Source organism: Streptosporangium sp. NPDC000509 (genome assembly GCF_042898365.1).
Classification (GTDB): domain Bacteria; phylum Actinomycetota; class Actinomycetes; order Streptosporangiales; family Streptosporangiaceae; genus Streptosporangium.
This window is the reverse complement of record NZ_JBIAYX010000004.1, coordinates 1-56,150: the sequence shown is the minus strand read 5'-3', so window position 1 is coordinate 56,150 and position 56,150 is coordinate 1. Positions and strand designations below refer to the sequence as shown.

50 protein-coding genes and 1 pseudogene (1 of these 51 running past the window's edge) are annotated in these 56,150 nt (G+C 70.4%); 28 read left to right on the top strand and 23 right to left on the bottom strand.

The genetic code is table 11. The features are described 5' to 3' along the window. Positions 1-776 carry the 3' portion of a VWA domain-containing protein gene (locus ACFY3D_RS09005; protein WP_389976744.1) on the top strand. 376 nt of this gene lie to the left of the window's left edge, so the window shows 776 of its 1,152 coding nt (coding positions 377-1,152); its start codon lies off the left edge, out of view; its stop codon occupies positions 774-776. A 302-nt stretch (positions 777-1,078) separates the two neighbouring features. On the opposite strand, the gene ACFY3D_RS09000 is transcribed toward ACFY3D_RS09005, so the two are convergent. Next, the gene (locus ACFY3D_RS09000) at positions 1,079-1,519 is read right to left on the bottom strand and encodes a thioesterase family protein (RefSeq protein WP_362900535.1); all 441 of its coding nucleotides are present in this window, start codon (positions 1,517-1,519) and stop codon (positions 1,079-1,081) included. 1 nt (position 1,520) lies between these two features. After that, positions 1,521-2,150, bottom strand: coding sequence for a TetR/AcrR family transcriptional regulator (locus ACFY3D_RS08995; RefSeq protein WP_389976741.1), 630 nt, complete (start codon positions 2,148-2,150; stop codon positions 1,521-1,523). A 287-nt stretch (positions 2,151-2,437) separates the two neighbouring features. Here ACFY3D_RS08995 and ACFY3D_RS08990 point away from each other — a divergent pair, with 287 nt between their 5' ends. After that, positions 2,438-3,946 (top strand): MFS transporter, encoded by a 1,509-nt coding sequence (locus tag ACFY3D_RS08990; protein WP_389976738.1) that lies wholly within the window; start codon positions 2,438-2,440, stop codon positions 3,944-3,946. A gap of 257 nt (positions 3,947-4,203) precedes the next feature. Further along, positions 4,204-5,217, top strand: a complete 1,014-nt coding sequence (locus ACFY3D_RS08985) for an enolase C-terminal domain-like protein (protein ID WP_389976735.1) — start codon at positions 4,204-4,206, stop codon at positions 5,215-5,217. Between the two features lie 161 nt (positions 5,218-5,378). Here ACFY3D_RS08985 and ACFY3D_RS08980 read toward each other — a convergent pair whose 3' ends face one another. Further along, positions 5,379-6,887 carry an LCP family protein gene (locus tag ACFY3D_RS08980; RefSeq protein ID WP_389976732.1) on the bottom strand — a complete coding sequence of 503 codons (1,509 nt, stop codon included), beginning with the start codon at positions 6,885-6,887 and terminating at the stop codon, positions 5,379-5,381. Between the two features lie 350 nt (positions 6,888-7,237). Here ACFY3D_RS08980 and ACFY3D_RS08975 point away from each other — a divergent pair, with 350 nt between their 5' ends. Beyond that, on the top strand, positions 7,238-8,176 hold the full coding sequence (locus ACFY3D_RS08975) for an alpha/beta hydrolase (RefSeq protein ID WP_389976729.1): 939 nt from the start codon (positions 7,238-7,240) through the stop codon (positions 8,174-8,176). A gap of 42 nt (positions 8,177-8,218) precedes the next feature. On the opposite strand, the gene ACFY3D_RS08970 is transcribed toward ACFY3D_RS08975, so the two are convergent. Beyond that, positions 8,219-8,857, bottom strand: coding sequence for a response regulator (locus ACFY3D_RS08970; protein WP_389976726.1), 639 nt, complete (start codon positions 8,855-8,857; stop codon positions 8,219-8,221). Further along, a complete protein-coding gene (locus ACFY3D_RS08965; RefSeq protein WP_389976723.1) occupies positions 8,854-9,972 on the bottom strand; it encodes a sensor histidine kinase in 1,119 nt (372 codons plus the stop codon). The genes ACFY3D_RS08970 and ACFY3D_RS08965 overlap by 4 nt, the downstream gene beginning before the upstream one ends. 166 nt (positions 9,973-10,138) lie before the next feature. Between ACFY3D_RS08965 and ACFY3D_RS08960 the strand changes: the two genes are divergently transcribed. From ACFY3D_RS08960 to ACFY3D_RS08950, 3 genes are read left to right on the top strand one after another with little or no spacing between them, the layout of a single operon-like run. After that, on the top strand, positions 10,139-11,617 hold the full coding sequence (locus ACFY3D_RS08960) for an alpha/beta fold hydrolase (protein ID WP_389976720.1): 1,479 nt from the start codon (positions 10,139-10,141) through the stop codon (positions 11,615-11,617). Beyond that, the gene (locus ACFY3D_RS08955; RefSeq protein ID WP_389976717.1) at positions 11,614-12,537 is read left to right on the top strand and encodes an ABC transporter ATP-binding protein; all 924 of its coding nucleotides are present in this window, start codon (positions 11,614-11,616) and stop codon (positions 12,535-12,537) included. The genes ACFY3D_RS08960 and ACFY3D_RS08955 overlap by 4 nt, the downstream gene beginning before the upstream one ends. Then, a complete protein-coding gene (locus tag ACFY3D_RS08950) occupies positions 12,534-13,286 on the top strand; it encodes an ABC transporter permease (RefSeq protein ID WP_389976714.1) in 753 nt (250 codons plus the stop codon). Before ACFY3D_RS08955 ends, ACFY3D_RS08950 begins: the two co-directional genes overlap by 4 nt. 52 nt (positions 13,287-13,338) lie before the next feature. On the opposite strand, the gene ACFY3D_RS08945 is transcribed toward ACFY3D_RS08950, so the two are convergent. Next, the gene (locus ACFY3D_RS08945; RefSeq protein ID WP_389976711.1) at positions 13,339-14,826 is read right to left on the bottom strand and encodes an alpha/beta hydrolase family protein; all 1,488 of its coding nucleotides are present in this window, start codon (positions 14,824-14,826) and stop codon (positions 13,339-13,341) included. 173 nt (positions 14,827-14,999) lie between these two features. Here ACFY3D_RS08945 and ACFY3D_RS08940 point away from each other — a divergent pair, with 173 nt between their 5' ends. Continuing rightward, positions 15,000-16,127, top strand: coding sequence for an exonuclease SbcCD subunit D (locus ACFY3D_RS08940; RefSeq protein ID WP_389976708.1), 1,128 nt, complete (start codon positions 15,000-15,002; stop codon positions 16,125-16,127). Continuing rightward, complete coding sequence (locus ACFY3D_RS08935; protein WP_389976705.1) at positions 16,128-20,336, top strand: AAA family ATPase; 4,209 nt, start codon at positions 16,128-16,130, stop codon at positions 20,334-20,336. It abuts the gene before it with no gap. 72 nt (positions 20,337-20,408) lie between these two features. Here the strand turns inward: ACFY3D_RS08935 and ACFY3D_RS08930 are convergent, their stop codons facing one another. Beyond that, a complete protein-coding gene (locus ACFY3D_RS08930; protein WP_389976702.1) occupies positions 20,409-20,924 on the bottom strand; it encodes a MarR family winged helix-turn-helix transcriptional regulator in 516 nt (171 codons plus the stop codon). A 39-nt stretch (positions 20,925-20,963) separates the two neighbouring features. On the opposite strand from ACFY3D_RS08930, the pseudogene ACFY3D_RS08925 reads away from it, so the two are divergent. Further along, a pseudogene (locus ACFY3D_RS08925) lies at positions 20,964-21,779 on the top strand (EamA family transporter); the annotation flags it as partial. 87 nt (positions 21,780-21,866) lie between these two features. Here ACFY3D_RS08925 and ACFY3D_RS08920 read toward each other — a convergent pair. Continuing rightward, positions 21,867-22,874 (bottom strand): DUF418 domain-containing protein, encoded by a 1,008-nt coding sequence (locus tag ACFY3D_RS08920; RefSeq protein ID WP_389976699.1) that lies wholly within the window; start codon positions 22,872-22,874, stop codon positions 21,867-21,869. 165 nt (positions 22,875-23,039) lie between these two features. On the opposite strand from ACFY3D_RS08920, the gene ACFY3D_RS08915 reads away from it, so the two are divergent. From ACFY3D_RS08915 to ACFY3D_RS08905, 3 genes are all read left to right on the top strand, one after another. Continuing rightward, the gene (locus ACFY3D_RS08915) at positions 23,040-23,828 is read left to right on the top strand and encodes a histidine kinase (protein ID WP_389976696.1); all 789 of its coding nucleotides are present in this window, start codon (positions 23,040-23,042) and stop codon (positions 23,826-23,828) included. A gap of 94 nt (positions 23,829-23,922) precedes the next feature. Beyond that, positions 23,923-24,621 carry a response regulator gene (locus ACFY3D_RS08910; RefSeq protein ID WP_389976693.1) on the top strand — a complete coding sequence of 233 codons (699 nt, stop codon included), beginning with the start codon at positions 23,923-23,925 and terminating at the stop codon, positions 24,619-24,621. A 42-nt stretch (positions 24,622-24,663) separates the two neighbouring features. Continuing rightward, the gene (locus ACFY3D_RS08905; RefSeq protein ID WP_389976690.1) at positions 24,664-26,187 is read left to right on the top strand and encodes a serine/threonine-protein kinase; all 1,524 of its coding nucleotides are present in this window, start codon (positions 24,664-24,666) and stop codon (positions 26,185-26,187) included. Between the two features lie 251 nt (positions 26,188-26,438). Here ACFY3D_RS08905 and ACFY3D_RS08900 read toward each other — a convergent pair whose 3' ends face one another. From ACFY3D_RS08900 to ACFY3D_RS08890, 3 genes are all read right to left on the bottom strand, one after another. Next, a complete protein-coding gene (locus ACFY3D_RS08900) occupies positions 26,439-26,786 on the bottom strand; it encodes a VOC family protein (RefSeq protein ID WP_389976688.1) in 348 nt (115 codons plus the stop codon). A 224-nt stretch (positions 26,787-27,010) separates the two neighbouring features. Then, positions 27,011-28,174: a cytochrome P450 gene (locus ACFY3D_RS08895; protein ID WP_389976685.1), complete on the bottom strand. Its 1,164-nt coding sequence runs from the start codon at positions 28,172-28,174 to the stop codon at positions 27,011-27,013. A gap of 288 nt (positions 28,175-28,462) precedes the next feature. Then, positions 28,463-29,254: a carboxypeptidase-like regulatory domain-containing protein gene (locus tag ACFY3D_RS08890; RefSeq protein WP_389976682.1), complete on the bottom strand. Its 792-nt coding sequence runs from the start codon at positions 29,252-29,254 to the stop codon at positions 28,463-28,465. A gap of 210 nt (positions 29,255-29,464) precedes the next feature. On the opposite strand from ACFY3D_RS08890, the gene ACFY3D_RS08885 reads away from it, so the two are divergent. Beyond that, positions 29,465-30,292, top strand: coding sequence for a metal-dependent hydrolase (locus tag ACFY3D_RS08885; protein ID WP_389976679.1), 828 nt, complete (start codon positions 29,465-29,467; stop codon positions 30,290-30,292). A 226-nt stretch (positions 30,293-30,518) separates the two neighbouring features. Here ACFY3D_RS08885 and ACFY3D_RS08880 read toward each other — a convergent pair whose 3' ends face one another. Continuing rightward, a complete protein-coding gene (locus ACFY3D_RS08880; protein WP_350944141.1) occupies positions 30,519-31,088 on the bottom strand; it encodes a TetR/AcrR family transcriptional regulator in 570 nt (189 codons plus the stop codon). Positions 31,089-31,192: 104 nt separating this feature from the next. Here ACFY3D_RS08880 and ACFY3D_RS08875 point away from each other — a divergent pair, with 104 nt between their 5' ends. Next, on the top strand, positions 31,193-32,119 hold the full coding sequence (locus ACFY3D_RS08875; protein ID WP_389976675.1) for an NmrA/HSCARG family protein: 927 nt from the start codon (positions 31,193-31,195) through the stop codon (positions 32,117-32,119). Positions 32,120-32,239: 120 nt separating this feature from the next. On the opposite strand, the gene ACFY3D_RS08870 is transcribed toward ACFY3D_RS08875, so the two are convergent. From ACFY3D_RS08870 to ACFY3D_RS08855, 4 genes are all read right to left on the bottom strand, one after another. After that, positions 32,240-35,770 carry a chromosome partitioning protein ParA gene (locus ACFY3D_RS08870; RefSeq protein ID WP_389976672.1) on the bottom strand — a complete coding sequence of 1,177 codons (3,531 nt, stop codon included), beginning with the start codon at positions 35,768-35,770 and terminating at the stop codon, positions 32,240-32,242. 154 nt (positions 35,771-35,924) lie between these two features. Continuing rightward, positions 35,925-37,250, bottom strand: a complete 1,326-nt coding sequence (locus ACFY3D_RS08865) for a hypothetical protein (RefSeq protein WP_389976669.1) — start codon at positions 37,248-37,250, stop codon at positions 35,925-35,927. Beyond that, on the bottom strand, positions 37,240-38,457 hold the full coding sequence (locus ACFY3D_RS08860) for a hypothetical protein (protein ID WP_389976666.1): 1,218 nt from the start codon (positions 38,455-38,457) through the stop codon (positions 37,240-37,242). The genes ACFY3D_RS08865 and ACFY3D_RS08860 overlap by 11 nt, the downstream gene beginning before the upstream one ends. Positions 38,458-38,633: 176 nt before the next feature. After that, on the bottom strand, positions 38,634-38,996 hold the full coding sequence (locus ACFY3D_RS08855) for a nuclear transport factor 2 family protein (protein WP_389772811.1): 363 nt from the start codon (positions 38,994-38,996) through the stop codon (positions 38,634-38,636). Positions 38,997-39,216: 220 nt separating this feature from the next. Here ACFY3D_RS08855 and ACFY3D_RS08850 point away from each other — a divergent pair, with 220 nt between their 5' ends. From ACFY3D_RS08850 to ACFY3D_RS08840, 3 genes are all read left to right on the top strand, one after another. Further along, positions 39,217-40,071, top strand: a complete 855-nt coding sequence (locus ACFY3D_RS08850) for a helix-turn-helix transcriptional regulator (protein WP_362900597.1) — start codon at positions 39,217-39,219, stop codon at positions 40,069-40,071. A 156-nt stretch (positions 40,072-40,227) separates the two neighbouring features. After that, on the top strand, positions 40,228-40,611 hold the full coding sequence (locus ACFY3D_RS08845; protein ID WP_362900599.1) for a hypothetical protein: 384 nt from the start codon (positions 40,228-40,230) through the stop codon (positions 40,609-40,611). Positions 40,612-41,028: 417 nt separating this feature from the next. Then, positions 41,029-41,706, top strand: a complete 678-nt coding sequence (locus tag ACFY3D_RS08840; RefSeq protein WP_350944124.1) for a response regulator transcription factor — start codon at positions 41,029-41,031, stop codon at positions 41,704-41,706. A 142-nt stretch (positions 41,707-41,848) separates the two neighbouring features. Here the strand turns inward: ACFY3D_RS08840 and ACFY3D_RS08835 are convergent, their stop codons facing one another. Together ACFY3D_RS08835 and ACFY3D_RS08830 are read right to left on the bottom strand one after the other, a co-directional pair. Further along, complete coding sequence (locus ACFY3D_RS08835) at positions 41,849-42,397, bottom strand: LGFP repeat-containing protein (RefSeq protein ID WP_389976663.1); 549 nt, start codon at positions 42,395-42,397, stop codon at positions 41,849-41,851. A gap of 259 nt (positions 42,398-42,656) precedes the next feature. After that, positions 42,657-43,226: a GNAT family N-acetyltransferase gene (locus ACFY3D_RS08830; RefSeq protein ID WP_389976660.1), complete on the bottom strand. Its 570-nt coding sequence runs from the start codon at positions 43,224-43,226 to the stop codon at positions 42,657-42,659. A gap of 476 nt (positions 43,227-43,702) precedes the next feature. Between ACFY3D_RS08830 and ACFY3D_RS08825 the strand changes: the two genes are divergently transcribed. The 4 genes from ACFY3D_RS08825 to ACFY3D_RS08810 all read left to right on the top strand — a co-directional run bounded on the left by ACFY3D_RS08825 (position 43,703) and on the right by ACFY3D_RS08810 (position 46,379). Further along, complete coding sequence (locus tag ACFY3D_RS08825; RefSeq protein ID WP_389976656.1) at positions 43,703-44,476, top strand: hypothetical protein; 774 nt, start codon at positions 43,703-43,705, stop codon at positions 44,474-44,476. Positions 44,477-44,721: 245 nt separating this feature from the next. Then, entirely contained in the window at positions 44,722-45,006 is a 285-nt protein-coding gene (locus ACFY3D_RS08820; protein WP_362900613.1) for a hypothetical protein, read from the top strand. 106 nt (positions 45,007-45,112) lie between these two features. Next, positions 45,113-45,781 carry a hypothetical protein gene (locus ACFY3D_RS08815; protein ID WP_389976653.1) on the top strand — a complete coding sequence of 223 codons (669 nt, stop codon included), beginning with the start codon at positions 45,113-45,115 and terminating at the stop codon, positions 45,779-45,781. Positions 45,782-45,881: 100 nt separating this feature from the next. Then, positions 45,882-46,379 carry an HAD domain-containing protein gene (locus ACFY3D_RS08810; RefSeq protein WP_389976650.1) on the top strand — a complete coding sequence of 166 codons (498 nt, stop codon included), beginning with the start codon at positions 45,882-45,884 and terminating at the stop codon, positions 46,377-46,379. A gap of 149 nt (positions 46,380-46,528) precedes the next feature. On the opposite strand, the gene ACFY3D_RS08805 is transcribed toward ACFY3D_RS08810, so the two are convergent. Further along, positions 46,529-47,095 (bottom strand): hypothetical protein, encoded by a 567-nt coding sequence (locus ACFY3D_RS08805; protein ID WP_389976647.1) that lies wholly within the window; start codon positions 47,093-47,095, stop codon positions 46,529-46,531. Between the two features lie 405 nt (positions 47,096-47,500). On the opposite strand from ACFY3D_RS08805, the gene ACFY3D_RS08800 reads away from it, so the two are divergent. After that, entirely contained in the window at positions 47,501-47,956 is a 456-nt protein-coding gene (locus tag ACFY3D_RS08800) for a hypothetical protein (protein ID WP_389976645.1), read from the top strand. Positions 47,957-48,054: 98 nt separating this feature from the next. Here ACFY3D_RS08800 and ACFY3D_RS08795 read toward each other — a convergent pair whose 3' ends face one another. Further along, positions 48,055-49,008 (bottom strand): GlxA family transcriptional regulator, encoded by a 954-nt coding sequence (locus tag ACFY3D_RS08795; protein WP_389976642.1) that lies wholly within the window; start codon positions 49,006-49,008, stop codon positions 48,055-48,057. A 122-nt stretch (positions 49,009-49,130) separates the two neighbouring features. On the opposite strand from ACFY3D_RS08795, the gene ACFY3D_RS08790 reads away from it, so the two are divergent. From ACFY3D_RS08790 to ACFY3D_RS08770, 5 genes are all read left to right on the top strand, one after another. Beyond that, positions 49,131-49,790 (top strand): DJ-1/PfpI family protein, encoded by a 660-nt coding sequence (locus ACFY3D_RS08790; protein ID WP_389976639.1) that lies wholly within the window; start codon positions 49,131-49,133, stop codon positions 49,788-49,790. Positions 49,791-49,831: 41 nt separating this feature from the next. Then, the gene (locus ACFY3D_RS08785) at positions 49,832-50,149 is read left to right on the top strand and encodes a hypothetical protein (protein WP_389976636.1); all 318 of its coding nucleotides are present in this window, start codon (positions 49,832-49,834) and stop codon (positions 50,147-50,149) included. Between the two features lie 23 nt (positions 50,150-50,172). Next, positions 50,173-50,631 carry a hypothetical protein gene (locus tag ACFY3D_RS08780; protein WP_389976633.1) on the top strand — a complete coding sequence of 153 codons (459 nt, stop codon included), beginning with the start codon at positions 50,173-50,175 and terminating at the stop codon, positions 50,629-50,631. Positions 50,632-50,663: 32 nt separating this feature from the next. Next, positions 50,664-50,912: a hypothetical protein gene (locus ACFY3D_RS08775; RefSeq protein ID WP_389976631.1), complete on the top strand. Its 249-nt coding sequence runs from the start codon at positions 50,664-50,666 to the stop codon at positions 50,910-50,912. A 216-nt stretch (positions 50,913-51,128) separates the two neighbouring features. After that, a complete protein-coding gene (locus ACFY3D_RS08770) occupies positions 51,129-53,492 on the top strand; it encodes a HelD family protein (protein WP_389976628.1) in 2,364 nt (787 codons plus the stop codon). Between the two features lie 2 nt (positions 53,493-53,494). Here ACFY3D_RS08770 and ACFY3D_RS08765 read toward each other — a convergent pair whose 3' ends face one another. The 3 genes from ACFY3D_RS08765 to ACFY3D_RS08755 are packed head-to-tail and all read right to left on the bottom strand — an operon-like array spanning position 53,495 to position 56,030. Continuing rightward, a complete protein-coding gene (locus ACFY3D_RS08765; protein ID WP_389976625.1) occupies positions 53,495-54,370 on the bottom strand; it encodes a class I SAM-dependent methyltransferase in 876 nt (291 codons plus the stop codon). Continuing rightward, complete coding sequence (locus ACFY3D_RS08760; protein ID WP_389976622.1) at positions 54,340-54,963, bottom strand: cysteine hydrolase family protein; 624 nt, start codon at positions 54,961-54,963, stop codon at positions 54,340-54,342. Before ACFY3D_RS08760 ends, ACFY3D_RS08765 begins: the two co-directional genes overlap by 31 nt. Further along, entirely contained in the window at positions 54,960-56,030 is a 1,071-nt protein-coding gene (locus ACFY3D_RS08755) for an isocitrate/isopropylmalate family dehydrogenase (RefSeq protein WP_389976619.1), read from the bottom strand. Before ACFY3D_RS08755 ends, ACFY3D_RS08760 begins: the two co-directional genes overlap by 4 nt. Positions 56,031-56,150 lie beyond the last annotated feature (120 nt).

The window sequence follows — 56,150 nt, the reverse complement described above, 5'->3', positions numbered from 1 at the left end:
GGGCACTGGTCCGCAAGGTCGTCTCCGAGCTGGAGCGGAAACTGGTGCAGAAGACGAAGGCCGCGGTGACCGGCGCCCTGGACCGGTCGGCGAGGACCCACCGGCCCAAGCGGGTCGCCGACATCGACTGGGACCGCACGATCCGGGCCAACCTGAAGAACTACCTGCCCGAGCGCAACACGGTGATCCCGTCCAGGCTCGTCGGGTACGGCAGGCGGCAGCGGGCGGTCCAGCGCGAGGTCGTGCTCTGCATCGACCAGAGCGGGTCGATGGCCGCCTCCGTCGTCTATTCGAGCGTCTTCGGCGCGGTGCTCGCCTCGATGAGTTCGCTGAGGACCTCGCTGGTCGTCTTCGACACGGCGGTCGTCGATCTCACCGACCAGCTCCACGACCCGGTGGAGCTGCTGTTCGGCACCCAGCTCGGCGGCGGCACCGACATCAACCGGGCCATCGCCTACAGCCAGGGGCTCATCACCCGGCCCAATGACTCGATCTTCATCCTGATCAGCGACCTCTACGAGGGCGGCGTACGGGAGGAGATGCTCCGCAGGGTCGCCCAGATGACCGCGTCCGGTGTCCAGGTGATCGTGTTGCTCGCGCTCTCGGACGAGGGGGCGCCCTTCTACGACCACGACAACGCCGCGGCGCTCGCGGCGATGGGGGTGCCCGCCTTCGCCTGCACTCCCGACGCCTTCCCCGACCTGATGGCCGCGGCGATCGAGCGCCGCGACATCGGCCAGTGGGCCGAGCGCAGGCTGGAGCGCACCGCCACCTGATCCCGTCCCGGTGAGGGCGGTAGGGGCCACGGGGGCCCGCCCTCACCGGGACGTCAGGGGACGACGGCCCCGGCTCGCCGTGCGCGGTCCGTGGCCTGGACCTGAACCGGGCCGTGGCACGGTCAGTGGTCCGTGGGACCTGAACCGGGCCGTGGCATGGTCCGTGGGACCTGAACCGGGCCACAGTCCGGTCCGCGGCGTGAGGGACGCGGACCGGATTGTGGTGCGGCCGGAACGTGCGGCGCCCGGGCCGGCTCTTGGCGCGGTCGGGGTTGAGGGGGCCGGGCCGGCTCGTGGCGCGGTCAGGGCGTGAGGGCGAGCAGTTGCTTGAGGGAGTCGCGCAGGGGCTCGCTCATCGGGCTCGGTCGCAGCGTGGCCGGGTCGAGCCTGACCTGGACCCGGCGGCCCTCGGCGTGCACGACGGTGTGGTCGGCCGACAGCACACGGAAGCCGTACACCACGCTGGTGGTGCCCAGGCGTTCCAGCCAGAAGTGCACCGCGGCCTCGCCCACGGTGTTGATCGGCGTGTGGTAGGTGATGGAGAACTCACGTACCACGAAGAAGATCTCGGCGAAGTGTGACCGGGCGGGGTCGAACGGCCACCCTCGCTCGGCCCAGTAGTCGGACAGCGCCCGCTCGAGAAGCAGGACGTAGCGGGCGTTGTGGACGACGCCCATCGCGTCGAGGTCGTCGAAGTGGATCTGGACGGGCTGGATGTGCCCGCTCCGCAGGACGGTCGTCATGTCAGGTCTCCGGGAGGACGCCGGGGTCGGTCGAGAGGGAACGGAGCCGTTCGAGGACGGCCGTGCGCGCGAACCGGTAGCTGTGCTCGCGTTTGAGCAGGTGGGTGTGGACGACCACGACCGAGCCGAGTGCCTCGATCTCGAAGGCGAGCTGGGCGGGGTCGGTGCCGGGCCGCAGCTCGCCCAGCTCGATCGCGAGCTCGCTGAGCCGGGTCAGCAGGTTCATCCAACTGCCGACGGCGTCGGCGACGGCGTCGTGGACCGGGCCGGGGCGGTCGTCGAACTCGCCGTCGACGGTGCCGAAGAAGCAGCCGCCGGGCAGGTGTCCCGCGCGGTAGAAGTCGATGCGGCGCTCGTGCAGGGTCCACAGCCTGCGCACCCCCCGAGGGCCGCGCAGGGCGGGCTCGACGATCTGCTCGGTCCACTGTTTTCTGGCGTGTTCCACGATCGCGAGTTGAAGCGATTGTTTGTCGGACCAATGAGTGAAAAGTCCGGACTTGCTCACGCCGAGTGTCGCGGTCAGCCGGGCGAGTGACAGGCCGTCGAGCCCTTCGACCGAGGCGAGCCGGACGGCGGCGTCGAGGACCGTTCGGCGAGTGCGCTCTCCGCGCTGGATTCGTCCGTCGATCATGTCTGGAACCCTAGCAAACAATATGACCGAACGGTCGTTAATATTCTCCGCCGCTGCCGCTGCCGCTGCCGCTGCCGCTGCCGCTGCCGCTGCCGCTGCCGCTGCCGCTGCCGCTGCCGCTGCCGCTGGGCTTGGCCTCCCGCGTCGTGGGCGTCGGCCGGAATCGACGTGAAACGGTATGGGGCGCCCGAGCCCGGCCTCCCGCGTCGGTGGACACCGGTCCTACGACCAAGGGCTGATCCGGGGGCCGATGCGTGCCGCCGCGCGGTGGCCGTACCGTCGACCCCATGACCACCGTGATGACCGACAAGCCTCCCGCCGGGATATTCGCCCGGAGCCACCGCGCTCTCACGGTCGGGATGGTGGCCCTCATCTTCCTGGCCGCCTTCGAATATCTCGCGGTGGCCACCGCGATGCCGGTCGTGGCCGACGAGCTGGACGGTCACGCGCTGTACGGGCTGGCGTTCAGCGGGGCGCTGGCGGCCGGGGTGGTCGCGACGGTGCTGGGCGGGTGGTGGGGGGATCGCAAAGGGCCGGTCGCGCCGCTGTGGACCGGTGTGGCGATCTTCGCCGTCGGGCTGGTCGTCGCCGGGGCGGCGCCGACGATGGACGCGTTCATCGTGGGCCGGTTCGTGCAGGGATTCGGCGCGGGCATCCTGCAGGTCTCGATGTACGTGCTGGTCTCGCGCTCCTATCCGGCGGAACTTCACCCGAGGGTATTCGCGATCTTCGCGACGGCCTGGGTGGTGCCCTCCATGGTGGGGCCGGTGATCACCGGCATCGTGGTGGAGAACGTGGGCTGGCGCTGGGTCTTCATCGGCGTGACGGGGATCCTCCTCCCGGCGGCGCTGCTGCTCTGGCGCGGGCTGGCCTCCGCGCCGATGGCGAAGCCGGAGAAGGCCGAGACGGAACCGGTGCCGGTGTCAGCGGGACCAGGGGCGGGGGCGGTGATGGAGCCGGTTCCGGAGGCCGGCGCGGGTGCGGCGGTGTCAGGGACGGGTGAAGGAGAGGTGACGAAGCGGCCGTCCGGCGCCCGGTCCTCGATCGCGCGCCGGCTGGGCTGGGCGCTGCTCGTCGCGGCAGGGGCGGCGCTCATACAGTACGGCGCGTCGGCGCTCACGGAGGCCGGCGGCGCGGCGCGCGGCACCGGGTTCGTCCTGCTCGCCGCCGGCCTGGCCACGTTGGTCGCGGCGCTGCCCCGGCTGCTCCCCCCGGGAACCCTGCGCGCGGCCCGTGGGCTGCCCTCGGTGATCTCCCTGCGCGGGATCGCGGCGGGCGCGGCCATCGGGGGTGAGGCGTTCCTGCCGCTGATGCTGAACCAGGAGCGTGGCCTGTCGCTGACGATGGCCGGTCTCACCTTGACCGGCGGCGCGCTGAGCTGGTCGTTCGGGTCCTGGCTGGTGGGCCGCAAGCGGTTCGACCGGGTTGTGGTGCTGCGTTCCGGCTCGGTGCTGATCGCCGCGGGCCTCGCGCTGATGGGCCTGACCGTCTTCGCCGTCGTCCCGGTCGCCACCGCCTTCCTCGGCGAGATCATCCTGGGCTTCGGTATGGGCATCGTCTACCCGACGCTTTCCGTGCTCATCCTGGAGCTGTCGCCCCCGGGGCAGGAGGGGGAGAACAGTGCGTCGCTCGGTGTCGCCGAGTCGGTCTACACGGTTGTCGCGGTGGCGATCACCGGGGCTCTCCTCGCGGCCCTGGGCGCCTCGGTCGCCGTCTACGTGCTCTGTTTCGGGCTGACGGCGCTGATGGCGGCCACCGGGGCACTCGTCGCCGGCCGGGTCCTGCCCAGGACGTGAGATCTGCTCGTCTCTGCGCTCCGAACCCCCTGCGCGTCCGAGACCTCCGGCGCGAAGGGGGTCTCTCCACCGAATCCCCCTTCGCGCCGGAGGCGTTCACCAGACGCCGTGGCACCATGGGAAGAACGCCGTTCTTCGTGGTGTTGAGGGGGGAGTCCCGCCTTCGGGCGGGATTCGTTTTTCCTGGCCCGGCTTCTCCGGGCACGGAAAGTCGCCGGAGTCCGAGGTTCTTCGGGCTCGGAGAGATCGAGGGGTCCATGCCGCGTATCCGTGAGCTCGAGGTGTTCCGGCTGATACTGCCGTACGGCAGGCGGCCGGAGAGCATCCTCGTCCGGCTCACCGACTATGGCGGGATGACCGGGTGGGGCGAGGTCGTCGACGCCGACCCCAAGACCTGGGTCGCGCTGGAGGAAGGGCTCGCGCAGGCGCTGATCGGCGTCGACTGGGAGCATCCCGACGAGCTGGGCTCGATTCCCGGGGGGTCGGCCGCCGACATGGCCTGCTGGGATCTGTGGGCGAAGATGCGCGGGGTGCCGCTCGCCCACGCGCTGGGCGGCACCCGCACCTCGCTCATGGCCACCGTCAGGATCGGCGCGGAACGCAACCTGGAGAGCCTGGTCGCGCGGGTGAACCGGCACGTCTGCGCCGGGTACGCCCACGTCACCCTGGATGTTCACCCGGGCTGGGACATCGAGCCGCTGCGCGCCGTCCGTCAGGCGTACCCGGCGCTGGGCATCGGCGTGGACGCCCGCGGCGCCTACACCGACATCGACGCTCTCGAGGCGCTGGACGCCTACACGCTCTCCGTCATCGAGCGCCCCTTCGCCGGTCTCGCGAGTCTCGGCGACCACGCCGACCTACAGGAGCGCGTCGCCGCCCCGGTGCTGCTCGAGGTCTCCTCGGCCGAGCAACTGGACGAGGCGGTCACCGCGAGGGCGGGCCGGGCACTGCTGCTCCGTCCCGCGGCCCTGGGTTCCCTGCGCGAGGTGCGGCGGGTGCACGACCGCGCGGTGCGCGCCGGATGGGAGATCGCCTGCGCGGGAGGAAAGGGAACCGGGCTGGCCCGCGCGGCCACCGTCGCCGCGGCCAGCCTGCCCGGCTGTGACCTGCCCTGCGACGTGGCCGAGCCCCCGCGCAGCGCGCAGATCGTCGACCCGCCGGTCGGCGCCTCGGGCGGCGTGGTGGCCGTGCCGCTCACCCAGGTGGGGCTGGGGCACCGCATCGACGAGGACCGGGTCCGTCGCCTGTCCAAGGAGTCGTACCTGGCTTGACGCGCTCCCCGGCGTGAAAGCCGGAGCGCCGTCCCGCCATGTGGTGGCCGAGGGCCTGGTGACGGATCGTGCGGGAGGTCACCCCGGCCGCCGTCCGGAGAGCCGTGGTCCGGAGAGCCGTGGTCCGGAGAGCCGTTATCCGCAGGCGGGTGGGCCCTCGCTCAGCCGCAGCCTTCGGTGATGCCCTTGGGAGTGGTCGGGTCCGGTTTCGCCGTGGCGCTCGTTCCCGGGAGGGGCGTGCGGGTGGGCCCTTGCTCAGCCGCAGCCTGGGGGGTGCGGGTGGGCCCTTGCTCGGTGGTGGCCTTCGGGGTGGCGCCGGGGGCCGCGGTGGCGGTGAGAGGGCGCCGGGTGACGACCGAGGCGCGCAGAGCCTTGGCGGTGACCGTACGGATTTTGGTCCAGTCGGGGTAGCCGGTGTTGATCAGCGGCGGGACGAACTGGACGCTGGTCACCTTCGCGTTCTTGACCTTCAACGCCAGCGGCACGAGGTGCTCCAGCATCGGGCGCGGGATGTCGGTCCGCAGCAGTTCCTTGGTGGCGAGCGCGACCTGGTTGAACCTGGACAGTACGGTCGCCGGGTCCGACTGGGAGAGCAGTGCGCCCAGCACGCAGCGCTGGCGTCCCATCCGGGTGTAGTCGTCGCTGTTGGTGCGCGAGCGGGCGAACCACATCGCGTCGGCGCCGCGCAGTTTGCGGGTTCCGGCCTTGACCAGGCCCTCGTCGTACTTGCCGAAGACCACGTCCTGGGGAACGGTGAGCGTCACGCCTCCGATCGCGTCGATCAGCCGGGCGAACCCCCACATGTTGACCAGGGCGTACCAGTCGATCTTCAGCCCGAGCGTGTAGCCGACCGTGTCGACGAGCGTCTTGGTGCCCTGTTTCTTACGGCCCCCGAAGATCTCCGGATGTGAGTCGGCGTACTCCCAGACCGCGAAGAGCAGGTCCTCGCGCGAGCCGTCGGGGTTGGCCGGGAGCCGGAACCCGTCGGGAAAGCGTTTCGCCATGGGGGAGCCGGGGACGAAGCGGACGTTCTCCAGGTTGCGCGGCAGGCTCAGCAGCACGGTGTTGCCGGACTTGACGTCGATGCTGGCCACGTTGATGCTGTCGGTCCGCACGCCCACCCGGTGGGTGTCGGCGTCACCGCCGAGCAGCAGGATGTTCACCCGGTCGCGGCCCGCCCAGGGGTCCTCCTCGCGGCCGTCCCCGTCGCTCGCGGGACGCGGTGTGGACGGGGCGCTGAAGACGTCGTCCAGTGCCGACTGCGAGACCGCCGCGTACTGTCCGACCAGGCCGAACGGCAGGAGTACGGCCACCGCGAGTGTCCCCGCCACGCCTCCGGCGATCGCCTGTCCCGTACTGGGCAGCGTGCCGGGGTTCATCACCACGAACGAGTGCACGATCAGCGTGAACCAGGCGACGCCGAGCGCGAGGGAGGCCACTGTGACGACGGTCAGCCAGGAGGAGGCGACCAGTTGTCCGGCGAGGTCGGCGAGGTCGGAGGTGAGCGCGACCCAGAGCAGGGCCAGCAACAGCGCCGCGTACGCGCACAGGATCGCCAGTCCCGTCCTGCGCCATCCGGCACGCAGATGCGCGGCGCCCGGGGCGACGGCGGCCAGTGCCGTCCAGCCGATGACCGCACCGACGCCGGGCGGCTTTGATCTGTCCCGCAATTGCTCCCCGTTTCCTCGCGCTTGACCGCCGCAGGGGAGATGGTAGGGGGGCGAAACCAGGCCGCGGGCGACAAACGGGTGAACAAACCGGGAAGCTAATACGCCTATATCTCATCATTTCTGCTGCAATCGGGTTCGATCAGGGTTTCGCGGAGATCGAAAAACAGCGCCGCCGCAGTGATCCCCGATGATCCCCGACGACCCTCGACCTCTCACGCGCGCTCGGCGCCGCCGAGAACACCGCCGCCTTCCCGGACGAATCACCCCGGTCCTCTTCCCGCGTGAGGCCCCGAATCCCTTCGGGAGGTCCCGATGCGGCCGGATGATTCGCACGAACTACCCTGACCGTCATGCCCGACGTTCTCGGTCCCGACTACGAGCTCACGGTCCTGCCGATGGCCGACGACGACGAGGGCACGGTGGTGGCCTCGCTGGTGCGGCGAGGGGCTCCCGAGCCCGCCCGCGGCGCCGTGCTCTACGTACACGGCTTCACCGACTACTTCTTCCAGACCCACCTGGCCGACCACTTCGTCGCGAGGGGCTTCGACTTCTACGGCCTCGACCTGCGCAAGTACGGCCGCTCGCTGCTGCCGCACCAGACCCGCGGGTTCGTGCGCAGCGTCACCGAGTACTTCCCGGAGATCGACGAGGCGGTACGCGTCATCCGCGAGCGCGACGGGCACGATCGCGTCGTCCTCAACGCCCACTCCACCGGCGGCCTGATCGCCTCGCTCTGGGCCGACCGGGTCCGCGGCCGGGGTCTCGTCCAGGCGCTGGTGCTCAACAGCCCCTTCCTCGACCTCAACGTCCCCCTTCCCGTGCGGATCGCCGCCGACCTGCTGCGAAGGCAGCTGTCCAGGCTGCCCGCCCGCGCCGTCCTGCCCCTGGTGGCCGCCACCGCGTACGGCACGAGCCTGCACCGCAGCCACCACGGCGAGTGGGACTTCGACCTGGAGTGGAAGCCCATCGGAGGGTTCCCGGTGCACGCGGCCTGGCTGGGGGCGATCCGCCGGGCGCAGCGCAGGCTGCACGACGGCCTCCGGGTGGACGTGCCGGTGCTGGTGCTCTGCGCGGAGAAGGGCCTGCGGCTGCGCGCCTTCATGCCCGAGGCCCAGGAGGCGGACGTCGTGCTCGACCCCGGCCAGATCGCCCGATGGTCGACCAGCATCGGCTCGCACGTGACGTGCGTCCGGGTGCGGGGCGGGATACACGACCTGGTGCTGTCACCCGAACCGGTCCGCAGGCGCGTCCTCGCCGAGATGGACCGCTGGCTCGACGGCTGCCTCTAGGTCGTGGCGTTCTCCCGGAAGATGCCGGGCCGTGCACTCGCGTCAACGCGGTCGGACGAGGCCGGTTTCGTAGGCGGCGATGACGAGCTGGGCACGGTCTCGTGCTTTCAGCTTGGCCAGAAGGCGACCGATGTGCGTCTTCACGGTCCCGGGGCTCAGCTGGAGTTGGGCGGCGAGTTCGGCGTTGGACAGTCCGTGGGCGATGAGCGTGAGCACCTCGCGCTCCCGATCCGTCAATGTGTCGAGCCCGTGGAAGACCCGCTGGTCCGGCCGCCGTACGAACTCCGCGATCAGTCGCGTGGTGACGCTCGGCGCGAGCAGCGTCTCGCCCGCCGCGACCACCCGGATCGCCCTCAGGAGGTCGTCGGGTGGCGCGTCCTTGAGCAGGAAGCCGCTGGCGCCCGCCCGTAACGCCGCGTAGACGTACTCGTCGAGGTCGAACGTGGTCAGGATGAGAACCCGGATGTCCCGGGCGATCTGCTTGGTCGCGGTGATGCCGTCCATCTCCGGCATTCTGATGTCCATGAGCACCACATCGGGTGATTCCATCCGCGCGAGCCTCACTGCCTGCTGTCCGTCGGCCGCTTCCCCGACCACGGTGAGATCGTCCTCCGAGTCGATCAGTAACCGAAAGGTGCCACGCAGCAGCGCCTGGTCGTCGGCGACGAGCACTCGAATCAACGGACCTCCCATGACGCGTGTACGCGGAACCCGTGTCCCGGCAGCGGCCCGGCCTCGAAGTCGCCACCGTGCATCAGAGCCCGTTCACGCATCCCGGTAAGACCGTGTCCGCCCGGCTCGCCCGGCAGCATACGCCGCCCCGGCCCGTCGTCGACCACGGAGATCGTCAACCTTCCGTCGACGACCGACACGCCGGCCCGGCAATGGGCGGGGGCGGCGTGTCTGACGACATTGGTGATCGCCTCCTGAACGATGCGATAGACGGCCGGCCCCATGCTGTCGGGCACGGTCCCGCTCACCGACAGGTCGACCTGCACGCCGGCCTCCGCGGCTCGGTGGGTGAGGGACGGCAGGTCGGCGAGGCCGGGGAGCGGCGTGCTCTCGGGTGCGCTGCCGGGTGATCGCAGCGCGCCGAGGAACTGACGCATCTCCACCAGGGAACCGCGCCCGATCTCCTCGATGGTTCGCAACGCCTTATGTCCTTCCTCCGGATGTTTGTCGAGGACTTTGGCCGTCACCCCCGCCTTGACGGTGATCACGCTCAGTGAATGGGCGACGACATCGTGCAACTCGCGTACGATCCGCAGCCGCTCGTCGACCACCGCCTTCTCTGCCTGCCTCCTGGCCTCGCGCGCGGCGAACTCACGGCGGGTGCGCGCCGTCGCGCCGAGACTCCAGCTCGCCCCGATGATCAGCCATGTCACTCCAATGATGAAGATCGGATCCGGCCAATTGTCCATCCGTCGTGGTACGCCCATCACCGAGACCAGTTGGGCGCCTCCGATGACGAGCAGGCCCGCCACGAGGGCCGTCCCCGATCGCCGCGACGGCTGGGTGGTCGCCACCGTGTAAACGGTCAGCGCCGCCACCGCGATCGTCGCCGGCCGGCTGACCGGCAGCAGGAGCACCAAGACGCCGCCCAGCAGCGCACCGCAGTAGGCGGGGAGCGGCCAGACCCGCCGCAGAGCCACGGGGAGCGCGCAGACCAGCGCAGATACGGCGCCCAGGTCAAACACGGTTCGCTCCATCGCGGACATCAGCGTGAGCAGCACCATGACCACGACGTCGGCGAGGACGAGCAGGCTGTACGGAAGCCGCCGGGTGAGCAGGTTCACCTTTGCGACGTTACCGAGGAACGAGCGGAATCGGATCGGAGCCCGGGCCGTCGGACCAGGGTCGTACTCCGCTCGTGTGCGTCCCTGCCGTATGACCCTGATCCGACTCACAAGACCGGATCCGGCTCCGATGTGCGAGCCATCGCCATGCAGCATCGTTGCCGGCATGAACCGACGCAGAGTCATCGCCTTGTGCCTGGCCGCGTGCCTCGCCGTGTCACTCGGCGGCATCGCGCTGGCCTCGGCTCAGGCATATTCCCTCGGCTGGCGCGAGTGCGGCGACGGCCTACGGTGCGCCGAACTGGTCGTTCCCGTGGACTGGGCCGATCCTGGGGGGCCGAAAACCTCGGTGCACGTGGCCAAGCTCTCCGCGACGGGCCGAAGCGCGGGGCCGCTGATCGTCAACTTCGGCGGCCCCGGTACGAGCACGGCGATGCTCAGACCGTCGAGCGATCCCGACTATCCGCCGGAGCTGCCGGTCGTGCTCAACGAGTTGCGGAGCCGGTTCGATGTCATCGCCATCGATCCGCGCGGGATGTCCGAGCCCAACAGCGGCAAGAAGATGAGCTGTGCGGAGCCCGGGGCCTCCATCCATGGACTGGTCCTGGCGCGGACGAGGCAGGACTGGGACGCCCACGCCGCCAAGAACGCGGCCCATCAGAAGAGCTGCCGCAAGACGGCCAAGTCGGCGTGGCGCGGACTGACGGCGTGGAACGTGGCACACGACATCGACGCGCTGCGCGCCGCACTCGGCCAGGAGAAGCTCCTCTACGCGGGCAACTCCTACGGGACCGTCTTCGCCCAGGCATATCTGGAGCTGTTCCCGCGGCGGGTGGGCCGGATGTATTTCGACGGGACCGCCGATCACACCCGGCAGAAGTTCGAGGACCGGTTGCGCGACTACGCGATGACGCAGGAGCGGCATCTCATCCGCTTCCGCGACTGGTGCGCCCGCCGTACCGACTGTGCCCTGTACGGCAGGGACGCGAGCAAGGCATGGGACGAACTGGTCGCAAGAGTGCGCCGCACGCTGTTGCCTGCCTCGACCGGCCGGACGGTGAGCGAGGGGCAGCTGTACGCGGGCGGGATCCAAGGGATGAACCCGGCGCGTTGGCCGCAGTTCGCGACCGCCATCCGCAAGGCCCTCGACGGCAACGCCGCGGGCTTCCTGACCGAGCTCGCGCCGGAGCAGGGCGGATCGTCCGTGAGTCAGGACTTCCTGTGCAACGACTTCATGCCGAAGCTGCCGACGTATGAGGAGTTCCAGGAGATCGAGGCCAGGCTTCGAGAGATCGCACCGAGGTTCGGCTGGCTCTCGGGACGTTACGAGCTCGGACGGTGCTGGGGGCGTAGTGGGGGCGCGTCCTGGGCGCCGCACCCGTTGTCGGGGAAGGAGTCGATGCAGGATCTGCCGCCGGTCCTCTTCGCGATCGGGGAGCTCGACAACAACACCAACTACCTCGGGCAGCGGCATGTGGCCGAGCAGATTCCGTCCGCGCACGTCCTGTGGCACGGCGACGGCCACGCGTCCTGGGGAGGAAACTCCTGCCTGCGGCGGAATGTCCTCGCCTACTTCACAACGGGCGCACTGCCCGCGCCGGGCACGCGCTGCCCGGCCGAGCGGATCCAGAAGGTGGGCAAATGATCGAGGTCATGAACCTCACGAAAGTGTACGGTTCCACGCGCGCCATCTCGGAGCTGACGTTCGACGTCAAGCCCGGACAGGTCACCGGCTTTCTCGGGCACAACGGGGCAGGCAAGTCCACCGCCATGCAGGTCATCCTCGGCCTGCACTCGCCCACCTCGGGCAAGGCGTTGATCAACGGCGTCCGCAAGCGTGAGCTTCGCGACCCCATGCGTGAGGTCGGTGCCATGCTCGACGCCGCCGAGGTGCAGGGCGGGCGCAGCGCGTTCGATCACCTCCAGGCGCTGGCGGATGCCGGCGGGATCGCGCGCCGCAGAGTCGTACGGGTCCTTGAGGAGGTCGGCCTGGCCGGCGTGGCGCGCAAGCGGATCGCCGGGTTCTCCTACGGGATGCGCCAGCGCCTCGGCATCGCGGCGGCACTGCTCGGTGACCCAGGGGTGCTCATTCTCGACGAGCCGATCAACGGCCTCGACCCCGACGGCATCCGCTGGCTCAGGGCACTGCTGAGATCCATGGCGGCGGAGGGGCGGACCATCCTCCTGTCGAGTCATCTGATGACCGAGATGTCTCTCACCGCCGACCGGCTCATCGTCATCGGCCAGGGGCGGCTGATCGAGGACACCTCGATGGAGGAGCTACTGGCCCGCTTTCAAGGCGACGTACAGGTCCGATCACCCCAGGCGGCCCGCTTGGCCGTGGTGCTCGAAATGGCGGGAGCGACCGTGCGCCTCGCGCAGGAAACGGGCACGCCCGCCGCGAGCGAGATGGCCTCTCCCTCCTGGGGCGAAGGGGATCTGCTGGTGACCGGCTTGTCCGCGGCCGCCATAGGTGATGCCGCCTTGGCGAACGACTGCGCCATCCATGAGCTGGTGGCGCGTCACGTGTCGCTGGAAGAGGCCTTCATGGAGATAACCCAGTGATCAACGCCATCGCCTCGGAATGGGTCAAGCTGCGCTCGCTCCGATCCGCCCACTTCGTCCTGGCCGCCACGCTCTCGGCTCCGGCGCTCACCGGCTTCGCCGCCCTCTCGATCTCCAAGCACTTCGACACCAACGGTTTTGGTGGCGAACCCGTCGGCACGGGGCTCGGCTTCAGCGCCGACATCACTCCCGTCCTCTTCGGCATGCTGGGGGTGCTCGCCATCTCCGGTGAGTACAGCACGGGCATGATCAGGCTGACGTTAACCACGATGCGGCGCCCCTGGCATCTCCTCCTGGCCAAGGCTGCCGTAGTGGCCGCCGTGGCCGCGATCGTGGGCCAGATACTGGCGTTCGCCACGTACTTCACCGCTCAGGCGGTGGTAGGCGATCGCCCTATCGGCGCCTCGTTCTCCGAGCCGGCCGCGCTGACCGAGGTGCTGGCGGCAGGCGCCGGCTCCGCCGTCGCCGCGGTGCTGGGGCTGGGCCTGGCCACGATCGTGCGTTCGCTCCCGGGAACGCTCATCACCCTGATCGCGCTCCTGCTCACCCCGACCATGATCGCGCGCTTCCTGCCCGCCCCCTGGAACGACTGGACCTCTTCCCTGACGATTCCCTCCCTGACCAGACAACTGGCCGACGTCCCCGACTCCGGCGCTTTCGGACCCCTCCCAGCCACCGCCATTCTCGCGAGTTACGTCGTGATCCCCCTCCTCGCGGCAACCCTGGCGATTACCCATCGCGACGCCTGACCGGGGCAAACCGGTGAAGGAAACGCGTGAGAACCGGATGAGGTGAGCGGTCCTACCAGGGAAAGGAGAACAGGCCGTAGTAGGCCGCGGCCACCAGCAGCAGGCCGGTGCCGCCCAGCACCCCGGCGACCGCGAAGCTCTGCGGGCGCGAGGGCTGCCAGCCCTCGCGCAGTCCCGACACGACGGCCGCCACGCCCGTGACCTCCTGCAGCAGCATCAGCAGCGCCAGGATCCTGATGACCAGCCACCCGGCGAGCACCGCGGGCCACGCCCCGGCCTGGTTGACCGAGAACAGCACGAGCAGCGTGATGAACGCCACCACCGAGACGAGCAGCCCGACCCCGGTCCAGGCCATCCGGCGGAACCGCCGCCGGATCGGCGGCCAGATCAGGACGTCGGCCTGCGCCGCGGTGGTGCGGCCCCGCAGTCGCGCCGCCATCTCCGCGACCGGCCCGACCACGTAGCCGACCACGGCGAGGCAGAGCGTCAGGCCGATCATCGTGCCCCCGGCGTACCAGGGGGCGGCGGGAACATCGCTCGCCTCCAGGCGCTGGACCGGTGTGGCACCGGCGATGTGCACGGAAGGCTTGGCCGTGTCCGGCAGGCCCGTCACCCAGTTGGACAACGTCCGCAGGTAGTCGGGGACGAGGGGGCCGCCGTGGAAGCGCATGCCGTGGTCGGCGCGGTCGAGGTAGCGGATCGTGTAGTCGTCGTTGCCGCCCTCGGTGAGGGCGTCGGTCAGCGCCTTGCTGCTCTCCACGAACGGGATCGAGGGGTCGCGCGTGCCGTACAGGGCCAGGACCGGCTGCCGCATCTCGCGCAGCGCGGGCAGGCCGTCGTAGCGCAGGAAGTCCGCGTCGACGGCGCCGATCGCGCGGATGAGCAGCTCGCGCACCCCGCTGGGCGCGTACAGCCGCTGGAGTTGCTCGCCCAGCGCCCACGTCACCTGCCGCATGGGGGAGACGTTGGGGGACGACACCAGCACGGTGAACCCGACGGCGGTGCTCTGGTTGGCCGCGATGGGCACCACCCAGCTGCCCTCGCTCACCCCCCAGAGCCCCACCCTGGCCGGGTCGACGTCCTCACGCGAGCGCAGCTCATTCAAAACGCGCAGGGCATCGCGGGCGAGGAGGCCGAAGTCGCGCTTGAGGAAGTCGTAGCCCACGGTCCGCTTGTCGTAGACGAGGGTGACGATCCCGGACCTGGCCAGCCACTCGGCCTGGGTCGTGAACTCGCCCCTGACCCCGGGGCCCGCACCCTGCACGAAGACCAGCGCCGGGTGCCGCCCGGGGGCGACCGGCGCGCGGATCGTCGCACCCAGCGGCGTACCGTCCTCGGCCGTGACGGTGATGTCCTGCGTGGTGATCTGCCTGTTCGCGGCGACCGGCCGGAGCTCGGACGGCGGCTGGGGGGGAAGGGCCTGGAAGACCGGATCGGCGTGCAGAGGGGTCGGGTCGAACGGCGGCGGCAGCGTGTAGCCCACCGTCGCGAGAATCACCAGGATCAGGCCGGACGCGACGCTCAGGACGCCACGGCCCACCTGGATGTCACCGCGATCCCCGATGGTGATCCGCCTCCGTGCTCGTCGCCGGCTCCGGTATCGTTCCTTCCGATCTTCAAGCGTACTCATCGCCGCCATTCCCGAACAGAGCGGGGGATCGGCGTGACGTGAGTGGCCACATTTGTCGCTGAGTCCTGTTAGCTTCGTGCGACATGCGGGTGTTGCACACATCGGACTGGCACCTGGGCCGATCGTTCCACCGGGAGAGCCTCCTGGCGGCCCAGGGCGTCTTCGTCGACCACCTGATCGAGACGGTCAGGTCGGAGCGGATCGACGTGGTCGCGGTCGCCGGTGACGTCTACGACCGGGCGCTTCCCTCGGTCGACGCGGTCGACCTGTGCAACCAGGCGCTGCGACGGCTGGTCGACGCCCGCGTGCGCACCGTGCTGATCAGCGGCAACCACGACTCGGCCCGCCGCCTCGGCTTCGGCGCCGACCTCATCGACGCGGCGGGCGTCCACCTGCGCACCGACCCGGGGCGGGTCGGCGAGCCGGTCGTCGTCGACGACGTCGCCTTCTACGGCATCCCCTACCTGGAGCCCGAGCTGGTACGCGCCCCCTGGGAGCTGTCCGAGCGCACCCACACCGCCGCGATCGAGCACGCGATGTCCCTGGTTCGCGCCGACCTCGCCCGGCGCGGTCCCCGGTCGGTGGTCCTCGCCCACGCGTTCGTGACCGGAGGGCGGGGCAGCGACAGCGAGCGCGACATCAGCGTGGGAGGCGTCGCGCACGTTCCGGTGCGCGCCTTCGACGGCGTCGACTACGTGGCGCTCGGCCACCTGCACGGCCGCCAGCGGATGACCGAGACCGCCCGCTACTCCGGCTCCCCGATCGCCTACTCCTTCTCCGAGGCCGGTCAGACGAAGGGCTCCTGGGTGGTCGACATCGGTCCCGGCGGGTACGAGGGCGCCGAGTTCGTCGAGGCCCCGGTGCCCAGGCCGGTCAGCCGCCTCACCGGCCGCATCGACGACCTGCTGACCGCTCCCGAGCACGCCCGTCACGAGGAGCACTGGCTCCAGGTGACGCTCGTCGACCGGATCAGGCCCAAGGGTGCGATGGAGCGGCTCAGGGCCCGCTTCCCGCACACGCTCGCCCTGTCCTTCGAGCCCGAGGGCGGGGGCGAGGAGACCGTGACCCGCGCCAGGGCGGCCGGGCGTCCCGAGATCGACGTCGCTCTCGACTTCGTCCGCGAGGTGCGCGGCGAGGCCGCCGACCCCGCTGAGACCCGGCTGCTGCGGGAGGCCGTGGAGTTCTCCCGTATGAAGGAGGCGAAGGCGTAGATGCGCCCGCACCGTCTGTGGATCACCGCTTTCGGCTCCTTTCCCGGTGAGGAGCAGGTCGACTTCGACGCCCTCGCCGAGGCGGGGCTGTTCTTGATCCACGGCCCCACCGGCGCGGGCAAGACCACCGTGCTGGACGCGCTCTGCTACGCCCTGTACGGCAGGGTGCCCGGCAGGCGCGACAGCGCCAAGAGCCTGCGCTGCGACCACGCGCCCCCTGGGCGTGGGCCCAGCGTGGCGCTGGAGGTCACGGTGCGGGGCCGCAGGCTGAAGATCACCCGGTCGCCGGCCTGGCAGCGCCCCAAGCTCAGGGGCACCGGCACGACCAGGGAGAACGAGAAGGCACTGCTCCAGGAGCTCGCGCCATCCGGGGAGTGGGTGGGGCTCACGACCAGGGTCGACGAGGCCGGGGAGTTCGTCGGCACCCTGCTCGGCATGAACGCCGAACAGTTCCTCCAGGTCGCGATGCTGCCCCAGGGAGACTTCGCCAAGTTCCTGCGCGCCGACGGCGAGGAACGCCGCAGGGTCCTGGAGCGCCTGTTCTCGGTGAAGGTCTACGCCACCGCCGAGTCCTGGCTCGCCGAGCAGCGCACCGAGGCGTACCGCGAGCAGCAGGCCCTCCGCAAGGAGGTCGACTTCGCCGTCAAGCGACTGGAGGAGGCCGCGGGTCCCGCCCTGCTGGCCGCGCTGGACGCCCTCCCCGACTCGGGGCTCCCCGTGGAGTCGATGGAGCCGGTGGGGTTCGCGGGCCCCGCGAACCCCACGAACCCTGTGGACTCCGCGAACTCCGCGAACTCCGCGAACTCCGTGGAGGACGACCCGCTGGGGTGGGCCCGCGCGCTTGAGGAGCTCGCACGCCTGGAGGCCGCACGGCTGGACGGGCAGGGAGCCGAGGGCGAGGCCGCCGTACGGCGGGCGCGCGAGAGCCTGGAGCGCGGTGCCGCGCTGGCCGACCGGCGACGGCGTCACGCCGAGGCGCTGACCCGGAGCCGGACGCTGGAGGAGACGGCCGAGGAACGCGCGGACCTGGAGATCATCCTGGAGGAGGCGGCGGCCGCCGACCGGGTGCTGCCGCTGATCCAGAGCGCCGAGCAGCGCGCCGAGGCCGCCTCGAAGGCCCACCGGCTGGCCGCCGACGCCGTCGCCCGCGCCCTTCCCCTCCTCGGTGCTCCCGTCGGCCGGTGGGGCGCCGTCCGCGACCGCACCGGCACCGCGCACGACGGTGACGATGCGGCGGGTGCGGGCCACGGCGACGGGACCCGCGCCCACGCGGGCGGTGGCGCTCCTGGCGGCGCCCGTGCCGGCACGGGCGCCGATGTTTACGGCGAGGCTCGTGACCACGCGGGTGTGGGCGCTCGCGGTGACGTCCGTGACCATACGGATGCCGGTGCGGACCGCCGCCACGCGGTGCTCGGCCACCTGGTCGCGCTGGAACGCGACCGCCAGGGCGAGATCACCCGCCTGGGCGAGCTGCGAGCGGAGGAGTCACGCCTGGCGGGAATCGTCCAGGAGCGGGAGACGGCCGCTCGCGAGATCGCCGAGCTGGCCGCCGCGCAGGCGGAGGCCGACGCCCGCCTGGAGGTCCTCCCCGGCCTCCGCAGGGAACTGGACGAACGCCTCACCGCCGCACGCCTGGACGCGGCCCGCGTCCCCGCGGCCGAGTCGGCGGTGGAGGCCGCCGTCACCCGTCTCCGGGCGGCCGAGCAGCGCGACCGCCTCGCCGCCGACCTGTCCGCGGCCCGTACCGACCTCGCCGCAGGCCTGGCCGTCCTCTCTCCCGAGGTTCGCGACCCCTTGGGCCTCGGCGAGGCCCTCGGTCTCGAGGACGTCCGTGAAGCCCTGGAGCCCGGTGGGCCTCTCGACCCCGACGAGGGCCGCAAGGCTCTCGGCCCCCAGGAAATACGTGAGCACCTCGACCCCGGGAAGGTTCGTGAGGTTCTCACCATCGGGGAGAGGGAGTGCGGGCGGGAACTGGCCGCGCTGGAGGGGCTGCGGGCCGAGGAGGACCGGCTGGCCGAGGTCGACGGGCTGATCACCGCGTTCGACGCGGAGCTCCCGGAGGTGCTCCGGCAGGAGACCGAGGTCCGCGAGATCCTGGAGAGGCTGCCCGCCGCGTCGGCGGAGGCGTCGGCTCGGCTCGGTGAGGCCAGGGCCGCAGCGGCGGGGGTCCCGGTGGCGCGGGCGAGCGTCGACACCGCCACCGCGGTGCTCGCCGCGGCACGACGCCGCGAGATTCTCCGCGCCGAACTGGAGTCCGCCCGCGCCGCGCGGACGGACGCCGCCGACTTCGCCCAGACGCTCCGTGACCGGCACCTGGACATCCGGCAGTCCAGGATCGACGGCATGGCCGCGGAACTCGCCGCGAAGCTCACCCCGGGCCACCCCTGCGCGGTCTGCGGCTCACCCGAACACCCCGCTCCCGCCGCCCCGGCCGACGAGGCACCCACCGCCGACGACGAGCGCGTGGCCCAGAGCGCCTACGAGGCGGCCATGGAACGCCGTCAGGCCGCGGAAAACACCGTCACGACGCTGACCCTGCGCCTCGACGAGGCTCTCGCCGTCGCGGGTGAGACGACCGGGGAGGAAGCGGGGGAGATCCTCGCCGAGGCCGGCAGGAAGCTTGAGGCGCTGACCTCTGCGGCGAGCGCCGAGGAGACCCTCGCCGCCGAGGTGGAGCGGATCACCGCCGAACTGGAGGACGCGAGGAGCCGGGCGGCGGAGATCGCCGGGCGGCTCGCCGAGGGACGCGCCCGCCGCGCGGGCCGGCAGACCGAGCGCGAGCGTCTCACCGCCCGCCTGGACGACGCCCGGGGCGCCGACCCCACGGTGCGGGCCCGCCGCGACCGCCTGGCACGGGAGAGCGCGCACCTGTCCGCCGCGCTCGCCGCCGCGACCCGCGTGATCGAGCTCGCCGCCGCCCACCGCGAGGCGAACGACAGGACCGGCCTGGCCGTACGGGACGCCGCGGACGAGCTCACCGGGGCGGAGCGGGCACTGGCCGCGCTGCGCGAGTCGGCGCGGGCCGAGACGGCGCTGGCGGCCGAGGTCGAGAAGGTCGCCGCCGAGTCCGACCGGCTCGGGGAGCGTTCACGCGAGCTCGCCGTCGGGCTGGCCTCCCGCCGGACGAACACGGAAAGGCTCGCCGTCGAGGCCGAGCGGCTGACCGCGCGCCTCGACGAGGCGCGCGGCGAGGACCCGACGCTGGTCGCCAGGCTGGACCGGCTCGCCGACGAGGCCGAGCTGCTGCGGGAGGCCGTCGAAGCGGTCAGGGACGAGCGGGTCGCCGCCGAGGAGCTCGTGGCGGCCCGTAACCAGGCGCTGGGCGCCGTCGTCGAGGTGGGTTTCCTCGGGCTCGACGACGCCCGCGCGGCCGTCCGCTCCTCCGCCGAGCGGGGGGAGAAGACCGCCCGGCTCCGCGAGCTCGCCCAGGAGGGCGCCGCGGTCGCCGCGATGCTCGCCGACCCCGAGCTGGTCGCCGCGGCGGCCGAGCCGGAACCCGATCTCGCGGCCTTGCGCGACGCGCGGGACGCGGCCGACGCCGCCCACGCCCGCCTGCTGTCCGAACGGGACCGGGGCGAGGCCCGCCTCGCGCGGCTGGCCGCGCTCCGCACCGAACTGGCCGAATGCCTGCGACGCTGGGAGCCGGCCGACGAGCGACACCGCCTGACGGAACGGCTCGCCACCCTGACCGGCGGCAACTCCGCCGACAACCGCTGGAAGATGCGGCTGTCGTCCTACGTGCTCGGCGAGCGCCTCGGCCAGGTGGTCGCGTCGGCGAACGAACGGCTCGACCACATGTCGGGCGGGCGTTATCTCCTGGAGCACAACCGTGACCGCTCCGCCGGAGACCGGAGCAGGTCCGGCGGCGGGCTCGGCCTGCACATCCTGGACAGCTGGACCGGTGTGGGCCGCGACCCGGCGACCCTCTCCGGCGGCGAGAGCTTCATCACCTCGCTCGCCCTCGCCCTCGGCCTGGCCGACGTGGTGAGCGCGGAGGCCGGGGGAGTGGAGATCGGCACGCTCTTCGTCGACGAGGGCTTCGGCACCCTGGACGAGGACACCCTCGACGGGGTGCTCGACATCCTCGACGGCCTGCGCGACGGCGGTCGTGCGGTCGGCATCGTCAGCCATGTCGCCGAGCTGCGCACCCGGGTGCCCGCGCAGCTGCACATCCGCAAGGAACGCCGGGGCTCGACGGTCCGTCAGTGACGCGCCCGACGACGGCACAGTACGGGGTTCGCTCTTCGGAGCGGGGTCCGCTCTCGTCCGCCCGCGATCGGTTCAGACGTCTGTCCGGAGCGGGGCCTCGAAGCGGGCCAGCCAGGTGGTGAGCAGTGACTCGAGGTGCGCGGCCTCCTCGGGGGCCAGCTCGTCGAGGAGGCGGCGTTCGTTGCGCATGTGCTCGGCGAACGCCCGGTCGATCAGTTCTCTGCCGGCGTCGGTGAGTGCGACCACCCGTCCGCGGCCGTCGCTCTCGCTCGGGCGGCGGGTGACCAGTCCGTCGCGTTCGAGCCGGTCGATGCGTTTGGTCATCGCGCCGGTGGTGACCATGGTGAAGGCGGCGAGCTCTCCGGGGGCGCGCTCGAAGGGCGGTCCGCCGCGTCGCAGGGTGGCGAGGACGTCGAACTCTCCCTCGCCGAGCCCGTAGCGCCGGTAGACGACACAGAGTTGTTCGGTGAGGTGTCCGGCGAGGCGGTGCAGGCGCCCGATCACCCCCTGCGGGCTCACATCCAGGTCCGGCCGCTCGCGGGCCCATTCCTGCTGGATGCGGGCCACGTGGTCCAGGGGTTCGCTCATGTCCGGAGTGTAGCTTCCAGGGAAGCTATATTGTCTTCCATGGAAGCTAATTTCCGCTGGACGTCGGTCACGGCGATGGCGCCGATCGCGTGGGGGACGACCTACTTCGTCACCCACCAGTTCCTCCCGCCCGGCTATCCGCTGTACGGGGCGGTCATCAGGGCGCTGCCCGCGGGACTGCTGCTCCTCCTCATCGGCAGGAGGCTTCCCCGGGGGGCGTGGTGGTGGAAGTCCCTGGTCCTCGGGACTCTCAACATGAGCGCGTTCTTCGCGCTCGTCTACCTGGCGGCCCAGTTGCTCCCGACGAGCATCGCCTCGACGATCATGGCGACGTCGCCCATCGTGATGATGCTCCTGGCCTGGTCACTGCTCTCGGAGCGCCCGCGGGTCCTGCACCTGGCCGGAGCCGGCGTCGGCATCGCGGGGGTCTGCCTCATGCTGCTCACCGGTGCGACCGCCGTCGACCCCCTCGGCGTTCTCGCGTCCGTCGCGGCCATGGTGATGTCGTCGTTCGGATACGTGCTGACCAAGAGGTGGAGCACCGAGGTCGACGTGCTTTCCTCGACCTCGTGGCAGCTCGTCGCCGGAGGTCTCGTCCTGCTGCCCTTCGCCGTCGCGGTGGAGGGCGCCCCGCCGAGCCTGGACGGACCCGAGACCCTCTGGTTCGTCTATCTCAGCGTCGTCGCGACGGCTCTCGCCTTCGTCGCCTGGTTCGCCGGACTGCGACACCTGACGGCGGGAACGGTGGGACTCGTCGGGCTGCTGAACCCGGTGACCGGGGTGCTGCTCGGCACGGTGATCGCCGCGGAGGTGCTCACCGCGCGACAGCTCTGCGGGCTGGCGCTGGCCCTCCTCGGGATCCTTCTCGGGCAACCCGTCGCGGCACGCCTCGCCGCGTTCGTCCCGGCCGGCAGGAAACACCGGACGCGCCCGGTGGACCGGTCAGGGGGTGCGGCGCAGGGGCGGACGCCGGGCCCAGGTGGCCCAGCGCCAGAGCCACTCCAGCGGGCCCTGGCGGTAGCGGCGCAACCAGAGCGTGGACACCAGCCACTGGGGGACGAGAACGGCTCCCGAGATCAGGAGCACCGTCGCCGATGACCAGTCGTCCGGCGAGCCGCCGACGAGGTGGGCGGCCCCCAGGACGAGGAGCGTGGCCGACAGGTAGTTGGTCAGCGCCATCCGGCCCAGCGGCGAGAAGACCCTCAGCAGCACCGGCCGGAACGGCGTCTTGAGCGCGAGCAGCAGCACACACACGTATCCGCCCGCCATCAGCAGTCCGGCGAGGCCGAACCAGGTGTTGAAGTACGCCTCGTCGGCCCGCGTCCCGACCTGCAGCCACACGGCGGGCACCGCTCCCGCCGCGAAGAGCAGGGCGAGCGCGGCCGGGACACGCGCCGAGCGCTCCAGCCGGTCGATCACGCCGTACCGGGTCAGCGCCGAGCCCAGCAGGAACAGTCCCGGCACCAGCGGCACCCCGTTGCCGCCCAGGATCAACGGCGTCGCGACGAGGACGGCGGCGAGCCCGGCGACGGCCCGGCGCGGCAACCAGGTCGAGGGCAGCAGCACCACCAGGCCGACGACGGCGTAGACGGTGAGAATGTCGCCCCGCCACAGCAGGAACATGTGCGCCAGGCCCACGGCGAGCAGGACCAGGAGCCGACGCAGCAGGAGCACCCGGGGGTGCGGGGCGTGGCGTCCCGCGGAGTCCAGCAGCAGCGAGAAGCCGACGCCGAACAGCACGGAGAAGATCGGGAAGAAGCGTTGGTCGACGAAGAGGCCCAGCCCCAGCCAGGAGTCGTCCTGACCAGCCGTCACCACCGGCCGCATGGCGTCCGTGGTGTGGATCATGTGGGCGATCGGCTTGACGTTGGCGAGCAGGATTCCGCACAGGGCGAACCCGCGCAGCACGTCGAGCGCGACGACCCGCGACCGGCCGGAGGAGGTCGTCATGGGGTGTCCCTGTCCGGTGGCCTCCGGCGTCGGGGGAAGGGTTTCGGGTGGCATGGGACCCCATCCTGCGGACCCGAGCTCGCTCCCATATCGGCGGAAAGCAGGGAAAGGACCGTACTTTCGGCCGGTACTGGCCGGCGGGGTGCCTCGCCTAGCCTGAACGCCGTGCGTGTTCCCGATCGGTTCAAGACGGCGGCCGACGCCGGGCTCGGCGTCGTGTTCGCGGTCGCCGTGGCCTTCCAGGCGTACCAGATCGCCGACAGCTGGGGCGCCGAGCACTCGCCGTTCGGCGCGGTGGTCGCGGCCTCGGTGTGCGCGCTCGCCCTGATGCGCCGCCGCGACCCGCTGTGGATCGCCGTCGCCGGTCTGGCCGTGGCCGCGCTCGCCGTCCTCGCCACCCGCCTCGTCCACCTGCCCGCGGAACCCAGTCCCGCCGCGTCCCTGGGGCTCGCGGTGCTCGTCGGCTCCGCGGTCAGGACACTGCCCGTCCGCGCGGCCTGCGCGGTGGGCGCCGGGGGTCTGGCCGTGGTGGCGAGTGGTTTTCTCGCCAACCCGGGCTCGGCCGTGCCGGTGCTGAACGGTCTGCTCTGGCTCGCCGCCGTGGTGACCGGGACCGGTCTGCGGCTGCTCGCCGTCCGGCGGCGTACCGTCGCCGAGCGGATACGGCGTGCCGAACGCCTTGAACTGGCCAGAGAGCTGCACGACGTCGTCGCCCACCATGTCACCAGCATCGTGCTCCAGGCCCAGGCCGCCCAGCTCGTCACCGCCAGGCACCCGGAGAAGGCGACCGACTCCCTCGCCGACATCGAAACGGCGGGCTCGGAGGCCCTGGCCGCCACCCGTCGCGCGGTCGGTCTCCTGCGCGACGCCGGTCTTGCCGCCGCTCCCGACGCCGGGGGCCGCGAACGGGCCGCGGGCCGCGAACGGCTCGACGAGCTCGGCGAGCACCGATGACACCGCCCGCACCTGCCGGAGGGCGTCGGTGCCGTACGGTGCCGTTCATGTCCGTCAGGGGGATGACACCGCCCGGGCCGGGCAGGGGGCGCGGATGACCATCCGGGTGCTGCTCGCCGACGACCAGGCGATGATCCGGGCCAGCCTGCGGACCATTCTCGAAGACCAGCCGGACATCACCGTGGTCGCCGAGGCCGGCGACGGTGTCGAAACGATCGAGCAGGCCCGCAGGACACGTCCGGACGTGTGCCTGGTGGACATCCAGATGCCCCGCCTCGACGGGATCGAGGTCGCCCGTACCCTGGCAGAGGCCCCGACCAAGGTGGTGATGGTCACCACGTTCGACCTGGACGAGTACGTCCACGGCGCACTGCGCTGCGGCGCGGCCGGATTCGTGCTGAAGGACGCGGGCCCGCGCCTGCTGGTCGAGGCCGTGCGGGCCGCGTACACCGGCGACGCGCTCATCTCACCGTCCATCACGCTGCGACTGCTGCACCACCTCGCCGACCGCGGAGCCCGAACCGAGATCCGCGTGCCCGCGCGGCCCCTGACCGCGCGGGAGACCGAGATCGTCCGGGCGATCGGCAGGGGACACACCAACCAGGAGATCGCCGACGGGTTGTTCATCTCGCTGAGCACGGTGAAGGGGTACGTCTCGGGCATCATGGTCAAGCTCGGTGTGCGCAACCGGGTCGAGATCGTGGCCTGGGCCTGGGAGAGCCGCGAGATGACACGGAGTGCCGAGGGCGCCTTGGAGGACGATCCGATAACCGGTCGGCATCGGATGCGGTGATAACCGTGACATGCGGGATCAATCATCGGGTAGGCATGCCCCATGGCTTCTTCATCTTCCTCACGGCACGAGGGGTGGTTACTGGCTGGGCGGTACCGCCTCGTGGCAGGGCTGGGCAAAGGCGGCATGGCCACGGTGTGGCAGGCCCACGACGAGCTGCTCGATCGTGAGGTCGCGGTCAAGGAGGTCACGATCCCGGACCACCTGACCGCCCCGGAGCGTGAGGTCCTGCTGGAGCGGACCATGCGGGAGGCTCGCCTGGCCGCGCGGCTGAGCCACCCCAACATCGCCGCGGTGTACGACGTGGTGCGGGCCGACGACGACTGCCTGTGGATCGTGATGCAGCTCGTGCGCTCACGCAACCTCGCCGAGATCCTCGCGGAGGAGGGACCTCTGCTCGCTCCCACCGCCGCGCGCATCGGGCTGGAGGTGCTGTCGGCGCTGGAGGCCGCCCACGAGGTCGGCATCACACACCGCGACGTCAAACCCGCCAACATCCTGTTCACCGATGACGGGCACGCGATCCTGACCGACTTCGGGCTCGCCATCGCCGTCGACGAGGATGTGTCGCTCACCAGTGTGGGAATGGTGGTGGGCACGCCCGCCTACATCGCCCCCGAGCGTGCCGCCGGTCTCGAATCGAACGCGGAAAGCGACCTGTGGTCCTTCGGAGCCACCCTGTACGCCGCCGTTGAGGGCCGTTCCGCGTTCGGACGAGGCACCGCACTCGCCACCCTCGCCGCCGTACTGACGGCCGACCCCGAACCGTTCCGGAACGCCGGCCCCCTGGCGCCCGTCATCACCGGCCTGCTCGAAAAGGATCCCGCCCGGCGCACCGACATCGCCCGTGCCAGGACACAGCTGGAGGAGGTGGCCACGCTCTGGGAGCGGGAGGCGGGCAGCGCCGCCGCACCTCTCCTCTCCGCTCGCGTCGCGGAGCCGACCCTCGACCAGGGGCCCACCGGCCGGTCCGAGGCCGACCTGCGTTCCACGGGGCAGTACCTCCGCGAGGACGCCGACCGTCACACGGATCGGCACCTTCGCGAGGGCGCCGGTCGCCGTTCCACGGGGGGCCGCGCCCGTGAGGACGCCCGGAACACCCCGGTGCGTCAGCGGAACACCGAACGTCGGCACCTGGCGGCGGGTGTCGCGGCCCTGGCCGTCGGCATCATCGTCGCCGCCGCCGTCACCGCCGAATGGCGCGGTGCGGGGACGAGCGGGGCGGGCGGCCCTGAGCGGGTCGCGCCCTCCAGCGCCGCCTCCGTCACGACGCCGCAACCCTCCCGTACCCCGGAGCCCTCGAAGACCCCGGAGACCACAGAGACCCCGGAGCCCTCGAAGACACGGCAGGTGCTCGACGAACGGCGTTCCACCGTCATGTCTCGCCGCGCAGGACGGACCGAGGTCGCCCCCAGGACGGCCACCGAGGCTCCCAGGATCGACACGTCCGGGCCCGTCGCGAAGAAGGCGAACCCGAACAAGTACCGGAATCCGGCACAGCGTGGCAAAGGCCAGGGGAACAACCAGGGCAACCAGGGGAACCAGGGGAACGGTAAGAACAACTAGTGGTCCGTCACACGACCTTGCCGGGGAAACCAGACCCGAAGAGAGCCGGTCACCCGGTCGTGATATCCGGTCGACGTTCGGAGACGGGCCACTGGCCGGGCCCGATGATCGGACGTGCCGTTTCGCTGACGAGGCGAAGGCGCTGTCCCGTTCACTTTCCGGGAGAGGCCGCCTCGTCCGCTCCGTGCCGGAGGTTCCTGGGTGAACACCGGCATGCCGGTGTTCACCGGCGTCGTTCCCCGGGCGGTTCTTCACCCGTCCGTGTAGAGACAGAACGGGTGCCCGGCGGGATCGAGAAGGACCCGGACGTCGTCCTGCGGTTGGTAGGCGGCGAGTGTCGCGCCCTCCTCAAGCGCGTGGGCGACCGCGTCGTGAAGGTCGCCGACCTCCAGGTCGAGGTGCATCATCATCTGCTGCGAGCCGTCGGCGGACGGCCAGACCGGGCGTACGTAGTCGGCGGATGTCTGGAACGCCAGATACGCCCCCTCGTCGGCCGCTGCGACCGTGACCCAGTCGCCTTCGTCCTTGGTGATCCTCCAGTCGAGAAGGCGCGCGTAGAACCGCGCGAGTGCCTGTGCGTCGGGTGCGTCGAGCACCACGCCCCATCTGTGAGCAATCGATCGTCCACGCATGGCCGCGTGCTGCCCGGGAAGACGTTCGGATAACCCCTGATAACAGAGGGCGCGGGCGGCGGGTGTCCGTGCCGCCCGTACAGGTCCATGAGGACCGGCAGCTTCGCCGAGCGCGGGCGGTGGGTGTCCGTGCCGCCCGAACCCTTGCCGCCCGGCGGGTCAACCGTCACCGGCGCTCCCGGGACGGTGGATCACCAGGCGACGGGGAACGCCGACAGGCCGTACACGACGTTGAACGAACGAAACTCCGGCTCGCCCGCCTCGCGCAGCCCGGGGAAACGCTCGAACAGGGCGGAGAACGCGATGCGCATCTCCATCCGGGCCAGCGGAGCCCCGATACAGTGGTGCGCGCCGTAACCGAATGCGACGTGGGCCAGGTCGGGCCGTTGGATGTCGAGCCGCTCCGGGTCCTCGGTCAGCGCCGGGTCGCGGTTGGCGGCGGGCAGGGAGACCACCACGACGTCGCCCTTCGCGATCGGCACGCCGCTGATCTCGGTGTCGGCCACGGCCACCTTGGTGGCGCCCTGGTGGACGATCGTCAGCCAGCGCAGCAGCTCCTCGACCAGGCCGCCGGCCCTGCCGGGGTCCTCGCGGAACAGGTCGAGCTGGTCGGGGTGTCGCAGCAACGCCAGCGTGCCCAGGCCGATCATGTTGGCCGTCGTCTCGTGCCCGGCGACCAGCAACAACCCGCCGATGCCGACCAGTTCGTCGGTCGTGAGGTCATCGCCGTGCTCGCGGACCAGCATGCCGATCAGGTCCTCGCCCGGCTCGGTCCGCGCCCGCCCGACCAGCCCGGTCATGTAGGCGGTCAACTCCATCTGCGCCCTCCCGCGCTCCTCGGGCGAGCGGTTGAAGTCGAGGATCACGACGCTGAGGGCCTGGAAGGCGTCTCGGTCCTCATAGGGCACCCCGAGCAGTTCGCAGATGACCAGCGAGGGGATCGGGGTGGCGAACTGGGAGACGAGATCGGCCGGCGCGCCGGTACGCTCCATCGCGTCCAGATGGTCGGCGACGATCTCGCGGACCCGGGGCTCCAGACGACGGATACGGCGCATCGTGAACTCGGGGGTCAGCATGCGGCGTAACCGGGTGTGGTCGGGCGGATCCATCATCAGCAGCGCGCCCGCGCGGATACGTTTGGCCTGCTCCTCACTCATGGGCGGCAGGTTGATGCCGCTGGCGTAGCTGAACAGTTCGGCGTTCCTGAGCACGGTGCGCACGTCGTCGTAACGGGTGACCAGCCAGGCATCCTGGCCGTAGGGCGTGGGAACACGCCGCAGGCCGGGTTCCTCGCGGGCGGTGGCGAGTTCGGGATCGGGGTGAAACTCCTGGCGGCGCATGTGAAGGGGCAGCATGTCGTCTCCTGAGGGGATCGGCTACCCCACAAGATCTCGTCAATGGAACGAGCATGCAATCCCAGCCGAACCAGGCACTCGACGGTGTCCTTCGCGGCCGTCGGAGAGGGGCAAGGGAACCCGCCGCAGGAGCGTGGCGCTCACCGCTGAGGAGGGCTCCCACGGTGAGGGCGGACAGCCGGTCCGCCTCGGCGGGCGCGTTGAGCCGGGCCGCCGCCGGGCCACCCTCGGCGTCCTCCAGCGCGACCTTCGCCTCTCGGCCATGCGCCCGGCGCCTTGGGCGCCTCGTCAAGGCTTGAGGTCGAGCTGGATCCGGTGGACGGTGGTCAGGAGGCGCTCGAAGTCGGCGACGACGGCCTCGCCGTACTCGCCGGTGTCGCGAATCCGGATCTTCAGGGGGTGCCCGAGATGCTCGGCGGTGATCCGGTAGCGGCCGATGGGCACGTCCAGCAGTCCTGAGCCGTCGCCGCCGCGCTCGGCCCGGCGGGTGATGACCTCGCCGGCCGAGCCGTCGATCAAGGGTCCCTGCGGAGTCAGGGTGAGCGTGACGTCCTCGTCCTGCAGGAAGGCCTGCGGGTTCTGCGGGTCGTAGGACTCCAGGTGGAAGAGGACCATGCCGCCGTAGAACCCCAGCCCGTCGGAGCGCTCCCCGGTGAGCCGCCAGGTGAAGTCGCGGATCGCGCCGTCCGCACCGGCGAAGGAGGCGTCGTCGTGGGGGGTCAGGTCCATCGTGTAGGCGCGGCCCTCGAAGCGGCGGGTCACGGTGCCGGTCACCCGGAAGGTGGCCGCGGCGACGTCGCTGCTCACTCGGTAGCGGCCGTCCTTGTCGGTCGTCACGACCAGGTTGCTGTCATACAGCAGCCGGTTGTCGGCGACGATCTCCGCGCCCGCGACGGGCCTGCCCGCCGCGTCGACGACCCGCCCCTTGAGCACTCCGGCCTCAACCTGCCCCGCCCCGGCCTGCCGCTCCGCGGTGGTCTCTCGCCCGGCATCGGCCGTACCCGTCATCCGCTCCTCGCCTTCCAACGCGCAGCCACTCAGAGCCGCGATGAGAACACCCACGACAATCACCGCTCGCACGCCGGTGACCCTAGGTGCACGATCTTGTAATTCACTTGGAAACGACGGCCCGGCGGATCATCCGCGCGCCGCCCGCCTCGTCCGTGCCGCTGCCGCGAAGACCGCCTGTGCTCGGAGCCCGGATCGAGGGGACCGCGAGGCCCTATCGTGTCCGGCGCGGTCCTCACGAATCGGGGGACGACACGGAACGATTGGAGTCACGGATCAGTCATGGACACCCAGGTCACCTATCCGCACGGCGACGTGCACGGAGTTTCGCGAGTGGTCTCGGCCACACCGCTGGACGGTGGCTACGGGGTGGTGACGGCGGAGACTCCCTTCCATCCCCTGGATCACACCTGGCCTGACCAGCCCGCTGACCGGGGGACCGTGAACGGGCTGCCGGTCCTCGACTGCGTGACCGGCGCGTCGGACGGCGAGCTGCTCTATCTGGGGGAGGAGATCCCGGTGCGACGCGGTGCCGACGGCTGGGACTGGCTCGTGGTGCACGTGCTGGAGCAGCCGGTCACCAAGGACGCCGGACCCGTCGTGCTGGCCGTCGACGAGGCGTACCGCTCGGCGCTCTCCGCCGGGCACACCGCGTGCCACCTCACCGCCCTGGCGCTCAACGCGGCACTGGCCGACCGGTGGCGCAAGGAGGTGAAGCCCGACTCGCTCGGCCGTCCCGACTTCGACCAGGCGGCGATCGCCGAGTCGCGGATCGTGGAACACGGCAGCAGCGACGTCTACCGCCTGGGCAAGTCCCTGCGGAGGAAGGGTTTCGAAGCGGGGGACCTCGACCTCGGCGACCTCACCCGGCGGATCGACGAGCAGCTCATGGAGTGGATCGCGGCCGACGCGCCGGTCACGGTCGACAGCCCGTCCCCGTCCCTGTCGGGGCGGCGGACGTGGCGTTGCTCACTGCCCGAGGGGGAGGCGAGCATCCCCTGCGGCGGGACGCACGTCTCCCGAACCTCCGAACTGGGCTCCGTGCGCGTCTTCCTCTCCCTCCAGGGCGTGGAGCTCACGATGCGCAGCATCGTGAGCCCTCCCACGTGACAGCGGAAGGACACAGAAGGGCACAGAATCGCCCCGGAACGGGGACTGTCTGGACCGGTGAGCAGCGCCCGAACGGCCCGCGCTCCGGAGAAAACAGCTTGACATCCTCTTCCTCCCCCGCCTGAAGGAGGGGGCTCCACGGAGGTATCTGATGAACGCCCTGTGGCGCACGCATCGCCGACTTCGCCCGTGACCACACGCCGGCGTTCACTCCGGGGCGTGGCGCTCACCGCCGAGGAGGGCTCACCCCCGCCACGGTGAGGGCGAACAGCCGGTCCGCCTCGGTGGCGGGGTCCGGGTGGTGCTCGGTGGCCAGGGCGATGCCGGTGATCAGGTTGAGCAGGTCGGTGATGGTCACGCCCGGTGCGAGGGCGCCGTCGTCCGCGGCGCGGCGCGCCAGGGGGGCGCCCGCCTCGGTGAGTTGCGCCGAGCAGCAGTTCTCGGGCGCCACGTCGGGACCGGCCGCCCGTTCGCGGGTCAGTGCGATGGCCAGCCCTCGGATGGTCGCGGCGTCCGCGGTGACGGCGCGCAGCCACTCCAGCAGTGCGGCCCGGGTGTCGGTTCTCTCGGTCAACGCGCGGGCACGGGCGCACAGGGCCTCGACCCGCTCGCGGAAGACCGCCTGCAGCAGTGCGTGGCGGCTGGGGAAGTGGCGGCGCACGGTGGCGGATCCGACCCCCGCGGTGCGGGCGATCTCCTCCAGGGACGCGTCGGCGCCGTACGTGGCGACCGCCTCCTCGGCCACGGCGAGCAGGCGCGCGTAGTTGCGCCGGGCGTCCGCCCGCTTGACGGGCATGGTCTCACCTCAACATTTGCTAAGTGGCGGGGTCCGCCGTATCTTACTCGAATATAAACGGCGGGGTCCGCCGTTTAATCGGCGATCATCCGAGGAGAGGCCTCATGCCCACCAATCCCGCACCCGTCCTGGTCACCGGCGCCACCGGACGGCAGGGGGGCGCCACCACCCGCGCCCTGCTCGCGAACGGCGTTCCCGTCCGGGCGCTGGTCCGCGACCCCACGACCGACCGGGCGCGGGCGGTCGAGGCGCTCGGCGCCGAACTGGTCACCGGCGACCTCGACGACCGAGACTCCCTGGTCAGAGCCGCGCGAGGAGCACGGGCCGTCTTCTCGATGCAGATGCCCGCGCTGAAGGGAGACGCCTTCGACTTCGAGGGCGAGCTGGCCCAGGCCGTCAACCTGGTCGAGGGAGCGCTGGCCGCGGACGTGCCGCAGTTCGTGCACACCTCCGTCACCGGCGCGGGGCAGCACGTGGAGACCCCCGGCTGGGCCGAGGGCCGCTGGGCGATGCTTGAGCCCGGCTTCGCCGCCAAGTCCGGCGCCCAGGACCGGGTGCGTGAGGCGGGCTTCACGCACTGGACGATCATCAAACCGGGCTTCTTCATGGAGAACTTCCTCCCGTCCCTGGCGTACCTGTTCCCGCGCGGCATCGAGGGCGGCCTCGCGACCGTGCTGAAGCCCGGCACCCGGCTCTCCCTCGTCGCGGCCGCCGACGTCGGCACGACCGCCGCCGCGGCCATCGCCGAGCCGGAACGCTTCCACAAGGTCGAACTGGAGCTGGCCGGCGACTATCTGACGATGGCCGAGGTCGCCGCCGTCCTCTCCCGCACCCTGGGAACCGAGGTGACCGCGCCCGACATGACCATGGAGGAGGCGGTCGCAGCCGGAATGCCGTGGGCGGGCGTCTCCTCCCACGAGTTCCTCAACACGGTCGAGCAGCCCGCCCGTCCCGAGTACGCGCGGGCCTTCGGCATCCCGCTCACGACCTTCGAGGAATGGGCGTACGAACACATGCGGCTCGCCGCCTGACACCACCTGACGCCGAGCGGGGACGGTCGGGGCGACCGTCCCCGCTCGGCGGCCCCGGCCTCCGGCGGGTGGTCCTCGGTCGCGGCGCGCGTCCGCGCCGCGACCGCGGCCGCGGGACGCTCACCTGCTCACCGCGGAGGCCAGGGCGCGCACCCGTTCGGCGTGCAGGTCGTGGCCGATGACGACCGGCGGCTCGTTGTACGGCATGGCATCGGAGGATCGGCGCAGCTTGACGTACTGTCCGCAGGCGTCGACGGCGTAGGGCTCCATGTCGTCCTGCAGCGCGCCGATCACCGTGATCCCGTACGTCTCGCCGATCCTGCGGAACAGCGCCACCGCCTCCCTGCGATGCTCCTTGCCGAGGTTGCGGCCCAGCTCGTCGAGGACCAGGCACAGGTGCCCGCCTCCCGAGGACGCGATCGCCGCCGCGCAGACCAGCTTCACCGCCTTCTCGTCCATCAGCGCGGTGTTGGCCCGCCGGTTGTACGGCACGAAGCCCTGCCCCTCGCCCCTGCGCCACTTGGGCGTCACCCGCCACGCCCAGCGCTGCTCGGGGTCGGCGGGCGCGGGCGGCACGGGAAACTCCAGCGTCGCGCCGTAACCACCGTAGGAGGTGTCGAGTTTGTCGAACTCCTCGGCCACCCGGATCAGCCGCGCCTTGATCGCGGCGGTCAGCGCGGCCCGGTGTACGGCGGTGGACTGGGCGGCCTCCTCGGCACCCCTGGCCGCGGCCGTCAGGTCGCGTTGCCGGGTGACGATCTGCGTCTCGATCTGGCGGCGCCGATGCCGCTCGTACTCCTCCTGGCCGCGCAGGTAGGAGGCGAGCGTGGAGCACACGCCGGGGAACGTCGCCTGCTCGCGGGCGGTGCGCCCGGCACCGGGCGCGGTCCGTTCGCCGACCAGGAAGCGCAGTTCCTCGGGCATCTCCTCGTCCTCGCCGGGGAAGGCGGGGAAGGTGTCGCGCAGCGCCTCGTCCAGGTGGCGCTCGGCGGCCCGCCACCACTCCTCGGAGGTGAGCGGACGCTCCTGCTCCTCCAGGGCGCTCAACCACTCGCGGGCTCCGTCGAGGGTGCCGCCCCAGTCGCCGGCCAGGGCGTCCAGCCCGAGCGCGTCGCGGTCGGCGGCGATCCTCGCCGCCTGTTCCGCGGCCTGGTCACGGTCGGACTCGTACCTGGCCCTGCGCCCCTCCAGACGCTCGATCTCCATGCTTCTCGTACGGGCGCGGAAGTCCAGGGCGCTCGCCCGGCGCTCGGCCTCGTCGACCTTCGGCGCGATCGTGGCCAGCGCCTCGGACAGCTCGGTGAGCGCGCCCCTGCGCTCGGCGAGCCGCCGCTCGATGTCGGCCAGCTGCACGGACGCCTTCGCCCCCTCAAGCCTCCTGCCCGCCTCGGCCACGGCGTCCTCGGCGGCCCGCACGACCGCCGCCGCGCTCTCCTGCGCGTCGCGCGCCCGGTGCAGCCGCTGCTCGGCCGCCTTGATGCGGGCCTCCCTGCCGGTGACGGCCACCTCGAACGATCCCACCACGGTGACGCCCGCCGCACTGACCAGCACGGACCCCGGCAGCGCGTCCAGCGCCCGCGCCGCCGCCTCCAGGTCGGCCGCGTCGACGACGACCGTGTGCTCGTGCGGCCATCCGCGGGCTCCCAGCGCGGGCCCCACCCGGCCGTCCCGGCCCGGCGCACCCTCCTCGTCGCGCGCCTGCTCGGCGACGTCGATCGCGTCGAGCAGGCCGGTCGCGCCGACCCCCGCCTCGGCGAGCGCGTTGAGCTGGGCCGCCGCCGGGCCGCCCTCGGCGTCGTCCAGCGCGGCCTTCGCCCCCTCGGCCTCCCGGTCGGCCACGCCCAGCGCTTTCAGCGCCTCGTTCAGCCGCGTCCTCGCCTCGGTCAGCTCCGCACCGGCCGTCGTCACGTCGCGCCCGTCGGCCAGGCGGCGCTGCTCCTCAAGACCGGGGATCCAGCCGCGCAGCTCGTCGACCGAGTTCTCCGCCACCGCGCGGTCGGCGTCCAGCTTCGCCGCGCGTGCCTGCAGCGCGCTCAGCTCCCTGCGGGCCTCGGCCAGCCCGCGCTCCAGCGTGTCGTCCTTGAGCGTGGCGATCTCGGCCCTGACCTCACCGATCGCCTCGGTGGCACGCGCGCCCGCCGCGTGGACCCGCTCCAGCTCGGCCGCGAGCGCCTCGTCCCGCTGCCCGGCGTCGGCGAGCCTGCGCGCCAGCCGCCCCCGCCAGCAGCGCAGCGCGCCGGCCAGTCGGACGCGGGCACGGTCACGCCTGTCGAAGGTCTCCAGGAGCGTGTGGGACTCGGCCTCGAACTCCCGCAGCAGCTCAACGGCCCGCGTCGCCCGCACCCGCCTGGCGTGCTCGTCGCGGCGGGCCTCCCGCTCCTGGTCGAGCTCGGCGTCCAGGCCGGTCAACGCGGCGATCGCCTCGAAGACCCGCTCGGGGGAGATCTCGTTGAGCGGCTGGGAGAGCAGGTTGGTGGCGACCTTGCTGCGCACCGAGGTCGACAGGAACGACACGCACCTGACGCGGTCGCCGTACAGGAACCTGGTCAGATCACGTGCCACCACGTCGCGGCGTCCCGCCGAGCGGGGCAGCGTCGCCCACAGCGCGTCGGCTCGCGTCACCCGCTCCGCCTCCGAGGCCGCCACCGCCAGGTGCACCCCCTGGATCCAGCGGATCTCCAGGTGCGGGGCCTCCTGGTTGACCCGCAGCCACACGGTCACCGCGTCGTCCAGGGAGGCGTGGTCGGGGGAGCCGGCGTTCGGGTGGCCGATGCCCGGGGAGTCGCCGTTCGCGGGACCGGTGTCGTCCACGGGGTCGGCGCTTCCGGCAACGGTGTGGCCGGAGCCGCTGCGGACGGGACCACTCCGCGAGGAGCCGTTGCGTCCGGTGTGCACGGAGTCGGCCGGTGCGAAAACGCCGACGATGTAGCCGTGGTCGGCGCTGGCCCACGTGCGGCCACCCCCTCCCGCCGCGAGTTCGGCGTTGAACAGCAGCTCGGAGACCGCCTTCGCGCCCGAGGCGAAACGCCACTGCTCGTCTCCGAGCAGCGCGGTGATCATCGCGATGAACGACGACTTGCCCGCGCCGTTGGAGTCCTTCGGTCCCGCGCCCGCGACCACGATCAGCGTGCCGGGAACGGTCGGCACCGGATGGGTCGAGAGCCGCGAGATGTTGACCGGCTGCACGGCGATCAGCACCCGGTCGCCCACCACGTTCTCGCTCGGGGCGGTGGCGCGGGCCGGCTCCACGGGGACCAGGGTCGCCTGCGTCCCGCCCGTGTCCCCGGAGCCTCCACTCTCCCCGCTCCGCCGGGCCTTTCCGCCGCCCTCCCCCTGGGAGACCGTGACCTCCCCGCTCAGAGTGCTCTTTGCCCGATTCCTCCTGCCGCTCTCCCCCCGGGAGTCCTTGACCTCCTCGCTCCGAGTGCCCTCCGTCCGGGTCTTCCCGCTGCTCTCCCCCCGGGAGTCCTTGACATCCTCGCTCCGAGTGCCCTCCGCCCCGACCTTCCTGGCGCGGGTGGCTCCGGTGACCTCGCCCTGGGAGGTTGCAGCCTGGGCGTTTTCGGCCCCGGCCGTGTCGGCGCGGGTTTCCGCGCCCCCGGCTCGGCTTTCGCGCGAGCTCTTCGCGGCCTGGTTCCGCTGCTCGGTCAACCCCGTCGTTCCTTTCTTCCATCCGGCTTCCGGCGCCCGGAGCACCGGATCTCCGGGACCTCGTCCCGGCTTCGGCTCGTCATGAGAGAGGGCCACCTCACACCCGCCAGGCGGTCGGCCCGGCGGGACCCCGGCACTCCGTCATCGGGTCCGCTCACCGCCGGTTGGCCCGTACGGCCGCGGCCAGCGGGGTGTGCGGCCCCGCCGCGAGGATCAGCTCCTCCTGCAGGTGGCGCCTGGCCTGCGGGGTGAGCCGGTGGAACTGCGGCCCCGGCACGTAACCCCCCGCCTCCTCGCCCGCCTTCACCTGGGTCACCAGACCCGCGTGACGCAGGGTGCGCAGCGCGGCGTCCAGCTCGCCGATCGGCAACCTGGTGTGCCGCCGAAGCTCGTCGACCTGGGCGGGGAACGGCGAGAGCCAGCTGTCGGCGGGCAGCAGGCCGTCGGCCCGCGGGATCGCCACCGAGTGGATCAGCACGAGGACCAGAACCGCCCGCTCGGACTCACCCAGAGCCGAGCCCGAGCCTGTTCCCGTTCCCGAGCCTGCTCCCGTCCCCGTTCCCGCGAGCGTCTCGGGCGTGTAACCCGAGATCCACGCGTCGCGGTCGTGGATCAGGACCCGGCCGCGACGCTCCAGCATCTCGGCGAGCGTACGGCGCAGCACCGGGTCGCGCAGCGCGGGAAAACGGGCCTCGTGCACCGGTTCGGCCGCGTGCTCCACCGCCATGAACGCCGCCACGACCTCGGCCCTGCGCCGCTCGTCGAACGGACCGAGCAGATCCTCGTCGACCTCCTCGGGGATCGTGACAGCGGCTCCCGCCTCCGCGTCGTCAAGGGACTCCGCGACAGGAAGCACCTCCAGGCCGCCGGGAACCTCCTCACCCGTGGGCAGGCGGCGCATCAACTCCCGCAGTTGGGCGTGGGACGCCGCGGGCCAGGAGGCGCACCGGGGGCCGAGCCGTACCAGCCCGTCGGCGACCTCCAGCCAGGCCGAGTCGTGCAGGCGGCGCAGCGCGCCGACCGCCCAGTTGCGCATGAGGTCGTCGCCGCGCCCGATCAGCGCACGGTACGCCGACAGCACGTCGTCCACCCTGGCCGGGGTCCCCGGCCAGGGGCCGGAGGCGAGATCGGTCCAACAGCATCGCAGGGCCGCGGCCAGCACCCGCCGGGTCTCCCCGGATCGTTCCACCGCGACCGGCGCGACCTGGTATTCCTCCAGGAGCGACGGAGTCGCCCCGTCGGGCCAGACCGGCAGCGCGAGCCCCGTGCCGTCGCCGCGTCCCAGCCGCGCCATCCCGGCGGGAGCCGCCTCCCCCGCCGCGAGTGTGAGAGGTCCGCCCGCCCTGGCACGGACATGCGCCATCCCGGACGGCTCGGCGTCGGCCGATCCCGCCGCCCGCTCGTGCGCCGCCCCGGTGGCGACCACCCGGTCGCGTGCGGGAGACGTCGTGGGCGACGTGTGTCGCGGATCAGTCGGCACCGCCGGTCCTTTCGAGATGGCCGTGGGAGAGCCAGGCGGGCTCGCCGCCGGGGTCGGCGGTGAGGCCGTCGGACCAGCGCAGGCGGTACGGGGAGTCGGGACGCAGGTCGGCCGAGACGAGGTCGGCGAGCAGCCTGCGAGCGGAGACCCACTCGCCGTCGGCGGTGAGCAGCTCCTCCAGACGGGCGGTGGAGCGCCCGGCGAGCGCGGCCTCGGCCACCGCGGCCAGGTGGTCGAGGCCGCCTGTGCCGGGGTCGTGGGTGTCGGCGGTGCCGGGGTCGGGCAGGGCCGAACGCGGGGGAGTGGGCTGGGCGGGTGCCGGGCGAGGGCTCTCGTCCACCGCCCTGACGATCGCCGCCGGGTCGTGCCAGGGGGCGGGGGCGTCGAAGACGAAGCCGTCGAGCACGGAGGCCAGACGCTCCTTGCTCGCGGTCTGCGCGAAGGTGCGCCAGGTCTCCGCGGGAAGCAACGTCAGATTTCTCGTCGTGCCCGCCGAGTCGGCCAGGCGCCCGGCGGCACGGCGCGAGGCGTCACTGTAGGAGTAGATCGCGGCGCGCAGCTCGGTGCAGGTGCGGTCGAGGTCGGGCCAGCGGGTGAGGATGGTGCCGTGCAGGCTCTGCGCCCGCCTGGCGATCTCCTCGGTGCCCCACAGCTTGGGCGCCTGCTCGCGCAGCTCCTCGATGGTGCCGCCGGTCAGCGTGATCAGCTCCAGCGCCCACAGCCGGAAGGCGCGCGACAGATTCTGCGCGCTGGCGCGAGCCTCCTCCATCGTCGTGCGGGGGTCGGCCACGTTGAGGTCTTCGAGGGCGAGCAGGCGGTGCATCTCCGACTGGCCGCCGTCGTCCATCATCCGGCGGATGAACATCAGCCCCACCACGCTGGTGAACGACGCGCGGTAGCGGAGCTGGTTGGGTTTGGGGAACACCTCCCGGATCGCGCCGAGGCCGCGCAGGACCCTGAGCCGGTTCTCGAACCGGTCGAGCGGGTAGGCCCGGCAGACGTGGCGCATCTGCTCGTGGGTCAGCCACTCCTCGCCCGCCTCGGCGAACGCCGCGAACAGCGTCTCGGCGATGTCGACCAGCGCGGGGTCGTCCACCACCGCGCCGCTGTCGCGGGCGAGCGCCGCGAACATGCGGCGGTAGGTCGAGAGCACGGCCTCCTCGGTGAGGGCCGAGTCGAGCGTGATCTCGTGGTTCGTCTCTGGCACGCGCCCTACCGTAAGGCTTGTGCCCGACAATCCTGACCCGGACCGCCGGGAAGTGTTCCACGGAGAGACGCGGCCGAACCAAGGGGCCTGGGCCATGAAGGCCCGGAGTCGGGGGGCGGTCGAACCTCGCCGACGACCATCCGGCCGGCCGGTCGTCGGACAACGTGTCGGCTATGTCAATCGGTCGTGCCGGCGTGCACGGCGATGATTCGCCAGCCGTGCGTCTCGCTGTAGAGCCAAGTACGGGTGTAGCGCATCCTGGCCGCGAACGGCGTACCGGAGACGGTCCCTTCGACGGTGCCGAGAAACCACGTCACCCCGGTGTGTCCATCGGCGAGCACGGTCAACTCCTCTTCGGCCACCCTCGTCATCACCTGCGTCCGAGTGCGGTGCAGCTCCAGGTCGTCCGCCTTGGTCGCAACGTTCGCACCGAAGGTAAAGATCAGCCGATCATCCAGCAGCCGATCCAGCGCCTCGACATCTCCAGCGAGCTGCGCGGCCTGGAGCCGGCGCTCGGCGTCCCGCAAGTCCTCCATCATGAGGGCCACCCTTCCAGCCGGCGCCGTATCCGCGCCAGGACGTTCACGCTCGGCTGATCTTGGCAGTCCGATCCGGGGACTCCGGTCGTCGGTGACGGATGTCGGGTTTTGATGGGAGCGTGCTCGCGACTCTTCGCAACTATTTGCAACATTTGAGACAGATCGCAACATCCGCCGTACTGTCGGAGCAGTAACCCTTCGCGGTGACAAGGTGATGGAGATGGCGACCTCCACAGCACGCATCGACGAGGCCAAAGGCATTCTCGCCGCCAGGCTCAGGGCGCTCCGCGCCGACGCCGGACTGACGGGGCGAGCGCTGGCGGCGAAGACCGGCCTGGACCACACCAAGATCTCCAAGATCGAGAACGCGGTCCAGATGCCCAACCAGGCGGACATCCGCACCTGGTGCGAGGCCTGTGACGCGGACGAGCAGGTGGTCGACCTCATCGCGGCCGCCCAGAACATCGACGCGATGTACACCGAGTGGCGCCGCCTGGAGGAGAGCGGCCTCGGCCACGTCCAGCGCTCGTTCCAGCCGTTGTACGACAAGACCCACCAGTTCCGCGTCTGGCAGCACTCGGCCGTCCCCGGCCTGCTCCAGACCGGCGACTACGCCCGCGGTCACCTGCGCGCCGTCATCGACTTCCGAGGCATCCCCGACGACATCGACGCCGCGGTCGCGGCGAGGCTGAAACAGCAGGAGATCCTGCGCAACGGGAGCAAGCGGTTCGCGTTCGTCGTCGGGGAACAGGCGCTCCGCATGCCACTGGTCGGCCCCGAGCAGATGGTCGCCCAACTCGACCGGCTGGCGGACCTGACCTCCGGCACCGCGAACGTGTCCTTCGGTATCGTCCCCGCGACGATCAGGCCGCCGCTCATGCCACCGGAGAACTTCTGGATATACGACGCCAACCGCGTCCGCGTCGACACCGTGCCGGGTCAGATCCAGCACAAGGCGCCGGGCGACGTGGTCGTGTACGAGAAGGCGTTCCAGGCGCTGAGCGGCGCCGCGGTGTACGGGAAGGAGGCCCGCGCACTGCTGCGAACCGCGGCGAGTGCGTTCCGCGAGAGGTGAAGCGCCATCAGGAGCGGAGTTTCGTGAGAACGATGCCCGCGAGACGCCCCTTTGAGCGGTGCGGTCTCGTGATGGGCGATTCTTCGCGAGGAGCGGACTCGCAACATCACGCAACATCGTTGAGGCGGGAGCCTCTGGATCTTTACTCTCGCCAGCGTGACCGTTGATCACAGAACCCCAGAAGACGTTGAGTGCCCCTCAGTCGAACTCCGGGCTCGTGAGCTGGCGGCCCTGCTGGCCCGATCCCACAACATCCCGGCGGACGTCCACCGCCTGCCGTCAGGAAAGGTCGTCATCTCCGTCTACTACGGCCTGGTCGCCCGCCTGGACGACGCGTGCCGTTTCTGGTGGATCGTCCCCGTCTCCGAGGAACGGGACAGGCCGCTGTGGACGAGTGCCGCCACTCCGGCCGCGGCGGCGGTCCGGATCGCCGATCACTACCGGGAACTGCGCACCCGCCCGCTGGCCCACCTGATCCACGGCGGTTACCTGCTGACCGACGTCCTGCTGGAACATCACGAGGCCGCGGCGCCGGTCTGAACGCGCACAGCGGGGTGCGCCGGTCTGACCGCGTCCATCGGGGGCGTCTCGGTCCGACCGCGTCCGGCGCGGCGGCGTTCCGGTAACGGACCGCAGTCGAAAGCCCTTCCCCGGAATCGGGGTCCGGCGTCCGGCGAACACGAAACCGACCGCTCCTGGGAAGGGGGTGCACCGCTTTTTGTCCCTGATTCTTACGGCCTTTTAGGTCGTTTCGTACGGGTAGCGCGTACTTTTTGAGAGCGCACTCGATGACCGCCTACCCCTATTTTCCGCGCGCTGAAGTCTCCTACCTGCGCGAATCACGGTTCAACGCCCCCTGTTTCGTGTTTAACTCGGACTTGCGGTAGTCACCCGACTTCCTTGGGTAGTGTCCCCGGGCCGGGTGAGAGCGCGCGATGCAGCAAGGGGAGACGATTCATGATCAGTGTCCTGATCGCCGAGGACATGCATCTCGTCCGGGGAGCCATGGTCGCCCTGCTCTCCACGGAGAGTGACATCAAGGTCGTCGCCGAGGTCGGTCACGGTGACGAGGTGGTCCGCTCCTGCCTGCTGCACCGCCCGGACATCGCGCTCGTCGACATCGGCCTGCCGGGCACCGACGGCCTCACCGCGACGGCGGAGTTGCACCGCCGGCTTCCCGAGTGCGGGACGGTGATCCTGACCGGGCTCGCGACCCCGGCCGCGCTGTGCCGGGCGCTGGACGCCGGGGCGCGCGGCTTCGTCGTCAAGGACGCCCCCGCGGACCAGCTCGCCGACTGCGTACGCCGCGTGGCCGCCGGCGAGCGGGTCGTCGACCCCGAGCTGGCCGTCGCCGCACTCAACGCGAAGAGAAACCCGCTCACCGCACGCGAACTGGAGGTCCTGCAGGCTGCGGCCGAGGGGGCGCCGGTCGGGGAGATCGCCGACCGTCTCTGCCTGTCCGGCGGGACGGTACGCAACTACCTGGCACGGATCCTCAACAAGGTCGACGCCCGCACGCGCGTCGAGGCGGTGCGGATCGCCAGGGAGGCGGGCTGGCTGTGGTTCGACGACCTGACCGAACTCGGCCTGCTCCGCTGCCGGGACACGGGAGGCTCGTCCAGCCGGATGAACTAGGCGCGATCATCGGCGACGTGGTCGAGGGGCGGAGCGGGCACGGACTCCTGTCGTGCGGACGCGTCGGTCACGACACGAAACCCGCGACACCCGCATGCATCGCACCGATGGCAGGCGGATGCGAAGGTTCCCCGCTCAGAGGTCAGCCGGTGACGGAGATGGTCCAGGTCTTCTGGCAGCTGGAGCCGAACACACCGGTGTCACAGCCCTTGACGTTCCAGCGGTAGCCGCTGTTGGTACGGATGCGCGTGTAGGAGCGTCCCCGGATGCCGCCGATGAAGTCCTCCTGGGCGCCGTTCGGGTCGGCGGCACTGGTCCAGCGGACGAGGAACTTGTCGAAGGCGCGATCGGTCGTGCGCCAGTCGAAGTAGGCGTAGCCGTTGCTCGACCAGGCGGCCACCACCAGGTTGGGGCCGTTCTTGGGAGACCAGGCCATCTGGCCGCGGGCGAACGTCTGGCGGCGGCCTGCCCAGCCGACGTTGTTCTGGTAGATGTCGCGCTCTGTCGTGGTCGGGCAGCCCAGCTTGCCGTTCTCGCCGCCGAGCTGTGCCCAGCGGGCACCGATGAGACCGTACGGCTGGATGCTGCAGCCGCTCGCCCGGGTGGTCTCGGCGTGGGCGGGGAGGGCGACGGCCAGGGCCGCGGCCGAGACGAAGGCGGTGGTCACCGAGAGGATCGCGCGACGGTTCATGGTGGACTCCTGGAAGGTGAGACCCGCCGTTCTGCTCGCTGCGGGCGTCGTGCCTCCAGTGATACGGCGCCCCGCTTACCGGAGGCTTGAGCGCCGCCTACGGAGACTTGCGAACCGCGATCACAAGGCGTCCGGATCAAGCCGGATGACTCGCGATCGCGATGCGACCCGCGCCTTCGGGCATGAAGCGTGGGCACTACTCGGACGAGGCGAATGCCGAGACAGCACCCAGAGTCGGGTTGCCACGGGAAGCTCAGGGTTATTTGTTCCGGCCTCGTTGCTCCCACTCGGCCCGGGTGAGTTCGTACTCGACGTCACCGTGTTCGGAACCTTCGATGGCCTCCGGCCAGTCCTCGGTGAAGCTTCGGACGAACGACAGGCCCGCCTTCTCCATCACCCGCCGGGATCCCGCATTGACCGCCATGGTGTTCGCGGTCACCCGTTCCACTCCGAGGTCGGTGAACCCCTTGTGGATCAGGGCTCGCGCCCCTTCCGTGGCATAGCCGTTGCCCCAGGCGGCCTTGTGCAGGCGGTAGCCGAGTTCGACCACGGCGGGACTGTCGTCGACCAGGGGCCTGAACTCGAACCAGCCCAGAAAGACACCGTCGGTCTTCTCCTCCGCGGCCCAGTAGCCACGGGTCCTGAAGCACGGGTGAACATGGAGAAGTCGTGGCAGGCTTCGTGCCCGGATCGTCTCAAGAGTCGTCGGCCGACCACCGTTGATGAAGCGCATGACGTCGGGATCGTTGTCCAGCGCGAGAAGCTGCTCGGCATCGGCCTCGGTGAACGGACGCAACACGAGCCGCTCGGTCCCAAGGAAGGCGGGCATGCCGCGATCCTAACCACCGGGGATCATGCGGCGGGTCGACGAGAGGCGGCGCGGGTTTCCGGACGTCCGGCGGAGGATCGCCTCCGACAACATGAGGTTCCCGTCGTCGCGAGCCGTGCGTGTGCTGCGGGCGTTTCTTTCCGCGCAGGACTGGAGCCCTTGGCTGAGGGCCGGCAGTTGTTCCGAATCGGCCCGGTATGAAAAGCCCCAAGGTGTTACCTGCCTTTCTCCGGCAGGATGGATTTGCGGGTCGGTGTGAATGCGTGGACGGAGACAGCCGGCCTCGTTTGAGGAGTTTTCGTACACCCCTTGAGTTACGTCCGTGCCGAGCGTGGCTGGACGTACCAGGATCTGGTCACCATTATCGCCCGGCGAGTCGGAAATATGGCAGAAGAAGAGAAAAGGCGTGGCGCTGGGAGCATTGGGGCACTGTTCCCGATCGGGACACGCAGCTCGCGCTGGCGGCCGAGCTCGGGGTGGTCGTCAAGGTGCTGAAGAAGTCCTCCTACAGGGAGGATCTTGCCCAGCGTCTTCACGGTCTGGCCGCGGAAATCGGAGAACTGGCCGGTTACGCCTCCTTCGATACGGGCCTGCACGCTGCGGCCCAGCGTTACTGGGTCGCAGCCATTCGATCCGCACATACGGCCGGTGACCGTGCCGTGGGTGCGAGCATCCTCAGGTCGATGTCCCTGCAGTGCAAGGATCTTGGAGATCTCCCCGGCTCCGTGAGCATTGCCCGTACCGCCTACGAGAGCGCGGGGCGTGTCACGCCGCGAACCGCCAGCATGCTGGCCGCACGCCTGGCCTGTGCGCACGCGAGCGTGGGCGACAAAACCGAGTCCCATCGTCTGTTGGGCATTGCTCACACCCAGTTCGAGCGTGGCACCCACGATGACGACTCGCCATGGGTCGACTGGTTCGACGAAGGAGCTCTTCACGACCACGCCGCCGTGTGCCACCTCGATCTGGGGGACCCACGAGGTGCGGATTCCCTCTTGGACCAGGCGCAGGAGAGGTTCTCCCGGACAAGGCGCAGGGACTATGCCACCTATCTGATCAGGCGCGCTCAGGTCCAGAACGACCTCGGCAACGCCGACCACGCCGCCGATCTGCTGCATCAGGTGATCCCGATGGTCGAGCAGGCCCCCTCCAAGCGCAACATCGGCAGACTCCTCGCCGCCCGCGACCGCCTCCCCAAGGACGCCCGCCACAGCGACCTCGACCAGCGACTCTCCGCCCTGACCGCATGACCTCGCCAACCCGGGGCGTCGGACACACCAAGTCCCGACGCCCCGACGGCCCTCAAGAAGCGCGATCGACACGCAAAATCCTGATCATCGCGGTACGACTGCTGAGGGGGCAGGGAAATTCCAAAGGGTCTTGGCGGCACTCGGTGAGTTCTCGCCTGAGGTGCCGGTCTGACTCTCACTCTCTGCTCCTCTGTGTTTACTCACCTTGAGGTACCTAGGTACCGTGGGAGCGAAAGGAGGAAGTCATGACGACGCCCCACCCGGCCAAGCGGCAATCACCGCTGAAAGTCGACCCGGCGACCGACGAACTGATCTCCCAGGCGGCCCACTTCCTCGGGATGACCAAGAAAGACCTGGTGGCCGCCGCGGTTCGTGTCTACCTCGACCAGCAGCGCGAACAGATCCGCCGCGGGATGGTCGAGTCGATGAAGGTCCTGGACGGCTCCCTGTCGTCCAATGTGTCCTTGCTCACCGGCCTGACACCCGACCGCATCAACGAACTCGGTGGCACCGGCGATTGGGAGGAATGAAATCTCCATGCACCGCGTCCGTCCTACGTTGCGTGTCCTCCGTGACGACCTGAAACTGCCCATACCGTCCGCCCGGACTCCGTTGGACATGCTCTGCCACCCGCTGTTGGACAAGGCCTCCGAACAGTTCGCCGATCCTGGCGCCGCGCATGAGCGCATCCGTGCCATCGATGATGTGGTGCTGTTCAAGGTGAAGGTGCAACGCTGGCGTGGAGCCGTATGGGCGGACGACCCCGAGGTCGAGATCCCAATGTGGATGGTCGCCGCCGGGACCCGCGAGGACGGCTCCAACGACGACTTCTACACCGTTCTGGAAATCAGCGGGAAAGCGGCCCGTGCCCGCTACAACGCCGAGCACGATCATGCCCTGACCACCGGCACCTACAGCGGGCATCTCCTACCCACCCGTGACGACCATGACCGCTACCAGCTCGAAGCGGCAACCAGATTCGCCCTACGACTCAACTCCACGATCCGCGCTCTCGCACGTGGATCCTTGCACGACGGCCACGAACACGCTGCTGACTTCTCCGGCTTCCGCCTCGGGATCCAGGTCCGCGCCGACAACGGCAACGAAACCTACGCGGCGATTCGCATTACCGGCTCAGTCCCGGCGAACCTGGTCGCGATGATCCTGGGCCGGGTTCCCGGCTGCGAGGCAGACGGCTGGTTCCCCGAATACGCACTGCCCGAACGTGACCTCCTGCCCGCAGAACAGGTCTGGTCCAACATCATGGATCCCAAAGCCGCCGCCGAGCTTCTAGAGGAATCTTGACAGTCCCGACGCGTTGTGGACCCCGCTTGGTCGCTCTCGTACGTGCCGGAGCCCGCTTCGAGCGCGGCGTACTCATCGAACGTGACCGAGGCAACGCGGCATGACCGGCCATACCGTACGCCCGCTGCTCTTCCTCGACGTCGACGGGCCACTTCTCCCGTTTGGGGAGGACCCGCAACGCGCACCACGGGCTACCGCACCGGACTCCGGCTTGGCGCGGCTCACCTCCGAGACGGGGCGTCGGCTGGCGGCGCTGCCCTGTGAACTCGTCTGGGCGACGACCTGGGAAGACGCGGCGAACGCCGAGATAGCGCCCCGAGTCGGGCTGCCACGGCTACCCGTCGTGAGCTGGCCGGAGTCAACCGGCCGGCATGAACGTGAAGACCAATGGTTCGGGCTTTGCTGGAAGACCCGGACCCTGGTGGAGTGGGCGGACGGACGCCCATTCGCCTGGGTCGACGACGAGATCACCGACGCCGACAGGGAGTGGGTGTCCAGGCACCACGGCGGCCGGGCTCTCCTGTACCGAGTGGAGTCATACCGAGGGCTCACCGGCGAAGACTTCGCAGCCATCGATCGATGGCTTCGAGCTCTGTAAGCCCCTGCCCCTTTTCGTGCGCCCAGCACGCTGGAAGATCCTCTCGATGACGAGTGTTGGAGTTCGGTGTCGGTGATCTGAGCCAGCAGGTCCTTTCTGCCGCTCGACGAATAGGTGCGATGATGGTGACAGGCGTAGTACGTCCAGCGTCAGCGACCGATTAGGACCGTGCGTAGAAAACGCCCACAGGAAATCTTGCGATAAGCGATGGGTTCGCGAGCGAGTCTTTGCCCCTCCTGAACCGCCGTGCGATGCTCGGCACGTAACGCCGCCAGTCGCTGATTGGCCCTTTGGAGCGCCTTTTCGCCGGCCTGTACGGCGGCGCTGTGCCGGTCGTTCAACTGGCGCTCCGCCTCTGTCTGCCGCCGGACGAGGTCGATGCGGCTGTTCTGCCGGCTCTGTTCGACTTGGGCCCGCTTATCCTTAAGCGTGCGCTCCTCGGCCGCGAACTGACCCTCGATAGCCTTGTACTGAGGAGCCGGAAGAGCGGTCGGCATGTTCGCCTGTCGTATGGCCGCCTGTATATGTCCTTCCCGCCATGTCATCAGCGCTTCGGCACGTGTTTCACCGACCCCGGGTACGTGAACCGAATGACCATTGGCGAGGACCAGAAGGACAACGCGTCCCGACGCGCTGTTGCTCCCCATGGCCGGTACGGACAACCATCCGCAGCTTTCCGTGCTCTTCCACTGGTTTCGACGCAACCTGCGGTCCATCGGCCCGGAGGGAGAGCGGCAGGATCGGGAAATTTTTACCGCCGCACAGTTGGAGGGCGAGCATGGCCCGCGGATCCGGGAGTTGTTGCGGGTCGCCGACCTGGGCATCATCGGGGCGGAGGTCGAGCGAGGGGAGGCGGGACGGTCGCATGCGGTGCGGCTGTTGCATCGGTCGGCCGGTGGCGGAGAGGTCGCCTTCGACTGGCAGCAGGAGTCTTTTGGGACTCGTTCCTGGTTCGCGTTGCTCGGCCCGATACTGCTGGCCCTGGACGAGGGCGCGAACCTCCTCAGGACAATGGCCCTGCAGTGCAAGGACCTCGGAGATTTCTCCGGAGCCCTCACCCTTGCCCGCACCGCCCACGAAAGCGCCGGAGAGGTCACGCCGCGAACCGCCGGCATGCTGGCATGCGCCTGGCATGTGCGCACGCGAGCATGGGCGACAAGGCGGAGTCTCATCGCTTGCTCGGCATCGCCGAAACCCAGTTCGGACGCGGCACTCGCGATGACGACCCGCCATGTGTCGGCTGGTTCGACGAAGGCTCCCTGCACGACCAGGCTGCCGTGTGCCACGCCGACCTGGGCGACCTACGACGTGCGGACGCCCTCCTGGACAAGGCGCAGGAGAGGTTCGCCCCAACCCGGCGTAGGGACTATGCCACCTACCTGATCAGGCGCGCTCAGGTCCAGAACGACCTCGGCAACGCCGACCACGCCGCCGATCTGCTGCATCAGGTGATCCCGATGGTCGAGCAGGCCCCCTCCAAGCGCAACATCGGCAGACTCCTCGCCGCCCGCGACCGCCTCCCCAAGGACGCCCGCCACAGCGACCTCGACCAGCGACTCTCTGCCCTGACCGCATGACCTCGCCAACCCGGGGCGTCGGACACACCAAGTCCGACGCCCCGGTGACCTTCAAGACGATGAAGGACTGATGCGGTTCCTTCCGTATCCAAGGCCGTTCATGTCCTGGACACCTGCGGGCGAAACACCTTGCGGTACGCGCCCGGTGTGACGCCGAGGACTTGGCCGAACTGCGAACGAAAGTTGCTCGTCGTCGGGAATCCGGTCTGGGCGGCGATTCGGTCTATGGTGTGGTCGGTGGTTTCGAGCAGTTCCTGCGCGTGACGGATGCGCACGCCCGACACCCACTGCATTGGGCTCTGCCCTGTCTCGTCCTTGAATCGACGGGTAAGTGTGCGCACGCTCATACCGGCCGCGGCGGCGATGTCCGCAAGCGCCACGTCGCGGTGCGCGTTCGCCTCGATCCATGAGAGCGCCTGCTCAAGGGTCGTCGTCCGGTAGGTCGCTCGGTTCCGGACGATGTATTGTGCTTGCCCGCCCGGGCGGTGCAGTGGCGCGACTGCGAGGCGGGCGGCGTCTGCCGCGACCGCCGTCCCGTAGTCGCGCTGGACGATGTGCAGGCACAGGTCGAGACCGGATGCGGCGCCGGCGGATGTCAGGATGTTCTCGTTGTCCGTGTAGAGCACGTCGGGGTTGAGCCGGACAGCGGGGTGCCTGGATGCGAACTGGTCCGCGGCGAGCCAGTGGGTCGTCGCGTCCCGGCCGTCGAGCAAGCCCGCCTCGGCCAGAGTGAAGGCGCCGACGCAGATCGACGCGATCCGTGTTTCCCGCTCCGCTGCGGCACGAAGGGCTGCGAGAACCGCGGGCGGCGACGGCTGCAACGGGTCGTTCCTCCCCGGCACCACGATGAGGTCGGCACGTTCGAGCGCGTCCAGTCCCTCATCGATTGCCAGGCGCAGGGGGCCTGCCTGGATCGACTGCTCGTGGCCGGCAACGACAAGCCGGTATCCGGGCCTTCCGTCCGGTAGGCGTACGCGTCCGAAGGTCTCAATGGGTGTGGCCATATCGAAGGCGATCGCATCGGGAAGCGCGAGCACGACGACCGTGTACATCCTCGCATGATAGCCATCTCAGCCTGTGGCTGGATCCAGGTGTTCTCTGTCTTGATAGCCATTGGTCTGACCTGCCGGCGAAGGCGAGGATGGGATGGAGCGTCCATTGAAAGGAATCATCCATGCCTCAGCTCCGCGCCCAGTTCGTGCTCTTCGACGGGTTCGACCCGCTCGATGTCATCGCCCCGTTCGAGGTGCTCACCGCCGGCAGCGACTTCCTCGGCGGAGCGTTCGCGGTGGAGCTCGTCAGCGCGAGCGGTCCCGGCATCGTGCGATCCGGTACGCCCCAGATATCCCTCACGGCCGTCGCCGCGCTGGACCCTGATGCGCCCGGCTATGTGCTTGTCCCAGGAGCGGCCGGTCCCGTCGATGGAGATCCCGATGGCGGAGCCGAGACCATCCCCGTGCTTCTGGGCCGGTTCGCGTTGAGCGACACGATGCCCCTGATTCGCCGCGCGCTCGACAACCCGGACATCACTGTCGCGGCCTACTGCGGGGGTTCGCTCGCACTTGCGATGGCCGGCCTCATCGAGGGCCGCACCGCGACCACACATGTGCTCGGCATCGACATGCTCGACGCCACGGGAGTGAACGCCATCCGCGCACGCGTGGTGGACGACGGCGACCTCATCAGCGGAGGTGGTGTCACCTCGGGCCTCGACGTCGCCCTGTACCTGCTCGAACGCGACTTCGGCTCCCACACCGCGCACGCGGTCGAGGAGCTTTTCGAATACGAGCGCCGCGGGACCACCTGGAAGAGCGCACGCCGGCTTGCGGCCTGATCCATTCACCTCGACCCCCAGAGAACGGAAGTCCCAAACAAATGAGCACCATCGCCGGAACCTGGCTGCTGCGTATGAAGACACCCGTCGGCACCATCGAAGCCGACTACCACTTCGAGCAAGGGGATGGGGTGATCCGCGGTAGCGCGAGCGGTGGCGGCGAAACCACGTCCCTCACGGACATCGCGGTCGAGGACGGCCCGGCCGGTCAGCGCGTCACCTGGCGACAGCGCATCACCAAGCCGCTACGACTGAACCTTGAATACGACGTCACCGTCAACGGCGATGTCCTCACCGGCGAGTCCCGCGCCGGGCGACTGCCACGCGCGCGCGTGACCGGCGAGCGGACCAGCGCGTGAGCGCATTCCTACTCTCGGTCCATGTGCTCGCGGTCATTCTCACCATCGGCCCGGTCGCCATCGCTGCCAGCATGTTCCCGCGTTTCGCACGCCTCGCCCTCGCCGCACCCGACGACCCGAGGAACGTTGCCGTGGTGCGCATCCTGCACCGCATCACCCGCGTCTACACAGTGATCGGAGTGCTCGTTCCCGTGTTCGGCATCGCAACCGGTGCGAGCATCGGTGTGCTCGGCGACATATGGTTGATCGTCTCCATGATCCTGACCGCCGCCGCCGCTGCGCTGCTGATCGCGTTCATCCTGCCCAATCAGACGCGCGTCGTCCGCACACTCGACGCGGGCTCGGACGATGTGGGCGAGGCGGTGCCTGACGGAATCGCCCGCCGACTCGGAATGCTGACAGGCGTGTTCAACCTGCTATGGGCGATCGTCGTCGTCCTCATGATCTACCGGCCCGGCTCGACCACGGGAGTCGGACTATGAGCCCGCGTCGCATACTGCAAATCGTCGGTACGGTGGAACTCGCCACGCTCGTGCTGATGCTCGCCAACATTGTCACCGTCCACCTGCCGGAAGTCTCACGAGTCCTTGGTCCTGTGCACGGATTGGCCTACACCGCCACGGTCATCACGGCCATCCTCGTCATGGACGGACGCCGCAGGGTGTGGATGCTCGCGCTCATCCCCGGAATCGGCGGCCTCCTCGCGTCGCGTGCCGCGTCACCGGAGCGACTGGAACGGTGGCTATTGGACAACGAACTGTAGGTGACCGCAGGACACCTCGTCACGCCACGTTCTGAGACCACGTCGGCCGTTTCTCCGGCGGTGCTCGGGCCCAGGGGGATCGGCCCGCAAAAAAGGGGCGCTGCCCGGCATTGAGCGAAGAGGGGAGAAGGTAGACGGGCACGTCGGCGAAAGCTACACTGCTGGCCGTTTGAAAGGAAAAACAAACACGTCTACTGGCCCATTGTATCACGAGGAGTGCTGTTGTCAATCGAGGCGTTGCGCGAGGAGCAGGAGTACGTGTCGATGCTGTACGGCCGGCTCGACGAGCTCCGCGAACACGTCACCGAACGGCTGACCCGGGTGCTCGCGACGACCGGTGGCAACGCCCAGGCGCGCGTCGAGAGGGAGGCCGCCCACGCCGCCCACGCCGAACGCCTCGCCCAGCTCAACGCGGCCGAGCACGGCCTGTGCTTCGGGCGGCTCGACATGCTCGACGGCGAGCGCCGCCACATCGGCAGGATGGGCCTGCTCGCCGACGACGCCGCATCCGCCGCACCCGCACCCGCTACCGACGCCGACGGTGCCGACGACGCGGCTCCGCTGCTCATCGACTGGCGGGCGCCGGCCGCCCGCCCGTTCTACCTCGCCACCGCGGTCACCTCGGAGGGCGTCCGGCGGCGCCGGCACATCAAGGACCGTGACCGCACGGTGATCGAGGTCCACGACGAGGTGCTCGACCTCGAATCCGCGGCGGGGACCCGACACGAGGGGCTGGCGGGCGAGGCCACCCTGCTGGCGGCGCTGAACGCAGGAAGAACCGGCCGGATGACCGACATCGTCCAGACGATCCAGGCCGAGCAGGACCGCGTCATCCGCTCCGAGCACACCGGAGTACTCGTCGTGCAGGGGGGACCGGGAACGGGAAAGACCGCGGTGGCGCTGCACCGTGCGGCCTATCTGCTCTACACCCGGCGGCGACAGCTGGCGCGACGGGTGGTGCTGGTCATCGGGCCGAACGCGACGTTCCTGCGCTACGTCGGCAACGTGCTCCCCGCGCTGGGGGAGACGAGCGTACTGCTGTCGACGATCGGCGAGCTGTATCCCGGGGTGACCGCGGAACGGGAGGAAAGGCCGGAGACCATTGAGGTGAAGGGCCGGTCGGCGATGGCCGAGGTGGTCGCCGCCGCGGTACGCGACCGCGAGTGGGTGCCCGAGGACCACCTTGAGGTGGAGTACGAGGGACAGACACTGCGCCTGGACCGGCGGACCTGTGAGCGGGTACGCGACCTGGCGCGGTCCTCCCTGCTCTTGCACAACCCGGCCAGGCCGATCGTGGTACGGGAGATCAGCGGAGTCCTTGCCCAGCAGTACGCCGAACGCATCGCCACCGATCCGTTCGACGGTGAGCTCCTGCTGGACGCCGACCAGGTGGAGGGCATCCGCAGGGAGATGCTCACCGACGAGGCGGTCCTCGCGGCACTCGACAAGCTCTGGCCCGACCTGACGCCACAGCGACTGCTCACGGACCTGTTCGGCTCGCCGGAGCGCATCGCCTCGGCGACGCCGGGGTTCACCCCCGAGGATCGGGCGTCACTGCTGCGGGAGCCCGGCGGCGGCTGGTCGCCCGCCGATGTGCCGCTGCTGGACGAGGCGGCCGAACTGCTCGGGGAGGACACCAGGGCGGAGCGGATCCGGCAGGAGCGCGAACGGCGTGAGCAGGTCCGCTACGCCCAGGGAGTGCTGGACGTCGCGATGGGGTCGCGTGCCACCGACCTGGAGGACGACCAGGAGGCCGAGATTCTCACGGTGAACGACCTGATCGACGCGGAAACGCTCGCCGGGCGGCACGAGGAGGAGGACCACCGCACCTCGGCGGAGCGCGCGGCGGCCGACCGGACCTGGACGTTCGGGCACGTGATCGTCGACGAGGCGCAGGAGTTGTCGGAGATGGCCTGGCGGCTGCTGATGCGCAGATGTCCGGCCAGGTCGATGACCGTCGTCGGGGACACCGCGCAGAGCGGCGAGCCGGGCGGCACCCTGTCGTGGGGGCGGGTGCTCGACCCCTACGTCAAGGGGCGTTGGCGGCTTGCGAACCTCACCAGGAACTACCGGGTGCCCGCGGAGATCATGGCTGTCGCCGCCGAGGTGCTGACGGAGATCGACGCCGACCTCGAGGCACCCGTCTCGGTACGGGAGAGCGGGGTCGAGCCATGGGCACTTCGCGTGCCGCAGGAGGAGCTCACCGACCGACTGGTCGAGGTCGTCGCGGCCGAGACCGCGGGACTGGTCGATCGGCGGCTCGCGGTCATCGTGCCGGACTCGTTGCTGGAGCCGCTCGGACTCGCGATCGCGGCGAGCGTGCCGGAGGCGTCGGTCGGCGAGAACCCCGATGCGCCCCGGCCCGTCGTCGTGCTGAACGTGCGGCAGGCCAAGGGCCTGGAGTTCGACGAGGTGCTGGTGGTCGAGCCCGGTCTGATCGTGGCCGAGTCGCCACGCGGGCTCAACAACCTCTACGTCGCCCTGACCCGCGCTACCCAGCGGCTGGGCGTGCTGCACACGCCGTCGCGGCCCGTGCCGCGTTCGCTGACATCAGGTGTTTACCGCCAAGAAGCTGATTAGACCTACGCGCCGGGTTTGTCGGCGAACACCCAGCGGTTGCTCGCCAGGGCGTCGTTCGGTTCGGGTAGCGGGCCGCGACCGTGGTGGCGGGTGAAGTCGAAGGGCGTGTGGATCGCGGTGGACCAGCCCAGCTCTCGCAGGCGGCCGGCGGAGTCGGGGCGCGGCTCCCCGTCGAACAGGGCGAGCAGGTCCACGCCGATCTGTTGTCTGGTCGCGACGTACACGGGGCTGGCACGGACCTGCGGAGACTCCATCCAGAGCTTGACCTCGAAGCCCAGGGTGCTTCCTCCGGCGCTCAGGCGGTCCACGGTGTCGATGAGACGCCGCTCGGCGGCCGATGGGAGATAGAGCAGCAGGCCCTCGGCCAGCCACGCGGTCGGCACGGCCGGGTCGAAGCCGGTGTTCAGCAGCGACCGGGCCCAGTCCTCGCGCAGGTCGGCCGCGATCGGGCGCCGGGTGGTCGTCGGGACGGCGGCGAGGTCGTCGAGCACGTGGTGTTTGAACGCCAGGACGCCGTCGCGGTCGATCTCGTAGACGACCCGGCCCGGTGGCCAGCCGAACCGGAAGGCCCGCGTGTCGAGGCCCGCGCCGAGCAGCACGACCTGCCGGGCGCTCTCGTGGACCGAGCGGATGAGAAAGTCGTCGAGGACTCGGGTCCGCAGACCGAAGTAGCGCCCCAGCCTGCCCCAAAGGGGGTTGGCGTCCCCGCCCGGAACCTGTGCCGGGCGGACCGGCCAGGCCACGGACGCCTCGGCGGCGCGTACGAAGTGCTCGGCGTAGGTGTCGGCGGCCAGAGCGTCGGGCCGGTGGGTCTCGATCGCCCGCGCGGCGGCGACCATGAGGGCGGTCAGGCCGACGCCGTCTTCGACACCTGGCACGCGTCCCCCTCTCCGGTTGGGGGCACCCACGGATGGTCGTGGGTACTGAGGTGAGCGCCATAGAGACAGGCCATGAAGCGCAGGACGTCCGCGTCCGGTAGGTGCCGGCTGGTGGTGCAGTCGGTCAGTATCGTGATGTGGAAGCCCTTCTGGAACGCGGTCCGGGCGGTGGAGTCCACGCAGACGTCGGTGTACAGGCCCGCGAGTACGAGCCGTTCGACGCCCCGGTGGACGAGGTGCTGCTCGAACCCGGTGCTGAGAAAGGCGTCGAAGCACGCTCGCTTGGTGAAGACACGCTCTCCCGGCAGAGGTGACACCCGGTGAAGCTCCGCGCCCCACGAACCTTCCCGACACTTGAGCGGCTTGTTCTGTATGCGATCCCGGCGCCGCCAGCTCGGACCCTGATGTTCGGCGTCGCCGACGAACCGGACGAAGATCACCTCCATGTCGCGGGCACGGGCCCGGTCGACGGCCAGCGCGGTGTTCGTCGCGACGGCCTCCAGGGTCGCGGGGTCGCCGGAGTATCGGGCGTGAGCGGTCGGCCCGACGCAGAAGTCGTTCTGCAGGTCTACGACGACCAGCGCGGTGGTCATGAGTTCACCGCCGCGGTCGGCAGCCCCGCGGGCTCCAGCGCGTCGAGCAGTGCGTCCACCATGGCGGTGGTCGAGTGCCGTCCGCCGAGGTCGGGGGTGCCGATGCCTCGGCGGACGAGTGATTCGAGACCGCGTTCTACCAGCTGAACCGCTCCGGCGCAGCCCGCGTGCCGCTCGGCGATCGCCGCCGCGGCGCGTACGGTCGCCACCGGGTTGACCGTGTCCGTTCCGGCCAGGTCGTCGGCGGAGCCGTGCACGGTCTGGTACTCGACCAGTCCGGCCGCGTCGGGGTGCAGATAGACGTTCTCGGTGCAGCGGTTCTCCTGGCGTTCGGAGCCGAAGCGGTCCAGCAGGACCACGTGCATGATGTCGGCCCATTCGTTGCCCGCGATGATCAGCGTGCGGGGGTGCGGGCCGTGCTCGATCAGGTTGCGGTTCACCGTGTCCGGCTGGAACAGGCGGATCTCGACGCCGTGCCGCGCGGCGCTCTCGGCGACCCACTCGTCGAGGGCCCCGTCGAGCAGGTGGAACTTGTACGCCATGACGATCTGGCCGATTCCGCCGTCCGGCCACTCCTGCCGCGCACGCCGCACGGCGAAGGCGATGACCTTCTCGGTGATCTCCCGGCTGAACGCCATGGTGCGGACCAGCGCGCCTGGGACGTGGGTGTTCTCCCCGGTGTAGAAGCCCTGGGCCTCGTCCCGAACCAGCAGTAGTGACGCGTCCGGGGTGGTCATGACGTCGACCTTCACCGCCTGCAGGCGTCGGCGGACCAGGTAGAGCGACTGGGCGTTGACAGCCGTGCGGAAGACGGCGGGAACGCCGAGAGCGGCCAGCGTGCGGCAGAAGTCCGCGTAGTGATCGGCGTCCTCCCCGGTGAGTTCACGGACCCGCTCGACGTCGGCGTCGGCCCTCAGTGATGAGTAGGAGTGATAGAGCCTTTGTGACCGGGTGACACCGATTTCAACCGAATACGCATCGGCGATTCCGGCCAGCACCCGCTCGAAGACGGTCGCGAGCTCGGGACCCGTTCCCCGGCCGACGGAAAGTCCGATAACGAGTTTCACCAGAACCTCCCGAGGGTGCCCCGGTCTTCAGGCCGGGGAGGAATCGGGAGCGGGAGGGCCGCCGAGGCCCGAGCGTGTCCTGATCGGTCGGTCATTGAGATCGGCTTCTTTCTGAGTCGT

Excerpts from the sequence above, each read along its gene's own strand:
- ACFY3D_RS09000 (WP_362900535.1), bottom strand. The coding sequence starts at position 1,519 with ATGACGACCGTCCTGCGGAGCGGGCACATCCAGCCCGTCCAGATCCAC.
- ACFY3D_RS08995 (WP_389976741.1), bottom strand. The coding sequence starts at position 2,150 with ATGATCGACGGACGAATCCAGCGCGGAGAGCGCACTCGCCGAACGGTC.
- ACFY3D_RS08990 (WP_389976738.1), top strand. The coding sequence starts at position 2,438 with ATGACCACCGTGATGACCGACAAGCCTCCCGCCGGGATATTCGCCCGG.
- ACFY3D_RS08985 (WP_389976735.1), top strand. The coding sequence starts at position 4,204 with ATGCCGCGTATCCGTGAGCTCGAGGTGTTCCGGCTGATACTGCCGTAC.
- ACFY3D_RS08975 (WP_389976729.1), top strand. The coding sequence starts at position 7,238 with ATGCCCGACGTTCTCGGTCCCGACTACGAGCTCACGGTCCTGCCGATG.
- ACFY3D_RS08960 (WP_389976720.1), top strand. The coding sequence starts at position 10,139 with ATGAACCGACGCAGAGTCATCGCCTTGTGCCTGGCCGCGTGCCTCGCC.
- ACFY3D_RS08955 (WP_389976717.1), top strand. The coding sequence starts at position 11,614 with ATGATCGAGGTCATGAACCTCACGAAAGTGTACGGTTCCACGCGCGCC.
- ACFY3D_RS08940 (WP_389976708.1), top strand. The coding sequence starts at position 15,000 with ATGCGGGTGTTGCACACATCGGACTGGCACCTGGGCCGATCGTTCCAC.
- ACFY3D_RS08935 (WP_389976705.1), top strand. The coding sequence starts at position 16,128 with ATGCGCCCGCACCGTCTGTGGATCACCGCTTTCGGCTCCTTTCCCGGT.
- ACFY3D_RS08930 (WP_389976702.1), bottom strand. The coding sequence starts at position 20,924 with ATGAGCGAACCCCTGGACCACGTGGCCCGCATCCAGCAGGAATGGGCC.
- ACFY3D_RS08920 (WP_389976699.1), bottom strand. The coding sequence starts at position 22,874 with ATGACGACCTCCTCCGGCCGGTCGCGGGTCGTCGCGCTCGACGTGCTG.
- ACFY3D_RS08910 (WP_389976693.1), top strand. The coding sequence starts at position 23,923 with ATGACCATCCGGGTGCTGCTCGCCGACGACCAGGCGATGATCCGGGCC.
- ACFY3D_RS08905 (WP_389976690.1), top strand. The coding sequence starts at position 24,664 with ATGGCTTCTTCATCTTCCTCACGGCACGAGGGGTGGTTACTGGCTGGG.
- ACFY3D_RS08895 (WP_389976685.1), bottom strand. The coding sequence starts at position 28,174 with ATGCTGCCCCTTCACATGCGCCGCCAGGAGTTTCACCCCGATCCCGAA.
- ACFY3D_RS08885 (WP_389976679.1), top strand. The coding sequence starts at position 29,465 with ATGGACACCCAGGTCACCTATCCGCACGGCGACGTGCACGGAGTTTCG.
- ACFY3D_RS08880 (WP_350944141.1), bottom strand. The coding sequence starts at position 31,088 with ATGCCCGTCAAGCGGGCGGACGCCCGGCGCAACTACGCGCGCCTGCTC.
- ACFY3D_RS08875 (WP_389976675.1), top strand. The coding sequence starts at position 31,193 with ATGCCCACCAATCCCGCACCCGTCCTGGTCACCGGCGCCACCGGACGG.
- ACFY3D_RS08855 (WP_389772811.1), bottom strand. The coding sequence starts at position 38,996 with ATGATGGAGGACTTGCGGGACGCCGAGCGCCGGCTCCAGGCCGCGCAG.
- ACFY3D_RS08850 (WP_362900597.1), top strand. The coding sequence starts at position 39,217 with ATGGCGACCTCCACAGCACGCATCGACGAGGCCAAAGGCATTCTCGCC.
- ACFY3D_RS08840 (WP_350944124.1), top strand. The coding sequence starts at position 41,029 with ATGATCAGTGTCCTGATCGCCGAGGACATGCATCTCGTCCGGGGAGCC.
- ACFY3D_RS08835 (WP_389976663.1), bottom strand. The coding sequence starts at position 42,397 with ATGAACCGTCGCGCGATCCTCTCGGTGACCACCGCCTTCGTCTCGGCC.
- ACFY3D_RS08830 (WP_389976660.1), bottom strand. The coding sequence starts at position 43,226 with ATGCCCGCCTTCCTTGGGACCGAGCGGCTCGTGTTGCGTCCGTTCACC.
- ACFY3D_RS08820 (WP_362900613.1), top strand. The coding sequence starts at position 44,722 with ATGACGACGCCCCACCCGGCCAAGCGGCAATCACCGCTGAAAGTCGAC.
- ACFY3D_RS08810 (WP_389976650.1), top strand. The coding sequence starts at position 45,882 with ATGACCGGCCATACCGTACGCCCGCTGCTCTTCCTCGACGTCGACGGG.
- ACFY3D_RS08805 (WP_389976647.1), bottom strand. The coding sequence starts at position 47,095 with ATGGACCGCAGGTTGCGTCGAAACCAGTGGAAGAGCACGGAAAGCTGC.
- ACFY3D_RS08800 (WP_389976645.1), top strand. The coding sequence starts at position 47,501 with ATGCGCCTGGCATGTGCGCACGCGAGCATGGGCGACAAGGCGGAGTCT.
- ACFY3D_RS08795 (WP_389976642.1), bottom strand. The coding sequence starts at position 49,008 with ATGTACACGGTCGTCGTGCTCGCGCTTCCCGATGCGATCGCCTTCGAT.
- ACFY3D_RS08790 (WP_389976639.1), top strand. The coding sequence starts at position 49,131 with ATGCCTCAGCTCCGCGCCCAGTTCGTGCTCTTCGACGGGTTCGACCCG.
- ACFY3D_RS08785 (WP_389976636.1), top strand. The coding sequence starts at position 49,832 with ATGAGCACCATCGCCGGAACCTGGCTGCTGCGTATGAAGACACCCGTC.
- ACFY3D_RS08760 (WP_389976622.1), bottom strand. The coding sequence starts at position 54,963 with ATGACCACCGCGCTGGTCGTCGTAGACCTGCAGAACGACTTCTGCGTC.